53 protein-coding genes and 2 pseudogenes (1 of these 55 cut by a window edge) are annotated in these 55,746 nt (G+C 64.5%); 31 read left to right on the top strand and 24 right to left on the bottom strand.

The annotated features are described in order from the left end of the window. The 6 genes from tolQ to BLV20_RS23210 all read left to right on the top strand — a co-directional run. Positions 1-559, top strand: partial view of a protein TolQ gene (gene tolQ / locus BLV20_RS23235; RefSeq protein ID WP_092304790.1) — the 3' portion only. The gene continues 152 nt to the left of window position 1, outside the view; 559 of the gene's 711 nt are visible here — the last part of the coding sequence; the start codon falls outside the window, past its left edge; its stop codon occupies positions 557-559. A 13-nt stretch (positions 560-572) separates the two neighbouring features. Next, a complete protein-coding gene (gene tolR / locus BLV20_RS23230; RefSeq protein ID WP_092304789.1) occupies positions 573-1,019 on the top strand; it encodes a protein TolR in 447 nt (148 codons plus the stop codon). Continuing rightward, entirely contained in the window at positions 1,016-1,861 is an 846-nt protein-coding gene (locus BLV20_RS23225) for an energy transducer TonB (protein WP_092304788.1), read from the top strand. Before tolR ends, BLV20_RS23225 begins: the two co-directional genes overlap by 4 nt. 447 nt (positions 1,862-2,308) lie before the next feature. Further along, the gene (locus tag BLV20_RS23220; RefSeq protein WP_092304787.1) at positions 2,309-2,710 is read left to right on the top strand and encodes a c-type cytochrome; all 402 of its coding nucleotides are present in this window, start codon (positions 2,309-2,311) and stop codon (positions 2,708-2,710) included. Positions 2,711-2,796: 86 nt separating this feature from the next. Beyond that, positions 2,797-4,125 carry a D-arabinono-1,4-lactone oxidase gene (locus tag BLV20_RS23215; RefSeq protein ID WP_175540250.1) on the top strand — a complete coding sequence of 443 codons (1,329 nt, stop codon included), beginning with the start codon at positions 2,797-2,799 and terminating at the stop codon, positions 4,123-4,125. Positions 4,126-4,209: 84 nt separating this feature from the next. Further along, positions 4,210-5,430, top strand: a complete 1,221-nt coding sequence (locus tag BLV20_RS23210; RefSeq protein ID WP_175540249.1) for a DSD1 family PLP-dependent enzyme — start codon at positions 4,210-4,212, stop codon at positions 5,428-5,430. 250 nt (positions 5,431-5,680) lie between these two features. On the opposite strand, the gene BLV20_RS23205 is transcribed toward BLV20_RS23210, so the two are convergent. The 6 genes from BLV20_RS23205 to BLV20_RS23180 all read right to left on the bottom strand — a co-directional run bounded on the left by BLV20_RS23205 (position 5,681) and on the right by BLV20_RS23180 (position 9,488). Continuing rightward, on the bottom strand, positions 5,681-6,121 hold the full coding sequence (locus BLV20_RS23205; RefSeq protein WP_092304784.1) for a GNAT family N-acetyltransferase: 441 nt from the start codon (positions 6,119-6,121) through the stop codon (positions 5,681-5,683). 16 nt (positions 6,122-6,137) lie between these two features. Continuing rightward, positions 6,138-6,536, bottom strand: a complete 399-nt coding sequence (locus BLV20_RS23200) for a hypothetical protein (protein WP_092304783.1) — start codon at positions 6,534-6,536, stop codon at positions 6,138-6,140. Between the two features lie 115 nt (positions 6,537-6,651). Then, positions 6,652-7,017, bottom strand: coding sequence for a DUF2784 domain-containing protein (locus tag BLV20_RS23195; RefSeq protein ID WP_092304782.1), 366 nt, complete (start codon positions 7,015-7,017; stop codon positions 6,652-6,654). A 35-nt stretch (positions 7,018-7,052) separates the two neighbouring features. Next, positions 7,053-7,772, bottom strand: a complete 720-nt coding sequence (gene pcsA, locus BLV20_RS23190) for a phosphatidylcholine synthase (protein ID WP_092304781.1) — start codon at positions 7,770-7,772, stop codon at positions 7,053-7,055. Between the two features lie 268 nt (positions 7,773-8,040). Next, positions 8,041-8,637: an NADPH-dependent FMN reductase gene (locus BLV20_RS23185; RefSeq protein WP_092304780.1), complete on the bottom strand. Its 597-nt coding sequence runs from the start codon at positions 8,635-8,637 to the stop codon at positions 8,041-8,043. Next, positions 8,634-9,488 carry a sterol desaturase family protein gene (locus BLV20_RS23180; protein ID WP_092304779.1) on the bottom strand — a complete coding sequence of 285 codons (855 nt, stop codon included), beginning with the start codon at positions 9,486-9,488 and terminating at the stop codon, positions 8,634-8,636. Before BLV20_RS23180 ends, BLV20_RS23185 begins: the two co-directional genes overlap by 4 nt. Positions 9,489-9,557: 69 nt before the next feature. On the opposite strand from BLV20_RS23180, the gene BLV20_RS23175 reads away from it, so the two are divergent. Then, on the top strand, positions 9,558-10,517 hold the full coding sequence (locus BLV20_RS23175; protein WP_092304778.1) for an AraC family transcriptional regulator ligand-binding domain-containing protein: 960 nt from the start codon (positions 9,558-9,560) through the stop codon (positions 10,515-10,517). Between the two features lie 145 nt (positions 10,518-10,662). Beyond that, on the top strand, positions 10,663-11,898 hold the full coding sequence (locus BLV20_RS23170) for an MFS transporter (protein ID WP_092304777.1): 1,236 nt from the start codon (positions 10,663-10,665) through the stop codon (positions 11,896-11,898). On the opposite strand, the gene BLV20_RS23165 is transcribed toward BLV20_RS23170, so the two are convergent. Further along, entirely contained in the window at positions 11,895-12,521 is a 627-nt protein-coding gene (locus BLV20_RS23165) for a TetR/AcrR family transcriptional regulator (RefSeq protein WP_092304776.1), read from the bottom strand. The genes BLV20_RS23170 and BLV20_RS23165 overlap by 4 nt on opposite strands. A 101-nt stretch (positions 12,522-12,622) precedes the next feature. Here BLV20_RS23165 and BLV20_RS23160 point away from each other — a divergent pair, with 101 nt between their 5' ends. Next, positions 12,623-13,237: an NAD(P)H-dependent oxidoreductase gene (locus tag BLV20_RS23160; protein WP_092304775.1), complete on the top strand. Its 615-nt coding sequence runs from the start codon at positions 12,623-12,625 to the stop codon at positions 13,235-13,237. A gap of 63 nt (positions 13,238-13,300) precedes the next feature. On the opposite strand, the gene BLV20_RS23155 is transcribed toward BLV20_RS23160, so the two are convergent. Together BLV20_RS23155 and ppnN are read right to left on the bottom strand one after the other, a co-directional pair. Next, positions 13,301-13,621: a DUF2388 domain-containing protein gene (locus BLV20_RS23155; protein WP_092304774.1), complete on the bottom strand. Its 321-nt coding sequence runs from the start codon at positions 13,619-13,621 to the stop codon at positions 13,301-13,303. Positions 13,622-13,770: 149 nt separating this feature from the next. Next, positions 13,771-15,144 carry a nucleotide 5'-monophosphate nucleosidase PpnN gene (gene ppnN, locus BLV20_RS23150; RefSeq protein WP_092304773.1) on the bottom strand — a complete coding sequence of 458 codons (1,374 nt, stop codon included), beginning with the start codon at positions 15,142-15,144 and terminating at the stop codon, positions 13,771-13,773. Positions 15,145-15,568: 424 nt separating this feature from the next. Between ppnN and BLV20_RS23145 the strand changes: the two genes are divergently transcribed. Further along, positions 15,569-15,973: a response regulator gene (locus BLV20_RS23145; protein WP_092304772.1), complete on the top strand. Its 405-nt coding sequence runs from the start codon at positions 15,569-15,571 to the stop codon at positions 15,971-15,973. Positions 15,974-16,093: 120 nt separating this feature from the next. On the opposite strand, the gene BLV20_RS23140 is transcribed toward BLV20_RS23145, so the two are convergent. Next, complete coding sequence (locus BLV20_RS23140) at positions 16,094-16,963, bottom strand: isocitrate lyase/PEP mutase family protein (RefSeq protein ID WP_092304771.1); 870 nt, start codon at positions 16,961-16,963, stop codon at positions 16,094-16,096. Between the two features lie 503 nt (positions 16,964-17,466). Between BLV20_RS23140 and BLV20_RS23135 the strand changes: the two genes are divergently transcribed. Beyond that, positions 17,467-18,006, top strand: a complete 540-nt coding sequence (locus BLV20_RS23135; RefSeq protein WP_092304770.1) for a DUF4174 domain-containing protein — start codon at positions 17,467-17,469, stop codon at positions 18,004-18,006. A gap of 102 nt (positions 18,007-18,108) precedes the next feature. Here BLV20_RS23135 and BLV20_RS23130 read toward each other — a convergent pair whose 3' ends face one another. Continuing rightward, positions 18,109-19,326: an aspartate aminotransferase family protein gene (locus tag BLV20_RS23130; RefSeq protein WP_092304769.1), complete on the bottom strand. Its 1,218-nt coding sequence runs from the start codon at positions 19,324-19,326 to the stop codon at positions 18,109-18,111. Between the two features lie 101 nt (positions 19,327-19,427). On the opposite strand from BLV20_RS23130, the gene BLV20_RS23125 reads away from it, so the two are divergent. Beyond that, positions 19,428-20,330, top strand: coding sequence for a LysR family transcriptional regulator (locus tag BLV20_RS23125; protein WP_092304768.1), 903 nt, complete (start codon positions 19,428-19,430; stop codon positions 20,328-20,330). Here the strand turns inward: BLV20_RS23125 and BLV20_RS23120 are convergent. Genes BLV20_RS23120 through BLV20_RS23110 form a run of 3 tightly spaced genes read right to left on the bottom strand, consistent with a single transcriptional unit; the run spans position 20,327 to position 22,093 of the window. After that, the gene (locus BLV20_RS23120; RefSeq protein ID WP_092304767.1) at positions 20,327-20,833 is read right to left on the bottom strand and encodes an NUDIX hydrolase; all 507 of its coding nucleotides are present in this window, start codon (positions 20,831-20,833) and stop codon (positions 20,327-20,329) included. The two genes, BLV20_RS23125 and BLV20_RS23120, sit on opposite strands and share 4 nt — an antisense overlap. Positions 20,834-20,838: 5 nt before the next feature. Further along, positions 20,839-21,546 carry an NUDIX hydrolase gene (locus tag BLV20_RS23115; RefSeq protein WP_092304766.1) on the bottom strand — a complete coding sequence of 236 codons (708 nt, stop codon included), beginning with the start codon at positions 21,544-21,546 and terminating at the stop codon, positions 20,839-20,841. Between the two features lies 1 nt (position 21,547). Next, positions 21,548-22,093, bottom strand: coding sequence for an adenylyltransferase/cytidyltransferase family protein (locus BLV20_RS23110; protein ID WP_092304765.1), 546 nt, complete (start codon positions 22,091-22,093; stop codon positions 21,548-21,550). 183 nt (positions 22,094-22,276) lie between these two features. Here BLV20_RS23110 and BLV20_RS23105 point away from each other — a divergent pair, with 183 nt between their 5' ends. The 7 genes from BLV20_RS23105 to BLV20_RS23075 all read left to right on the top strand — a co-directional run bounded on the left by BLV20_RS23105 (position 22,277) and on the right by BLV20_RS23075 (position 29,914). Then, on the top strand, positions 22,277-22,924 hold the full coding sequence (locus tag BLV20_RS23105) for an isochorismatase family protein (RefSeq protein ID WP_092304764.1): 648 nt from the start codon (positions 22,277-22,279) through the stop codon (positions 22,922-22,924). 9 nt (positions 22,925-22,933) lie between these two features. After that, complete coding sequence (gene pncB / locus BLV20_RS23100) at positions 22,934-24,163, top strand: nicotinate phosphoribosyltransferase (RefSeq protein WP_092304763.1); 1,230 nt, start codon at positions 22,934-22,936, stop codon at positions 24,161-24,163. Between the two features lies 1 nt (position 24,164). After that, positions 24,165-24,992 (top strand): ammonia-dependent NAD(+) synthetase, encoded by an 828-nt coding sequence (nadE, locus tag BLV20_RS23095; RefSeq protein ID WP_092304762.1) that lies wholly within the window; start codon positions 24,165-24,167, stop codon positions 24,990-24,992. Between the two features lie 377 nt (positions 24,993-25,369). Then, the gene (gene fae, locus BLV20_RS23090) at positions 25,370-25,882 is read left to right on the top strand and encodes a formaldehyde-activating enzyme (protein WP_092304761.1); all 513 of its coding nucleotides are present in this window, start codon (positions 25,370-25,372) and stop codon (positions 25,880-25,882) included. Between the two features lie 10 nt (positions 25,883-25,892). Then, complete coding sequence (locus BLV20_RS23085; RefSeq protein ID WP_092304760.1) at positions 25,893-26,927, top strand: aldo/keto reductase; 1,035 nt, start codon at positions 25,893-25,895, stop codon at positions 26,925-26,927. After that, a complete protein-coding gene (locus BLV20_RS23080; protein WP_092304759.1) occupies positions 26,924-28,357 on the top strand; it encodes an NAD-dependent succinate-semialdehyde dehydrogenase in 1,434 nt (477 codons plus the stop codon). The genes BLV20_RS23085 and BLV20_RS23080 overlap by 4 nt, the downstream gene beginning before the upstream one ends. Before the next feature lie 183 nt (positions 28,358-28,540). Continuing rightward, positions 28,541-29,914, top strand: coding sequence for an MFS transporter (locus BLV20_RS23075; protein WP_092304758.1), 1,374 nt, complete (start codon positions 28,541-28,543; stop codon positions 29,912-29,914). A gap of 109 nt (positions 29,915-30,023) precedes the next feature. On the opposite strand, the gene BLV20_RS23070 is transcribed toward BLV20_RS23075, so the two are convergent. Both BLV20_RS23070 and BLV20_RS23060 read right to left on the bottom strand, forming a co-directional pair. Beyond that, positions 30,024-30,899, bottom strand: a complete 876-nt coding sequence (locus BLV20_RS23070; RefSeq protein WP_092304757.1) for a LysR substrate-binding domain-containing protein — start codon at positions 30,897-30,899, stop codon at positions 30,024-30,026. Positions 30,900-31,184: 285 nt separating this feature from the next. Then, a complete protein-coding gene (locus BLV20_RS23060) occupies positions 31,185-32,363 on the bottom strand; it encodes a hypothetical protein (protein ID WP_092304755.1) in 1,179 nt (392 codons plus the stop codon). Between the two features lie 194 nt (positions 32,364-32,557). Here BLV20_RS23060 and BLV20_RS23055 point away from each other — a divergent pair, with 194 nt between their 5' ends. The 5 genes and pseudogenes from BLV20_RS23055 to BLV20_RS32150 form a co-directional block, all read left to right on the top strand. Further along, the gene (locus BLV20_RS23055) at positions 32,558-33,502 is read left to right on the top strand and encodes a LysR substrate-binding domain-containing protein (RefSeq protein ID WP_092304754.1); all 945 of its coding nucleotides are present in this window, start codon (positions 32,558-32,560) and stop codon (positions 33,500-33,502) included. A 398-nt stretch (positions 33,503-33,900) separates the two neighbouring features. Continuing rightward, complete coding sequence (gene aldA / locus BLV20_RS23050) at positions 33,901-35,325, top strand: aldehyde dehydrogenase (RefSeq protein ID WP_092304753.1); 1,425 nt, start codon at positions 33,901-33,903, stop codon at positions 35,323-35,325. Between the two features lie 77 nt (positions 35,326-35,402). After that, positions 35,403-36,725, top strand: a complete 1,323-nt coding sequence (locus BLV20_RS23045) for an MFS transporter (RefSeq protein ID WP_092304752.1) — start codon at positions 35,403-35,405, stop codon at positions 36,723-36,725. A gap of 1 nt (position 36,726) precedes the next feature. Then, positions 36,727-37,944 carry a mandelate racemase/muconate lactonizing enzyme family protein gene (locus BLV20_RS23040; RefSeq protein WP_092304751.1) on the top strand — a complete coding sequence of 406 codons (1,218 nt, stop codon included), beginning with the start codon at positions 36,727-36,729 and terminating at the stop codon, positions 37,942-37,944. 78 nt (positions 37,945-38,022) lie between these two features. Beyond that, a pseudogene (locus BLV20_RS32150) lies at positions 38,023-38,901 on the top strand (GMC family oxidoreductase); the annotation flags it as partial. Here the strand turns inward: BLV20_RS32150 and BLV20_RS32145 are convergent. Then, positions 38,875-39,042: a (d)CMP kinase gene (locus BLV20_RS32145; RefSeq protein ID WP_371914336.1), complete on the bottom strand. Its 168-nt coding sequence runs from the start codon at positions 39,040-39,042 to the stop codon at positions 38,875-38,877. The pseudogene BLV20_RS32150 and the gene BLV20_RS32145 overlap by 27 nt on opposite strands. Here BLV20_RS32145 and BLV20_RS32140 point away from each other — a divergent pair. Further along, on the top strand, positions 39,028-39,636 hold the full coding sequence (locus BLV20_RS32140; RefSeq protein ID WP_371914335.1) for a GMC family oxidoreductase: 609 nt from the start codon (positions 39,028-39,030) through the stop codon (positions 39,634-39,636). The two genes, BLV20_RS32145 and BLV20_RS32140, sit on opposite strands and share 15 nt — an antisense overlap. Positions 39,637-39,771: 135 nt before the next feature. After that, positions 39,772-39,894, top strand: a pseudogene (nadE, locus tag BLV20_RS23030) (NAD(+) synthase); the annotation flags it as partial. A 21-nt stretch (positions 39,895-39,915) separates the two neighbouring features. Here nadE (BLV20_RS23030) and BLV20_RS23025 read toward each other — a convergent pair. The 5 genes from BLV20_RS23025 to BLV20_RS23005 all read right to left on the bottom strand — a co-directional run bounded on the left by BLV20_RS23025 (position 39,916) and on the right by BLV20_RS23005 (position 45,889). Beyond that, positions 39,916-40,383 carry a hypothetical protein gene (locus BLV20_RS23025; protein WP_092304749.1) on the bottom strand — a complete coding sequence of 156 codons (468 nt, stop codon included), beginning with the start codon at positions 40,381-40,383 and terminating at the stop codon, positions 39,916-39,918. A 110-nt stretch (positions 40,384-40,493) separates the two neighbouring features. Beyond that, positions 40,494-41,807 carry an NAD(P)/FAD-dependent oxidoreductase gene (locus BLV20_RS23020; protein WP_092304748.1) on the bottom strand — a complete coding sequence of 438 codons (1,314 nt, stop codon included), beginning with the start codon at positions 41,805-41,807 and terminating at the stop codon, positions 40,494-40,496. Positions 41,808-41,865: 58 nt separating this feature from the next. After that, positions 41,866-43,230 carry a glutamine synthetase family protein gene (locus tag BLV20_RS23015; RefSeq protein WP_092304747.1) on the bottom strand — a complete coding sequence of 455 codons (1,365 nt, stop codon included), beginning with the start codon at positions 43,228-43,230 and terminating at the stop codon, positions 41,866-41,868. A 479-nt stretch (positions 43,231-43,709) separates the two neighbouring features. Then, the gene (locus tag BLV20_RS23010) at positions 43,710-44,369 is read right to left on the bottom strand and encodes a methyltransferase family protein (RefSeq protein WP_092304746.1); all 660 of its coding nucleotides are present in this window, start codon (positions 44,367-44,369) and stop codon (positions 43,710-43,712) included. 617 nt (positions 44,370-44,986) lie between these two features. Next, complete coding sequence (locus BLV20_RS23005) at positions 44,987-45,889, bottom strand: LysR family transcriptional regulator (protein WP_092304745.1); 903 nt, start codon at positions 45,887-45,889, stop codon at positions 44,987-44,989. A gap of 170 nt (positions 45,890-46,059) precedes the next feature. On the opposite strand from BLV20_RS23005, the gene BLV20_RS23000 reads away from it, so the two are divergent. Beyond that, positions 46,060-46,704, top strand: coding sequence for a hydrolase (locus tag BLV20_RS23000; RefSeq protein WP_092304744.1), 645 nt, complete (start codon positions 46,060-46,062; stop codon positions 46,702-46,704). 256 nt (positions 46,705-46,960) lie between these two features. On the opposite strand, the gene BLV20_RS22995 is transcribed toward BLV20_RS23000, so the two are convergent. Further along, complete coding sequence (locus tag BLV20_RS22995; protein ID WP_038580005.1) at positions 46,961-47,290, bottom strand: hypothetical protein; 330 nt, start codon at positions 47,288-47,290, stop codon at positions 46,961-46,963. A gap of 570 nt (positions 47,291-47,860) precedes the next feature. On the opposite strand from BLV20_RS22995, the gene BLV20_RS22990 reads away from it, so the two are divergent. After that, positions 47,861-50,221: a DNA polymerase II gene (locus BLV20_RS22990; protein WP_175540248.1), complete on the top strand. Its 2,361-nt coding sequence runs from the start codon at positions 47,861-47,863 to the stop codon at positions 50,219-50,221. A 181-nt stretch (positions 50,222-50,402) separates the two neighbouring features. Here the strand turns inward: BLV20_RS22990 and BLV20_RS22985 are convergent, their stop codons facing one another. Next, on the bottom strand, positions 50,403-50,699 hold the full coding sequence (locus tag BLV20_RS22985; protein WP_092304742.1) for a hypothetical protein: 297 nt from the start codon (positions 50,697-50,699) through the stop codon (positions 50,403-50,405). Between the two features lie 279 nt (positions 50,700-50,978). Here BLV20_RS22985 and BLV20_RS22980 point away from each other — a divergent pair, with 279 nt between their 5' ends. From BLV20_RS22980 to BLV20_RS22970, 3 genes are all read left to right on the top strand, one after another. Continuing rightward, positions 50,979-52,412, top strand: coding sequence for a serralysin family metalloprotease (locus BLV20_RS22980; protein WP_092304741.1), 1,434 nt, complete (start codon positions 50,979-50,981; stop codon positions 52,410-52,412). Between the two features lie 193 nt (positions 52,413-52,605). Then, positions 52,606-54,309, top strand: coding sequence for a DUF2599 domain-containing protein (locus tag BLV20_RS22975; RefSeq protein ID WP_092304740.1), 1,704 nt, complete (start codon positions 52,606-52,608; stop codon positions 54,307-54,309). Between the two features lie 88 nt (positions 54,310-54,397). Then, positions 54,398-55,636, top strand: a complete 1,239-nt coding sequence (locus tag BLV20_RS22970; RefSeq protein WP_092304805.1) for a DUF2599 domain-containing protein — start codon at positions 54,398-54,400, stop codon at positions 55,634-55,636. Positions 55,637-55,746: the final 110 nt, after the last annotated feature.

The raw sequence follows: 55,746 nt of genomic DNA, 5'->3' as shown, positions 1-55,746 counted from the left end.
CCAGCTCGACGCCTTCGTCCAGCGTTTTCGCGGCAGCGCCGAACTCACCCCGCTGTACCGCGAAAGCTTGCAGCAGGCGGATCGCGAAGGCGGGGTCGCGCCGATCTTCCAGGCCGGTTTCCAGGCCTTCAGCCAGCTGCGCCAACACGGTGGCAACCCGGCCGAGGTGGTGCTCGAAGGGGTCGAGCGTTCGCTGTACGTGGCCATCAGCGAGCAGGAAGTGCGCCTGGAAAAAGGCTTGCAGTTCCTCGCCACGGTCGGTTCGGTGAGCCCCTATATCGGCCTGTTCGGCACCGTGTGGGGGATCATGAACTCCTTCCTCGGCCTGTCCCAGGTACAGCAGGCGACCCTGTCCACCGTGGCCCCGGGCATCGCCGAAGCGCTGATCGCCACCGCCATCGGCCTGTTCGCGGCGATCCCCGCGGTGATCGCCTACAACCGTTTCGCCGCCCGTGGCCAAACCCTGCTGACCCGCTACTACGCCTTCGGCAACGAACTGCAGGCGCGCCTGCATCGCCAGTTGCACGGCGCGTCGTCGAACCTGGCCGTCGCGGCCTGAGAGGAGAGTGCAGATGCTAGTCAGGCCGCAACGCAAACATGGGCCCAAGGCCGAAATGAACGTGGTGCCCTACATCGACGTGATGCTGGTGCTGCTGGTGATCTTCATGGTCACCGCGCCGATGCTCACCCAGGGGGTGAAGATCGAGCTGCCCAAGGTCGCCAGCGAAGTCCTGGCCACTGATACCCGCCAGCAGATCCTGACCCTGTCGGTGAAGGCCGAGGGCGGCTATTACTGGAACCTCGGTGGCGAGCTGGATGCCGGGCAGCAGACCGACAGCGCGGTGGACCTCGACGAGATGCGCGCCAAGGTGGCGCAAATAATCGCCGCGCGCAGCGATACCCAGGTCTATATCCGTGCCGACAAGGACGCCGGCTACGGCCTGGTGGTGGCGGCCATGGCGGCGTTGCAGCAGGGCGGGGTGAGCAACCTGGGGCTGGTGACCGAGGCCCCGCAATGACGGCGATGATCATGCACAGTCCACGGCAGGCCCTTGACGACTTTTCCCTGCACCCCTTGCGCAGGCATTGGCGGCCCCATGCGCTGGCGGCGACCCTGGCTGTGGCGCTGCACGCCGGGGTGCTGGCGCTGCTGGTGGCTGGCTGGTCGGTGCAGCCGCCGGCCGTCGAACAGCCGGCGGTGTTGTCTACGCAACTGGTGATGCTGGCGCCGACAGTGCAGGCACCGCAACCGCAACCGCAACCGCAACCGGCTGCGGTCGAGGCGGCACCTGCACCTACACCCATGCCGCCGGAGCCGCTGGTCGCGGCACCGGTCGAGCCGCAGCTCCAGGCGCGCAAGCTCGAGCAGGCGGCCCTGGCGCGCAAGCGTGTGGAGGACAAGAAGCGCGAACAACGGGCCGAGCAGCAACGCCAGCAGCACGAGCGCGAGGAACAGCACAAGCGCAACCGCGAAGCCGAGCAGCAGCGCCTGGCCCAGGAGCAGGCGCAACAGCAGCAGGCGCAGCGTGCCGAACAGGCCCGCCTGGCCGCCGAGCGCGCCCGGCAACAAGCCGCCCAGACTGCCGCCGACAGCCGCCAGTACCAGCCCCTGAGCAAGGAAGCCCCGGACTATCCGCAGCGCGCCCTGGACAAGAACATCGAAGGCGATTGCACCGTGGAATACAGCGTCAACCCGCAAGGCAAGGTGGAAAACCCCAAGGTGCTCGACGGCTGCCACCCACTGTTTATCCGCCCCTCGCTGGCGGCGGCCAACACCTTCCGCTACCAGCCGCGCATCGTCGACGGCCAGGCAGTGTCGGTGCCCGCGGTGCGCAACACCTTCCACTACCGCATCAAATAACCCCGCCCCACCAAGCCGTGCACGCTCTGCTTTCGTAGGAGCGCAGCTTGCGCGCGAAGAACGATGACGCGGTGGCGCAGGTATTGCGCGGCGCGGCCTTCGCGGGCAAGCCTCGCTCCTACGGGCATACATGTGCCTTTGTAGGAGCGCAGCTTGCGCGCGAAGAACGATAACGCGGTGGCGCAGGTATTGCGCGGCGCGGCCTTTCGCGGGCAAGCCTCGCTCCTACGGGCCGTGCGTGTGCTTTCGTAGGAGCGCAGCTTGCGCGCGAAGAACGATAACGCGGTGGCGCAGGTGTTACGCGGCGCGGCCTTTCGCGGGCAAGCCTCGCTCCTACGGGCTGGCCGCAGATGCCCCCCTTGCTGGCCCGCAATGCCCTCGGGCGGTGGCGGCGCCTGTCTTAGTGTTCGCTCTGTGTCGATTCGACCATCACCCGAGAGGAACACCATGCCGGCCACCACCGTCTCGTTGCAGTCGTCATCCGTTGCCACGTGGCATCGCGGTGGGCATGTCGTGCTGTGCCTGGCGCTGGGCGGGCTGTTGGTGGCCTGCGACGACAAAACCGCGCCGCCCCCGGCCGCTGCCGTGCAACAGATGCCCGCCGAACCGGCGCTGGCGCGGATCTACGACAGCAGTTGCAAGCTCTGCCACGCCAACCCGGCGGCCGGCGCGCCGCTGACCGGCGATGTGCAGGCCTGGCAGCCGCGCATTGCCCAGGGCGCCGACACCCTGCTGGACCACAGCATCAACGGCTATAACGGCATGCCGCCGATGGGCCTGTGCGTGCAGTGTTCCGAGGAGCAGTTCCTCGCCCTGATCCGCTTCATGTCCGCACAAGACCTCCAATAATCCGGCACAAGGGCACTGGCATGAGCATGCACCTCACACGACGTCAGCTGTTGCAACGCGCTGTGCTGGCCGGGACGTTCAGCGCCTTGGCCAGCAACCCGCTGCTGGCCGAGCTGGCGCGGGCGCCGCGGCTGATTCCCTGGCGCAACTGGTCCGGCGGACAAAGCTGCCTGCCCCTGGCGCGGCTGGCGCCCAAGGACCTGGACGAGCTGGTGCAGGTCATTCGCCAGGCCCCGGGCAAGGTCCGCCCGGTGGGCTCCGGGCATTCCTTCAGCGCCCTGGCGCCCACCGACGGCACGCTGTTGTCGCTGAGTTTTTTCAGCGGCCTGCTCAGCCACGATGCCGCCACCTTGCAGGCCGAATTTGCCGCCGGCACGCCCATGTCGCGCATGGGCGCGCCGCTCAAGGCAATCGGCCAGGCCCTGCCGAACATGGCCGACATCGACTACCAGACCCTGGCCGGAGCCATTTCCACCTCGACCCACGGCACCGGGATCGGCTTCCCGTCCTATTCGGCCCAGGTCTGCGGCCTGCAACTGGTGACCGCCAGCGGCGAAGTGCTGGATTGCGACAGCCACCGCCACGCCGAGGTCTTCAAGGTCGCGCGGGTGTCCCTTGGCGCGCTGGGGGTGGCCACCAAGGTGCGCTTGCAGAACCGCCCAGCCTATCGCCTGCGCGAAACGCAGTGGATCGCCAAGACCGAAGAGCTGCTCGAAGACCTGGCAAAACACACCCGCGAGAATCAGCACTGGGAAATGCTGGTGGTTACCCATTCCGACTACGCGCTGTCGATTGCCCTCAATGAAACCTCAGACCCGGCGACCCCGCCCGTGGACCCGGCGGAAGAGGGCGGCAACGAGTTCGTGAGCCTGATCGAAAACCTCGACAAGTACCTCAGCGACTTCCCCGAAACCCGCCGCATCCTGCTCAACAACCTGCGGCATTTCGCCAGTTTCGACGACCGGGTCGGCGATTCCTACGAGGTCTACGCCAACGTGCGCAACGTGCGCTTCAACGAAATGGAGTACTCGGTGCCGGCCGAGCATGGCCCGGCGTGCCTGCGCGAGATCCTCAAGCTGATCCGCGACAAGGATCTGCGCACTTGGTTTCCCATCGAGTACCGCTATGTCCAGGCCGACGACATCGCCCTGAGCATGTTCGAGGGGCGCGACAGCTGTTCGATCTCGGTGCACCAGCACTACGCCATGGACCACCACAACTTTTTCGCCGCCATCGAGCCGATTTTCTGGAAGTACGCCGGCCGCCCGCACTGGGGCAAGTTGCACAGCCTCAACGCCCGGCAGTTGCAGGCGCTGTACCCGCGCTGGCGGGAATTCACCCGGGTGCGCGAGGCGCTGGACCCGGGCGGCAAGTTCCTCAATGCACACCTGTCGTCCATCCTGGGCGTGGCCTGAAGGGAGATAAAAAGCATGAATCGACGCAGCTTCGTGCTCGCTACCACGGGCGTCGGCGCCTTGCTGGCGGGGGTGGGCGCCTGGTTGCGACCCACCGACCGGGGCGGGCCCTACAGCGACTATTTCCGCGCGCTGAACCGCGAACTCAAGGCCCATGGCCCGATGCGCCCGGTGATGTTGATCGACCTCGATCGCCTGGACCACAACATCGATGTGGTGGTGCAGTCGGTCAAGCGTGGCGGCAAGCAGCTGCGGCTGGTGGAGAAGTCCCTGCCGTCGCCGGGGCTGCTGGCGTACATCGGCCAGCGTGCCGGCACCCAGCGCCTGATGTCGTTCCATCAGCCGTTCCTCAACCACGATGCGCAGCGCTTTCCCGAGGCCAATATCCTGCTGGGCAAGCCGCTGCCGGTGCGCTCGGCGCAGCTGTTCTATCAACGCCACAAAGGCCGGTTCGACCCGGCCCGGCAGTTGCAATGGCTGATCGATACGCCCGAGCGCCTGCAGCAGTACCTGGCCCTGGCACGCGGCCTGGGCACGCGGCTGCGGGTCAATATCGAGCTGGACGTCGGCCTGCACCGGGGCGGGGTCAAGGACAGCACCGGGCTGGGGCCGCTGCTGACGCTGATTGCGGCCAATCCCCAGCACCTGGAGTTCGCCGGTTTCATGGGCTACGACCCCTTTGTCGGCATGGGCGTGCCGGGCATTCTCGGCTCGCCCGAAGCGCTGTTCGCCAAGGTCATGCAGCGCTACCAGAGCGCGGTGGATTTCACCCGGCAACGCTATCCGGCGCTGTGGCACCCGGGGCTGACCCTGAACACCGCCGGCAGCCCCAGCTACCGCATGCACGAGCAGGAACGACTGAGCAACGAAGTGTCGGTGGGCACGGCGATGCTCAAGCCCAGCCATTACGACCTGCCATCCCTGAGCGACCATTTGCCCGCGGCCTACATCGCCACGCCGGTGTTGAAAAGCACCGGCCCGGTGCGCATCCCCGCGCTGGACGACAAGTCGAAGCTGTTCGCCTGGTGGGACCCGAACCAGCGCGAGACGTTTTTCATCTATGGCGGTAACTGGCAGGCCGAGTTCGAGTCGCCAACGGGGCTGCGAAGCAACGGCTTGTTCGGGCGCAGTTCCAACCAGGAGATGGTCAACGGCTCGCCCGCCGTGGGCCTGGGGCTGGACGACCAGGTGTTCCTGCGGCCGATGCAGAGCGAAGCGGTGCTGCTGCAATTCGGCGACCTGCTGGCGGTACGCGGCGGACGCATCGTCGAGAATTGGCCGGTCTACGGCGAGGCTATTTCGTAGGAGCGCAGCTTGCGCGCGAAGAACGATGACGCGGTTGGGCAGGTATTGCGCGGCGCGGCCTTTTCGCGGGCAAGCCTCGCTCCTACGGGGATGTGCAGGCTCTGCTTCTGCGCGCGAAAAACGATAACGCGGTAGGGCAGGCATTGCGCGGTGCGGTGGGCTTTTGTAGGAGCGCAGCTTGCGCGCGAAGAACGATAACGCGGTGGGGCGGGTGTTGCGCGGCGCGGCTTTTCGCGGGCAAGCCTCGCTCCTACAGGGTTTTGCTCATGAATATCCGGCTGCTGCCTTCGGGGTTGCAGGGGAATTCGCCGAAGCGTTGCCAGCCGTGTTTCTCGTAGAAGGACGGCGCCTGGAAGCTCAGGGTGTAGAGCACCGCCGAGCGACAGCCGCGGCGCCGGCCTTCGTCTTCGCAGGCCTGCAGCAACCGCGCACCGAGGCCCGTACCGCGCAGGTGGTCGGGCAGGTAGAACAGGTCGATGAACAACATGCCCAGGGCGGTTCGGCCGCTGATGCCGCCCAGGACCTGGCCGGTTGCCGGGTCCTTGAGTTCCACGGCCAGGGGCTGGCGGTCGTTGTAGCCGGTCATTTGCTGGTTGAAGGCGGCGAGGCCCTGGCCGAGCAGGGTTTCGAAGGCGCTGTCGATCACGTCGTTGACGATGATCAGGGGGCTGGCCGTTACGGCGGATTTCATAGAGGACATTTCCAGTTCAGGCGTCGCGCAACAGGTCGTGGGCGTCGAGCAGGCGGTAGGCGATTTCCGGGTTCTTTTCCAGGCCGCGACGGATGGCGGCGGGGATCGATTGCCGGGTCTTGCGGCACAGCCCCGGCTGCTCGTCGAGCTGAATGGCAATGCCGCGCATGCTGCGCACTTCGTTGAAGCTGGGGGCGATGTGCACGCGAATGCCCAGCAGTTCATGCATCCGCCGCTGCATATGTTCCAGATCCCCCAGGCTTTGCAGGTTTTCCAGCCGGTCGAGCAGGCGCTTTTCCTCCTGGCGGGTCAGGCCGAGGATGCGCAGGTCGGTGCCGGGCGTGGCCAGCAGGCGCTCGCGGTCGCAGTCACAGGCGCCGGGAGGGCAAGGCTGGCGGATCTGGAAATCGGGCATCTATGGACTCCACTCGAAGCGATCGCGGATCGCCGTTGCCCACGGGGTTGCCTGGAAATATACACAGCCGGGGCCGGGCGTGGCGCGGGAATCGACCGCCACACCGCGGATTTTTTCAGGATCGCCGGCGTCGCCACAATAGCCGTCCGTAGACCAGCACATTGATCAGCAGCACCAGCGCGCCCAGGCCCAGCTGGATTTGCGGCGTCAGCCCGGCCGGGTAGATCAGCGGGATCAGGTAATGCTCGATGAAACCGCCGCCATACCCTTGCTGGCCGGCGCCGTGGCGCATGCGGTTTTCCCAGTCGGTCAGCGGGCAGGGCAGGTGGAACACCTCGACCGCCACGCCCCAGGTCGCGGCCGGCAGGTGCAACCAGGCCAGGCGTGGCCAGCGGAGCACCAGCAGGCCGCCGAAAAGTACGAACAGGATAAAGGCCAGGTGCAGGGAGACCAGGCCGTCAGCGGCAAAGCGGTAGAGCATGTCGAGTCTCGTTGCAGTCAGGGGTATGGCAGGGTTCAGATTCGCGCGCGGTCGAACCAGCCCAGGGCGGTGCGCCAGATGCAGATGCCGAGAAAGTACGCTGACATCGCCAGCCACAGACCCATCACCCAGCGGCCATTGTAGGGATGGTTGATCACCAGCGACAGGCTGCACAGCAACCAGATGGCGGTCACCGCGATGTTCACCGGCATGAAGCGGCGCACACGAAAGGGATGCAGGAATTTCATCCGGGTCAGGGTCAACAGCGCCAGGACCACGATGCTCGACAGGCTCAGCCAGGGAGGCGGGGCAATGATGTACAGCGCCAGCGCCACCACGTTCCAGGCGGCGGGAAAACCGACGAAGTAGTTGTCCTTGCTCTTCATGTTGACGTTGCAGAAGCAGAACAGCGACGACACCAGGATCACCGAGGTCGCCAGCAGCGCGCTGTAGTCGGGCAGCGGGATGTAGCGGTAGATGAACAGCGCCGGGATGAACACATACGTCAGGTAGTCGATCACCAGGTCCAACACCGAGCCGTCGAAATGCGGCAGCACCGACCGCACATTGACCTTGCGCGCCAGCGAGCCGTCGACCCCATCGACGATCAGCGCCACGCCCAGCCACAGCAGGCAGGCCTTGGGCTGGTTGTCGAACAGCGCCAGGGTCGCGAGAAAGGCCGTGACCACCCCCGTGGCGGTGAAACCATGGGCGCCCCAGGCTTTGAGACTGGCGATCTGTCGGGTCGTTATCACGGGCGTTCTCCAGGAAGTGAAGCCAGCCGTGCGACGCCCCATAGGAGGATGCGGGGGCATTGCCAAACCTGGCCAGCGTGATCTATCGACCGGGCCGGCGGCGATAAGGTTCACCGCGGCCCGTCCTGGTCATGGGCTTGCGGCGTGCTTCGTGGCGCCGAAGCCGATGACGGCTGCCTGAGACTGTAGCCACTGTTTGGCGGGACCGGGGCGCAAGGCGTGTGCCTTGAACCCCGGTGCGTTGAACGACTAACGGCTGGGGCGGGCGCTACATCCCGTTGGCGAAGGGCACGGCCTGGATATCGATACGCGCGCGAAGCGGCCGCATCGCCCCGGCGTATTCGGCCAGCACCTGCAGGGTCCAGTCGGCGCGAGCGCGCAGGCGACGCTCTTCGGCGGTGGGTTCGCCATGGGCGTTGAAGGCGCCCTCCACCTGGCGAACGATCAACTGTTCCGGCAGGTAGCAGATGCGGCAGTTCTTGTAGCTGGAGGCGCGCAGTTCGGCGAGCGGGTAGGCACCGCCCAGGCCGGCCGAGACCCCGACCAGCAGCGCCGGCTTGTGCGCCAGTTCCTTGTGGCTGGCGTAGACGAACAGATTCTTGATGGCGGGGCAGGCCATGCCGTTCCACTCCGGGGTCACCACCACCAGCGCGTCGGCATCGCGCAGGGTGGCCGAGTACGGGCCCCAGGCGTCGCGCGAGTCGGGGCCCGGCCACAGCGGCAAGGGCGAGCGCCCGAGATCGAGCAGCGTCACCTGTTCACAGAGCTCCAACTGCCGCAGGCGTTGGCCCAGGTAATCGGCGACTTTGGCCGACTGGCTGTCGACTTGGCTGGAGCCGGCGATCAGCGCGATGTGCAGGCTCATTGCGCGACCTCCTGCTTGGCTTCAGGGCGGGGTGCGGGCTTAGGTGAACGCACCAGCGGCCAGAACAATTCCTGCTGCCAGCTGATGGGGCGCAGATCCTCGATGCCATAGCTGTCTGGGCGGCGGCGGGTGATTTTCGCGGTGCCGAACAGCACGTCCCAGAAAAACAGCAGGTTGCCGAAATTGCCCTTGTAGTGGGTCACCCCGTCCTTGGCGTTCAGGCCATGGTGCGCAGAGTGCGTGGCGGGGGTCGAGATGGTCCGTTCCAGCAGCCACATCAAGGGCCGCAGGGGCGCGATGCGGTAGAGCTTGTCGTCCCAGGCGACGCTGCTGTGGGCGCCGAAGATCACCAGCATCTTGACGATCAGGTAGCCGTAGTAGACCGGCGCCAGGCCCATGTAGATGAGCACGCCGGAAAGCCAGATGCCCGGCATCAGCAGGTAATAGAAGCTGTTGTTGCGGTAGACGATGCGGATGCTCATGTACGGCGCCGAATGGTGCGCGCGGTGCAGGGCGTAGAGGAACGGCAGGCGATGGGTGAGGCGATGCCACCAGTATTGGGTCAGGTCGTCGAGCAGCAGGAACAACGCCGCGCCCGCCACCCAGTGCAGGCCGCTGAGGCTGTTTTTCAGCGACGGCGCCAGGGTGTCGAGCAGCAGGCTGCTGAGGAGCATCACCACGGGGAAGGTCAGGCCCAGCAACAGCGATGAACCTATCACTTCGATCAGCACGTCGCGGCGCTGGCCCTTGGGTTGGCGAAAGCAGGCACAGGCGATTTCAAGGAGGATGAAACCGAGGAAAATTCCGGCCACGACCGGTATTGGATTGTTGGCGAGCATTGTTGTATTCATGGCAATCTCGAGTCAGGCCCGACATGGGCATTGCCCGAACAATAAGAAACCATGAGCCGCAAGGACCCTATGCGCGAACTGGACAAAAACACTGGCGAAGAGGCCAATCAACCGCTGCGCCGTTTTCACCGCGGTCAGCTCGGCCGGGTGCTGGAACGGCTGCTGCACAAGCAGACCCGTGGCGATCGCCAGGATTACAACCTGCTGGAACTCGAACAACTGTGGCGGCTGGCGGCAGAGCGCGACCCGGCCATCGGCCTGCACCTGTTCGCTGAATTCACCCCGCAGGACCTGCATGTGCTGGCCTATATCTGCATGTATTGCCCGGATGTGCGCGGCGCCATGCAGTGCTGGGCCGACTACGCCGCCCTGGCCTCGGACATGGACAGCCTCAGGCTGGTCGACGATGGCGAGCTGCTCGGCGTCGAATTGCGTCTCGACGCTCCCGCCGGGCTGACCCGCTATGTGGTCGAGCATTACTGCGTCATGGCCCTGACCCAGCTGCGCCACAGCACCGGTCAGCCATTGCAGCCGGTGCGCGCCTGCTTCAGCCATCCGCGGCCGGCGTATCACGCGCAATACCGCCAATGGTTCGGCGACCACCTGGAGTTCGATTGCTCGCGCAACTGCCTGTACTACGACCAGGCCACCTTGCGTTTGCCCTTGCTGACCCGTCACGCCGGCATGGCGCAGTTGTTGCGCAGCGAGCTGGACCGCCGGGTCGCGCAGCGCCTGCAGCTCAGCGGCTGGACCGGCAAGGTCGCGGCCAGCATGCGCGATAGCCTGGCGCGCGGCGTGGTGCCCAGCCTGGAGAATCAGGCCGAGGCGTTGTACCAGAGCCCGCGCACCCTGCGCCGACGCCTGGAAGAGCAGGGCATGACCTTTCGCCAGTTGCTCGATCAGGTGCGCGCCGAGCTGGAGCAGCAGCTGGAGTTTCTCGGCGAGAGCCGGGCCCAGATGGCGAGTCAGCTGGGTTACGGCGACCTCGCGGCGTACCTGCATGCGCGCAAACGTTGGAAACGCGACTGAACCCATCGCCTTCGCGACTGCGGCAGGCCGGGCGGCAAAGGCAGCATGGATTCCTGAAGGGAATCCACTGCATAAAAAACATGAATTTTATTTATCGAAGTCGAGCCTGTAGCGTGGCCCCGTCCCAGCCCGATGGAGCGCCCTCATGGCCACCCCACCGTCACCCGCCGAACGCTACTGGCAGCGCAACCTCGCGGTATGCGCCCTGGGGGCATTCACCACGATTGTCGCGATGACCCTGCTGTTGCCGTTCCTGCCGTTGTACGTCGAGCAACTGGGCGTCAGCGACCCGGCGGCGATCGTCCAGTGGTCCGGCGTGGCGTTTGGCGCGACCTTCTTGTCGGCAGCAATCACCGCACCCTTGTGGGGCCGCCTGGGCGACCGCTACGGGCGCAAGCTGATGCTGATTCGCGCCAGCCTTGGCATGGCCGTGGCCATGTCGCTGATCGGCCTGGCGGAGAACATCTGGCAACTGGTGCTGTTGCGCCTGCTGGCCGGCCTGCTTGGCGGCTACGCCTCGGGGGCGACCATCCTGGTTGCCACGCAGACCCCCAAGGCGCGCTCCGGCTGGGCCCTGGGCGTGCTGTCTTCGGGGATCATGGCCGGCAGCCTGGCCGGGCCTTTGATCGGTGGCCTGCTGCCGCCGCTGATCGGCATCCGCAACACCTTCTTCATCGCCGGGGCAGTGATATTCGTAACCTTCCTGGCCACCACCTTCCTGCTGAAAGAGGCCCCGCGTGCACCGCGCCAGGCGCGAGGAAAAGACCAGCCGCAGGAATATTCCTGGGCCAGCGTGACGGACAGCAAACCGCTGCTGAGCATGTTCGCGGTGGCCTGCCTGCTGATGTTCTCGAGCATGTCGATCGAGCCGATCATCACGGTGTACCTCCAGGAGCTGCGGGCGCAGAACGTCACGCTGATGGCGGGCGTGGTGATGTCCGCCGCGGCCCTGGGCAGCATCATTTCCGCCTCGCAACTGGGTAAGCTGGCCGATCGCGTCGGCCACTGGCGGGTGCTGACCGTCTGCCTGGCCGCGGCGGCGTTGCTGCTGATTCCCCAGGCGCTGGTCAGCGCGCCCTGGCAGCTGGTGGTGCTGCGCTTTCTCATGGGCCTGGCGCTGGGCGGGCTGTTGCCGTGCATTTCCAGCATCATCCGGCATTCGGTGCCGGAGAACATGGCCGGGCGGATGCTCGGCTATTCGACGTCCAGCCAGTACGTCGGGCAGGTGCTCGGCCCTCTGGCCGGGGGCTTTGTCGGCGGCCATTTCGGCATGCGCACGGTGTTTATCGCGACCTGTGGCGTCATGGCCCTGTGCGCCCTGGTCACCTGGTGGGTGGGGTCGTTGAGCCGCGCCGTGCCCGGGCAAATCGACGCGGCTTAGGCCGTGCCGGCGCCCCGTCGCGCACTGCGCTCGACCATGGCGACTATGGTCTCGAACAGCTCGTCGCGGGCCTGCTCGCGGCTGACTTCACCGGTGGCCGCCGCATGGGACAAGGCCTCGGCCGCCCCCAGCATCGCCCGCAGGCCGGCCGCGGCGATCTCTCCCGGGGCGGCGAAAGGGGCGAGGGCGCTGCGGCATTTTTCCAGGAAGATCCCTTCGTATTCCTCCTTGATCCGCGCCAGTTCCGGCGAGCTGGCCAGCGCGGCGATCACCCCGGGAATCTCCCGGCCCTGAGTCAGCACGCAGTCGACATAAGAGCCGGCGATAACCGCCGCGCGGCTGGCCAGGGTCGCTTCGCTGCTGTCCAGGGCGGCGTCCATCAGCCGCGTCTGCCGTGCATCGAAGTCCTGGTACAACGCCGCCAGCAGCCCCGCGCGGGTGACGAAATGGTCATAGACCACCGGCTTGGTCACCCCGGCCTGTTCGGCGAGCCGGCCGAGGGTCAGGGCTTCGGTGCCTTCCGCGCCGATCAAGTGCCAGGCGACTTCCAGCAACTGGTGCAGGCGCTCTTCGCGGGACAGGCGGCGACGGGGTGGTGAAGCCTCGGAGGGGGTGCTTGACATGCTTATATACCAAAAGTAACTTACGATTCGTAACTTACCAAAAGTATATCGGCCCCGGTTGCCGCCCTCAATCCATTTGCCTTCTTGCAGGAGCCTTCGCCATGCATGCGCTTATCGTCGTCGCCCACCATGATGCCCACTCGCTCAGCCACAGCTTGGCGGCCCAGGTCGCCGAGGGTCTGGGGCCGTCGCACTCGTTCGAGATCGCCGATCTGTTCGCCGAGGCGTTCGACCCACGCTTCAACGCCGCCGACCACGCGGTCCATCGTCGCCAGGCGCAGCCGCCGGCCGATGTGCTGGCCGAGCAGGCGCGCATCGACCGCGCCGACGCGCTGGTGCTGGTCTATCCGGTGTATTGGTGGTCGATGCCGGCGTTGCTCAAGGGGTGGATCGACCGGGTATTCGCCAACGGCTGGGCATTCGATTTCAACCTCGAAGCCCAAAGCCTGGAGAAGAAGCTTGGGCATCTGCCGGTGCACCTGCTTGGCGTTGGCGGGGCCGACGCCGGCACCTACGGGCGCCACGGCTACGAGGCGGCGATGAAGACCCAGATCGATCACGGGATCTTCGACTACTGCGGCGCGCGGGTGGTGACGTCAAAGCTGTTGCTGGAGTCGGAAAGCCAGGACCCGGCGCTGCATCTGCGCACGGCCCGGGCCATCGGCCGCGAGCTGTTCAGCCGCGCCGGCGCCGCGGTGGCGGTCGGGGTGGAATAAGGGGCGAAATGCGGGTGCGGCTCCGCGACATTGCAGTCGCGGAGCGCGAGATGGCGCAGGCCGTCAATGCGCGGCTGGCTGCGCCTGTTGACTGAGGATCGCTCTGGCCAGTTCCTCATCGCTGGCGTTGAGGCCTGGGTTTTCCTGGCGGATTTTCTGCAGCACCGATTCCAGGTAAACGCCGCGGATGGCGCCTCCGCTGGCAACGAAGCTGGAGGCGTCGTCATAAGCGGGAATCACCCTCTTGTCGTCCTTGAAGGTCGAGTACAGCGAGGCGGAAACCCCCGCCGAGGTGGCGACATCACCCGCATCGACACCGCCGGCCATGGCTGAACCTGCGGGCAGACAGAGCAACAACGAAGAAACGAGTAATAGGCGGCGCATAAGGGCGTCCTCCAACAGCAAAAAGGAAGTACCACATAATCTAGGATGCGCGACACGGCTCAGGAGTTCCCCGCAGCTCGACGCGCCGGATTCTTGCGCGCAGCCGCCAGCCGCCCCGGCATTGCACCGGGGCGGCTGTTAGCGGGTTGTCAGCTCACCACTCGGTAGCACGGCACATAGGCCGCGCCGCCCGGCAGTTTCATCCGGTGCTGCTGGACGAAGGATTTGAGCAGGCGGTCCAGCGGCTGCATGATCGCGGTGTCGCCGTGGATTTCGTACGGGCCGTTCTTCTCGATCAGGCGGATGCCCTTGTCCTTGACGTTGCCGGCGACGATGCCGGAGAAGGCGCGGCGCAGGTTGGCCGCCAGTTCGTGGGACGGCAGCCCCTGCTTCAGTTGCAAGCTGGACATGTTGCTGTGGGTCGGGTCGAACGGACGCTGGAAGCCCTCGTCGATTTTCAGCAGCCAGTTGAAGTGGAAGGCGTCGTTGCGTTCGCGGCGGAACTGCTTGACCTCCTTTAGCCCCTCGGTCATCTGCCGGGCGACCTCGGCCGGGTCGTCGATGATGATCTGGTACAGGCTGTGGGCCGCATCGCCCAGGGTCGCGCCGACGAAGGCGTGCAGTTGCTCCAGGTACGGCGCGGCGCTTTTCGGCCCGGTGAGGATCACCGGGAACGGCAGGTCGCGGTTGTCCGGGTGCATGAGAATCCCCAGCAGGTAGAGGAATTCCTCGGCGGTACCGGCGCCGCCCGGGAAGATGATGATGCCGTGGCCGACGCGGACGAAGGCCTCCAGGCGCTTCTCGATGTCCGGCAGGATCACCAGTTCGTTGACGATCGGGTTCGGCGCCTCGGCGGCAATGATGCCCGGCTCTGTGAGGCCCAGGTAACGGCTGCCGCTCATGCGCTGCTTGGCGTGGGCAATGGTCGCGCCCTTCATCGGGCCTTTCATCACGCCCGGGCCGCAGCCGGTGCAGACGTCCAGCTTGCGCAGGCCCAGCTCGTGGCCGACCTTCTTGGTGTATTGATATTCCTCGGTGCTGATCGAGTGGCCGCCCCAGCACACCACCATCTTCGGCTCCACGCCCGGGCGCAGGGTGCGGGCGTTGCGCAACAGGTGGAAAACGTAGTCGGTGATGCCCTGGGAACTTTCCAGGTCGATGCGCTGGCTGGCCAGCTCGCTTTCGGTGTAGACGATGTCGCGCAGGGCGCTGAAGAGCATTTCCCGGGTGCTGGCGATCATCTCGCCATCGACGAAGGCGTCGGCCGGGGCGTTCAGCAGTTCCAGGCGCACGCCACGGTCTTGCTGGTGGATACGGACTTCGAAATCCTGGTAGGCGTCGAGGATGGTCTTGGCGTTATCGACATGGGCGCCAGTGTTGAGGATGGCCAGGGCGCACTGGCGGAACAGGGCATAGATGCTGCCGGAACCGGCTTCGCTGAGTTGTTGTACTTCACGTTGGGACAAAGTCTCCAGGCTGCCTTTGGGGCTGACCGAAGCGTTGATGACGTGTCTTGGTTGCATTCTGGATTCCTTGAAAGCGGGACCACCGGCCCATGCGGGCCCATGGTTTAAGAATAGTGAGCGGCAAGCGCGATGCCGGGAAAACATTTTCCCGGGCTACACGGCGCGAAGGCAAACAGGCCTGCGGGACTGTGCGGTGCGTCCGCCACGCTACTTTCTCACAGCTGATGATTCGATGCGAAAGCGGCGTGCATCGCCCTTGGTTATGCTCAGCGCGGTCCACTCCACTCACATGGCCGGGCAACGCAACCAGGCGCCTGCCCGGCGACAGCGATCAAGTTGGATCGGACCTGCCGCCCTGGATGCGGGCTGTCTTGTCCGGCACCTCGACGGGCTGAATGAATTTATCGGCCGGGTACTGCTCATAACTCTAAGTGGCGTAATTGCGCCGGGGTCGGGTACACAGTCAGGGAGCGGCATCCTCATGAGTCCAGTTTCATCCGTCAATCCAGGCCGGCCCGATCGTTTGCTGCTGGTGGTCGAGGACGAGCCGACGATCCTGGAGTTTCTCTGCGAAATCCTGCAGGACGAGGGTTTCGCCACCCAGGCCATGCTCAGCGCGGACGAGGCGCTGCGGTTCCTGGAAAGCCACCCCGGGCAGGTGCGCCTGTTGCTGACCGACATCAACATGCCGGGCTCCTTGAATGGCGCGGGCCTGGCCAACCGGGTGCGCGAGCGCTGGCCGCGCATGCCGGTGCTGGTGATGTCCGGCTACGAGACGCCGCAGAGTTCCGGTATCCGCTACCCCGTGTCGTTCATTCGCAAACCCTGGACCATCGGGCAGATCCTCGACAGTGTCGACGATGCGTTGAACAAGGCGGAGGCGTAGGCAGCCGAGCGGGAAGGGCGAAGCAGGAAGGGCGAAGCGAGAAACGCAAGGTCAAGCGCAGCGGCTTTCGACCACCCAGGACCTCGAGGTCCTCGGTGATCGCAAGGGTGAGCTAGCGGCTCACTCTTTGACGCTCATGAACTCTTTGGCCCAGACAATGTAGTCCTCGGGCTGGGTGTAGGTATGGGCCAGCTCGGTGGCGCTGAGGTCCGAGGCCTGGGTGAAGATCTGGCGTTGCTCGCGCAGGCAATCGTAGGTGGCCTTGATCGCCGCGAAGTATGCCGCGTGGCCGTCGACGATGATCTTCGCGCCCAGCTGGGCCAGGCGCGCATCGTCGCGCAGCGCCGGGTTGCCGTAGGTCACCAGCATCAAGGGCACCGACAGGTGCTCGGAAATCTGCTCCAGCTGCTCGAAATCCTTGACCCCGACCATGCAGATGCCATCGGCGCCGGCGCGCTCGTATTGCTGGGTGCGGCTGATGATTTCCTGGATCGGCAGGACCGCCGCGTTGGTCCGGGCAATGATCGCCAGTTCCGGGTCGACCCGCGCTTCCAGTGCCGCGCGGATCTTGCCCACGCCTTCGGCGACCGAGATCAGGTCGGTGGATTTGCGCCCGAACTGGGCTGGCAGCAGGGTGTCTTCGATGGTCAGGGCGGCGACGCCGGCGCGTTCCAGCTCGACCACGGTGCGCATCACATTGAGCGCGTTGCCATAGCCGTGGTCGGCGTCGGCGATCACCGGCAGCTGGGCAACGCGGCCGATGCGCGTGGCCTGCTCGGCGAATTCGCTCAGGGTGATCAGGGCAAAATCGGGTGCGGCCAGTACCTGCAGCGAGGCGACGGAACCGCCGAGAATGCCGACTTCGAACCCCAGGTCGGCGGCGATCCGCGCCGACATCGGGTCGAACACGGAGGCGGTGTGAAAGCAGGAGTCTGAAGCGATCAACTCGCGGAAACTACGGCGTAAATCTTGATGAGACAGCCTGGACATACGAACTCCCGGAAGGAGGTAAAAGAGATGCCGACGATAGCGTCGAGTCAAAAATGCAATCGGTCCTCCAGCGAGCCTGTGTGCAAGGTGCGCTGCGAAAACCTGGGCAGATGAAGACGAAACAAGCGGGTATGAAACGGCGGATGACGCCGCACCGGTCGAGCAAACCAAGCGGGCAGTCTTGTTATGGCCGGGACGAAGGCTATCACGCCGCCGCGGCGAAAATGATGACGAATTGGTATGGCGCCATGCCAGAACGGCATAGGCCATGCCGGTTGTCATGGGCGCCAAGGCGGGTCGATCATGCCGAATCAGGCGGTTCGGCCAGCGGCGACGATTATTCGAGCCCCCGACGGGAGCGGTGAAGACGAGCCTGGATCGCGGTTGACCCAGCCGCGGGCGGCGGGGGACGGCTCGGGGAAAATGTCAGAATTTGAGTCCGGGTCTGGACCTTTTGCCCTGATGCGCAATCATTAGAGCGTGGATATCCAAAGGAGAGACGCATGTTCATTCGGTCATTGACCCTCGCAACGCTGCTCGCTGTCGTCGGCCCCGCAATGGCGGCCGACAACGAAGGCCCCTTGGCCCAGGATCAGGGCAAGGCGCGGCCGCTGATCGTCATTGCCCCCAGCACCGTGGACCCGGCACTGGTGGCGCTGAAGAAGTCCCTCGACGAGCCGGCCAACCGCCAGGCCTTCAACGAACGCAACATGGTGCTCTACACGGTGATCAACACCATTGGCCAACGCGACGGCAAGGACCTGGACCCGCAATCGACCATGGCGCTGATCCGCAGCCTGAAGCTTGGCGCGGGGGCGCAGACCAAGGTGATCCTGGTGGGCAAGGACGGGGAGAAGAAGCTCGAGCATTCCGGGGCCATTGAGCTCAAGGAACTGTTCAGCGCCATCGACCAACTGCCGGCGGCGGAAAAGGAAGCCACGGTGCCGACGCCTCCCTCGGTCTCGGAGGTCAAGGCGGCCAATGCCGGCAAGGCCACCAAGTCGGGCAAGCCTGCCGCGCCGCCCAAGCCGTTGGACGACTGAGCCTGGCGATTGGCGAGCAAGCCCGCCCCCTGGAAGGGCATTTGCCCCGCAGGAGCGAGCTTGCGATAGCGTTCTACCCGCCCCTTGCCAGCGGGCTCCTACTTACGACACCGCCCGTTCTCTGGGCGCTTGCACAGCATCGGCCGCCGTGCTGTGCAGTGTCCGGCTGACCCCGCGCACGATCATCTCGACTTCCCGTTCATCGATGATCAGCGGTGGCAGCAGGCGGATGGTGGTGCCCCGGGTCACATTGATCAGCAGGCCGTGATCCAGCGCCGCCTTTAGCGCCAGGTCGCGCTGCGGGGTCTTGAGCTCGATGCCGATCATCAACCCCAGCCCGCGCACCTGCAGGACCTGCGGGTGATCGGCCAACTCCACCCGCAAGCGTTGCAGCAGGTGTTCGCCCTGGCGCCTGGCGTTGGCCAACAAGCCCTGTTCCTCGATGATCTCCAGCACGGTGCAGGCCACCCGGCAGGCCAGCGGGTTGCCGCCGAAGGTGCTGCCGTGGCTGCCGGGGGTGAACAGTTGCGCGGCCTTGCCCCGGGCCAGGCAGGCGCCGATGGGGATGCCGTTGCCCAGGCCCTTGGCCAGGGTCATCACGTCCGGGACCACGCCTTCGTGCTGGCAGGCGAACCACTGGCCGGTGCGGCCGATGCCGGTCTGGATCTCGTCGAGCATCAGCAACCAGTTGCGCCGGCTGCACAGCTCGCGCACGGCTGGCAGATAGCCGGGCGGTGCCAGGCGGATACCACTTTCACCCTGGATCGGCTCCATCAGCACCGCGGCGATGCGCGGGCCGTGGGCCAGTGCCGCGCGCTCCAGGGCGGCCAGGTCGCCGAAGGGCACCTTGAGGAAATCCCCTGGCAGTGCCTGGAGGCCCAGGCGCACTGCCGGCCCGTCGCTGGCCGCCAGGGTGCCCAGGGTGCGGCCGTGGAAGGCGTGCTCCATGACAATCACCAGCGGCTGGTCGATGCCCTTGTGCCAGCCGTGCAGCCGGGCCAGTTTCAGCGCCGTCTCGTTGGCTTCGGCCCCGGAATTGTTGAAGAACGCCCGCTCCATGCCGGCCAGTCGGGTCAGCCGTTGTGCCAGTTGCTGCTGCCAGTCGATGCCGTACAGGTTGGATGTGTGCAGCAGCAGGCCGGCCTGTTCGCTGATCACGCTGACCAGCCTGGGGTGGGAATGACCGACGCCCGTCACCGCGACACCGGCCACCGCATCCAGGTATTCGCGGCCCGCCTGGTCCCAGAGTCGCGTGCCCAGGCCGCGGGTAAAGCTCAAAGGCAGGGGTTGATAGGTGCTCATCAGGCAATTGGCGGTCATGACGGGTCGCTCCATCCAGGGGGTGTGCCTGGCAGTATCGTTAGCCACCTGTGCTAGATAAACTCGTCAATTCTTTAATCATCTTCAAGTCAGGGTTGATAATGGATTTGTTCCAGGCGATGTCGGTGTACGTGAAGGTGGTGGAGGCAGGGAACATGACTGCCGCCGCCCGCGAGTGCGGTTTGTCTACCACCATGGTCGGCAATCATTTGCGGGCGCTGGAGCAGCGCCTCGGGGTCAGTCTGCTCAGCCGCACCACAAGGCGCCAGCGCCTGACCGAGTTCGGCGCCGAGTATTACCAGCGTTGCCTGGCGGTGCTGGGGCTGGTGGCGGACTCCGAACGCATGGCGGAACAGGTCCAGGGCGAGCCGTCTGGCACCCTGCGCATCACCGCGCCGCTGACCTTCGGCACCGAACGCCTGGCCCCGGCCCTGAGCGAGTTCCAGCAGCGCTGCCCGCTGGTCAAGGTGGAACTGACCCTGGCCAACCAGCGCTTCGACCTGATCGACGGCGCCTTCGACTTGGCTTTTCGCCTGGGCAGCCTGGACAACTCGTCGCTGATCGCCCGGCCCCTGGAGGATTACACCCTGACCATCTGCGCCGCGCCGGACTACCTGGCGCGCTGTGGCACGCCGCAAGTCCCGGAAGACCTGCGGCACCACAATTGCCTGGCGTTCGCCTATCCGGCCGGTGACGAATGGAGCTCCACCGCGACCCAATGGCCCCTGAGCGGCCCTGAGGGGGACGTGCTGATTCCGGTGTCCGGTTCGCTGCTGACCAACACCTCGTCAGGCCTGCACCGTGCGGCGCGGGGCGGCCTGGGCGTGGTGATGATGCCCGATGCCTTGGTGGAGGAAGACTTGCAGCAGGGCCGGCTGGTGCCTTTGCTGCAGGACTATCAATTGCCCTGGCGGGCGATGCACCTGCTGTATGCCCAGGACCGTTATCGCCTGCCCAAGCTGCGCAGTTTCGTCGAGTTTGCGCTGGAGAAGTGGGGACGTTAGACCGACTCGCTGGCCAGCAGCATCATCGCCGCCGACAAGGTATGGCCGTCGGTGATCCGGCCTGCTGCGATCATCCTCATCAATTCCTGGCGACTGACCCACAGCAGATCGTCCACTTCGCCATCGGTGGTGGCCGCCTGTTGCTCGGCAATCTCTACCTGGTACACCGCCACCGCGCTGGCGATCAGCGACGTATTGCTGTGCAGCAGGCCCAGTTCGCGAACGTGCGACGCCTGCCAGCCGGTTTCCTCCAGCAATTCGCGGGCTGCGGCATCCACGGCACGTTCCCCGGCATCGATGCTGCCCCGGGGAAACTCGATGGACTGGCCGCCGATAGCCCGGCGCCTGAGATTGACCAGCATCAGCCGGCCATCGGCCAGGGTCGGTACGGCCACCACGCCGTTCACCGCCTGGGGTTCCTTGATGATGAAGTAGCCTTGCTCGCGGACCACCTTGAAATACGGGGTTTGCAGCAGGCACTGGTTATCGGCGGGGGAACTCATGGGTATCACTCCAGAAAACAACGATCGAACAGGTACAGCTCGGCGAGCTTGAGATTTTCCATGGTGGCTTGCGGCCGGCCGCCGTCGCCGCTTTTCTTGCGTCCGGTTTCGCGCAGGTAACCGGCTTCGCTCATCTTCAGCAGGCGCTGGCGGATGCTGGTCTTGAGCACCGGCCGTTGCAGCACCCGGGAGAAAATGTCCACCGCTTCGGGGGCGCTGAACTCGTTGCCGAGAAACATCAGCGGCAGGCTGCTGTACAGGGACTTGGAAAACAGCCGCTCGTGCACCTGGGCCACCAGGCTGTTGTGGTCGAAGGGCAGCTTGAAGCTGCCGCCGGCCACGTCGCCGAGGGCAAAGAAACCCTGCTGCGGGCCGGGCTCCACCGGTTCGCTGACGATCCCAAGATAAAAGGTCGAGGACGACCAGCAGCGCGGATCGCGAAAGGCGTCGCCGACCGTGCCCACTTGTTCCAGCCAGGCCAGGGGCATGCCCACCTTGCTCGAGCGCCGCAGACGTTCCACTGCATCATTCAGGCTGCGGTCCTCGACATCGCCGTTGACCACGATGCCTGGCAGCGCCCAGTGCCCGGCGAAAGGCTCGCTGTCGCGTTGATACAGGAGGATTTCCAGCTCGGAGCGTTCGCGGTTATAGCGCAGCAGGCACAGGTCGATGGTGTGCAGGTAGGCGCTGGGGGGGAGAGGGCGGTCGGGCATATCAACTTCCGTGGACGGCATAGAGGCCGTAGTTTAGCGGATTCATCCCCGGTGCCAGCCACCGATCTGGCGGTGTTTCGCCGCGGGCCAGGCATTGGCGCAACACGCTGCTGCGCACCCCCGGCTGTTCGTCGATCCGCAGGATGGAGAAGCGCCGCAGCAGCTCCTCGCCGCGATGGAACCCGGACAACTGGCGCGCCACGTCGTCGCCCACCACCAGGGCGATGCGCTTGCCGTCCAGGGCCAGGTCGTCCGCCAGGCGCCGCAGCAAGGTGTAGCTGTAGACCGGAGCGGGGTCTGCCAGGGCCACTTGCTGCTCCAGGCGGCTCACCGCCAGTTCGGCGGGGCACTCCGGTTGCAGGCATTGGGTGATCGCCTGCAACCAGTTCACCCGCAGCTCGAAGTCGACCATCTGCTTGCCGTCCGGATGGCGAAAGCTGGGAACCACCAGCACGCGCCGGGCGTGGCGGGCGGCTTCGAGCATCACCCGGGCATGGCCGGCGTGGGGTGGGTTGAACGCTCCGCCGTAGAGGGCCAGTTCAAACATCTGTTTCTCCTCTTTGAGTACATGACATGTACCTTATCATCGCTTTTGCGTTCGGGGAAACAGCCTTTTCATAAGCTGCATCTGGATGTGTTTGTTTGGCTGGCGAAATAAAAACAAGGCTAATGGATTGCTTTGTAAGTACATGACGTGTACTTTGTGCTTCATGCAAAGGAGAGACCCCGCATGAACAGCCAAACGATGATCACCGCTTCCTTCGATGTCGATGCGCAAAAGAGCTTCACCCCGCTGTGCCCCGATGAGCTGCCCGTGGCCGAGGGCGACCGCATCGGTGGTGAGCTGAATTTCATGGCGAGCCTGGCCAGCCTGCGCATCGGCAGCAAGGACGCCCACAGCCCCCAGGCGCCCTGGGTGGTCGCCGAGCCTGGGCAAATGCTCCAGCCCACCGGCCTGGAACATGCCGACCTGACCTGGGTCAGCCACTGCGTACCGGGCACCGAGGGCTTCAAGCTGCTGGATGAATTGCCCGCGCCCCATGACTACGACTACTTCGTGTGGAAGGGCGTGGAGCTGGAACTGCACCCCTACGGCGCTTGCTACCACGACCTGCGCGGCAAGCTGTCCACCGGGGTCATCGAGTACCTCGCCAGTCGGGGTGTGCAAAGGGTCATCGTGGGTGGCCTGGCCCTGGATTTCTGCGTCAAGACCACCGCCCTGCAACTGGCTGCCGCGGGCTTGCAGGTAATCGTCCACCTGCCGGCATGTCGCGCCATCAGCGCGGCGGGCGCCGCCCAGGCGATCGAGGACATGCAGCAAGCGGGTATCGCGGTGGCCGCGACCCGGGAAGCCACCGCCCAATTGGCCAGGATTTGAGGAGTCACCATGGAAAGTGCATTTGACCGCGACAACGGTGTGATCCAGAGCCTGCTGGACACCGATTACTACACCTTCACCATGATGCAGGCGGTGCTGCACCAGCACCCCAATGTCGATGTGGAATACCAGTTCATCGTCCGGTCCAGGGAGTCGCTGGTGCATCTGATCCCGGAGATCCGCCAGGAGCTGGAAAAGCTCGCCGGCCTGCAAATGCGCGAAGGCGAGCAGCGCTTCTTGTTCAACAAGCGTTTTCGCGAATACCTGACTCCGGATTTCGAGCAGTTCCTCGGCCTGTTCCGCTTCAACCTGCGCTACATCCATGTGGCGGCGGTCGATGGCCAGCTGAGTATCCGCGTCCGTGGCCCGATGTTGCACTGCATCATGTTCGAGCAGCCGGTGCTGGCGATGGTCAGTGAGTTGCGCAACCGCGACAGGTACCCGGAGGTGGAGGTGGCGGACGTCACTCGCCGGCTCTATCAGAAGTTCGAATGGCTGGAGAAAAACGCCAGCCGCGAAGAACTCGCCGATCTGCGCGTCTCGGACTTTTCCACGCGTCGGCGCCTGTCGTTCAAGGCCCAGCGCGAAGTGGTGAAGATCATGCGCAGCGACTTTCCCGGCGTGTTTGTCGGCACCAGCAATGCTCACCTGGCCTACGAGTTCGATCTGCCGCTGATTGGCACCATGGCCCACCAATGGCTGATGGTGCACCAGCAATTGGGACGACTGCGCGAGAGCCAGAACAGCGCCCTGGAAAACTGGGTGCGCGAATACCGTGGCCGCCTGGGCATCGCCCTGACCGACTGCATCAGCACCGAGTTCTTCCTCAAGGATTTCGACCTGTATTTCGCCAAGCTCTACGACGGCCTGCGCCAGGACTCCGGCGACCCGATCGTCTGGGCCGACCAGGTCCTGGCCCGCTACCGGCAACTGGGCATCGACCCGCGGACCAAGGACCTGATGTTCTCCGACGGCCTGAACTTCGAGAAATGCCTGCCGATCCTGCGCCACGTGCGTGGCCAGGCCAAATTCGGCTTCGGCATGGGCACCAGCCTGGCCTGCGACGTCGAAGGCGTCGAGCCGCTGAGCATTGTGATGAAGCTGGTGCGGGTCCACGGCGAGCCGGTGGTGAAGTTCTCCGATGACCCGATCAAGAACGTCTGCGAAGACCCGTCGTTCCTCAGGTACGCGGCGCAAGTGTTCAACGTCAACCTGGCCCATTCGCCCCTGGAGGCTTGAAATGATCGACCGGACCCAAGAATGCATTGCCCGGGAACTGGGCATCGACCGGCAACTGGCACGCGGTGGCGAGGCGGCGGAAATCGCCCGGCGCGTGCAATTCATCCAGCGAGTGCTGCACGAGTCCGGCTGCCGGGCCCTGGTGCTGGGCATCAGTGGCGGTGTCGACTCCCTGCTCGCAGGCCGCTTGTGCCAGCTGGCAGTGGAGCAGATGCGCGGGGCAGGGCGCGATGCCCGATTCATCGCCATGCGCCTGCCCTATAAAAGCCAGGCTGACGAAAGCGATGCCCAGGCTTCCCTGGACTTTATCCGCCCCGATGAAATCAGCACCTGCAACATTGCCGACAGCGTCGACGGCCTGATGGGCCAGCTGCGGCTCGATGGCCCGCAGCCTTCGGCGGCGCTCACGGATTTCGTCAAGGGCAACGTCAAGGCCCGGGCGCGGATGTTGGCGCAGTACGCGATCGCCAACTTCAGCAACGGCCTGGTGGTCGGCACCGATCACGCTGCGGAGGCGCTGATGGGGTTCTTCACCAAATACGGCGACGGCGCCTGCGACCTTGCCCCGCTGTCGGGCTTGAGCAAGACCCAGGTGCGCCTGTTGGCCGATGCGCTCGATGCGCCACAGTACCTGGTGCACAAGGCGCCCACGGCGGATCTGGAAGAACTGGCGCCGGGCAAGCTGGATGAAACGGCTTATGGCTGCAGCTACGCCGAAATCGACGCCTACCTGATGGGCGAGCCGGTGCCTGCCGCCGTGCGCCAGCTGATCGAAACCGCCTACCAGCGCAGCGCCCACAAACGCGCCTTGCCGCGCAGTCCGCTCTGATCCCTTCGGGGCTTTAACGCCGACTCGCCAGCGACGAGGTGTGCAAGGCCGTCTTCGCCCACCCAGGCAAGTGGCGGTCGCATCCAGCATGGGCGGCTGCGTGGGGCAGTCGCTCAGGGGTATGACTAAAGCTCATGGCCCCATGATTTTTAATGGTTACAGGCCGCCTCCAGGGCGGTGCTAAAAAAGCGCAAACACCCGCTCATCCATAACAACAAAGAGCGTTTGCGCCATGACCCCACCTCGTTTCTGTCTCGCCCGCGCCAGCCGTGCGCCGTGCTCCTTCGTTCTCTCATCCCGGCCACGCCGCTGCCTTGCGCTGCATGCGTTGCCGATCGCCTCGACTCATCCCTCTGCGCCCCAGGAGTAGCTACCCCATGAAAGAACTCGACCTCTATATCGGTGAAGGTTTCGAAGGCCCGGGCGTGAACGCCGCGCACATCAACATCCTCATCGGCCCGCGCAACGGTCCGGCCGGACAGGCGTTCGCCAACAGCCTGGCGTCGCCCAGCCAGGGGCATTGCCCGTTCATGGTGATCGCCCAGCCGAATATCCCGGTCAAGCCGATGACCCTGTATGTCAACAAGGCGGCCATTGGCAGCGAGCTGCACGGCAACGCCACCTGGGGCGCCTCCCAGGCCGGCATCGCCAAGGCGGTGCTCGAAGCGCTGCTCGACGGCACCCTGCCCAAGGAAGCCGAGGATGAGTGGGCCATCGTCACCGCCAACTGGGTCAACCCGGCCTGCGATGACCTGGATGCGGTGTACCTGAACAACTACAACGCCTGCCGCACGGCGATCCGCGCGGCCCTGGCCGGCAAGCCCGAGCGCGCGCAATTGGCCGACGTGGTCGGCCAGATCAGCAACCCGTTCTACACCCCCAAAGCCTGAGGATCGCAGCATGCAATACATTCGTTTGGGCAACTCCGGCCTGCAGGTTTCCCGCCTGTGCCTGGGCACCATGAACATGGGCACCCCGGACTGGAAACCATGGATCTTCAACGAGCAGCAAAGCGAGCCGATCGTGCGCCATGCCCTGGACAACGGGGTGAATTTCATCGATTTGGCGGACTTCTATTCCGCCGGGGTCGGCGAGGAAGTGGTGGGGCGCATCGTCAAGCGCCTGGCCCGCCGTGAAGACCTGGTGATCACCACCAAGGTCGGCTATGGCACCCGCGGTGGCATCAACGCCAGCGGCCATTCGCGCAAGCACATCATGGACAGCATCGACGCCTCCCTGAAGCGCCTGGACATGGATTACGTCGACGTCTTCATGCTGCATTACTTCGACCTGAACACGCCGGTGGAAGAGACCATGAACGCCCTGCACGACATCGTGCGTTCCGGCAAGGCGCGCTACATCGGCGTCTCGACCATGCTCACCGGGCAGCTGGCGAAGATCCTCATGGCCTGCGAACGCAATGGTTGGGTCAAGCCGATCAACATGCAGCTGCAACTGAACTGCGCCTACCGCGAAGAAGAGCGCGAGATGCTGCCGTTCTGCCGCGACCAGGGCCTGGGCGTCTCGGTGTTCAGCCCGCTGGCCCGGGGCCTGCTTACCGGCGACGCGCAGTCGACCCGCAACCAGACCGACTTTTTCACCCAGCAGATGTACAGCGACGAAGCCTCGTTCGAGATCGCCCATTCGGTGCAGCGCGTGGCCCGGGCCCGCGGTGTGAGCAATGCGCAGATCGCCCAGGCCTGGGTGCTCAACCACCCCGGCGTGGACTGCATGCTGGTGGGCGCCGACACCACCGAACAATTCGACAGCGCCCTGGCGGCCCTGGAAACCCGCCTGGATGCCGAAGAGCTGCACGAGCTGGAACGCAACTACACGCCGTGCGATGTGATCAACGATTACACCGCCGGCAAACGTATCCTGCGCACCGCCCGCCCGGGCCTGGAGCGCTTTACCCTGACCGAGGCCGTGGCATGAGCACGCTGATCCGCAATGGCAACTACATCGACGGCCAATGGTCCAGCGGTGGTCCCGTCTACCCGGTGCTGAACCCGGCCAATGGCGAACTGATCGCCGAGGTACAGAAGGCCGGGGCTGAAGCAACCGAGCTGGCCATCGACGCCGCCAATCGGGCCTTGCCGGCCTGGCGCAAGCTCACCGCCAAGGAGCGCAGCCAGCGCCTCAAACGCTGGAGCGAGCTGATGCTGGGCAATCAGCGCGAGCTGGCCACCTTGCTCAGTCGCGAACAGGGCAAGCCGCTGGCCGAAGCCATGGGCGAGGTGGTGTACGCGGCGAGTTTTCTCGAGTGGTTCGGCGAAGAGGCCAAGCGCGCCTATGGCGATGTGATCCCCAGCCACAAGGCCGACGCGCGAATCATCGTGACCAAGCAAGCCATCGGCGTGGTCGCGGCGATCACCCCGTGGAACTTCCCCCTGGCCATGGTCACCCGCAAGGTCGGCCCGGCCCTGGCGGCCGGCTGCACCCTGGTCCTCAAGCCTTCGGAAGAGACGCCGCTGTCGGCTTTCGCCCTGGCGGTGCTGGCCGAGCAGGCGGGGATTCCACCCGGGGTGCTGAACATCGTGTCCGGCGATGCCGTGGCCATCGGCGGGGCGCTGCAAGCCTCGAGCATCGTGCGCAAGCTGTCGTTCACCGGTTCGACCCGCACCGGCAAACTGCTGATGCGCCAAGCCGCCGACACCTTGAAAAAAGTCTCCCTGGAACTGGGCGGCAATGCGCCCTTTATCGTCTTCGACGACGCCGACCTGGACGCGGCGGTACAGGGCGCCATGGCTTCGAAATTCCGCAACACCGGGCAGACCTGCGTCTGTGTCAACCGCTTCTTTATCCAGGACGGCGTCTACCAGGCCTTCACCGAAAAACTGGCCGAAGCCGTGGCGGCGATGCGTGTCGGCAGCGCACTGGACGGAGAGACAGAGCAGGGGCCGCTGATCAATGCCGCCGCCCTGGCCAAGGTCGAGCTGCACGTCGGCGATGCCTTGGAGAAGGGCGCCAGGCTGCTGTGCGGCGGTCGTCGGCATGCCCTGGGCGGAACCTTCTTTGAGCCGACCCTGCTCACCGAGGCCAGCAGCGACATGCTGATCGCCCAGGAGGAAACCTTCGGCCCGGTGGCCGCCTGTTTTCGCTTCAAGGACGAGGCTGAGGTGCTGCAACGGGCCAATGACACGCCATTCGGCCTGTCCGCCTACTTCTACAGCCGCGACATCGGCCGGGTCTGGCGCATGGCCGAAGGCCTGGAGGCGGGCATGGTCGGGATCAACGAAGGGATCATTTCCACCGAGGTCGCGCCCTTTGGCGGCATCAAGGAATCCGGCCTGGGCCGTGAAGGTTCGAAGTACGGCCTGGACGATTACCTGGAGATCAAATACCTGCTGATGGGTGGGCTCTGACACACCGCGTTCCCTGCAGGAGCGAAGCTTGCTCGCGATAAATCTTCAGCGCAAACGCAGAGCACCTGAAGCTCCGCGGTGCCTTGGCGTTAATCGCGAGCAAACGAGCGCCGACCGGCTGCTCCTACCGGGGAGCCTGCCCGCTGCATTTCTTCGTCAATAACAATAATTCTGGAGACGAACATGACCACTCAATCCGTCAAGATCGACGATTTGCCCATCGGCCGCTTTCACCTGAAGATCGCCGGCCTGACCTTCGGTGCGCATTTCACCGACGGCTATATCCTGGGCCTGATCGGCATTGCCTTTACCTTGCTCAGCCCGCAGATGCAGCTCGATGCCTTCTGGCAGGGGCTGATCGGCGCTTCGGCGTTGATCGGACTGTTTCTCGGCAGCCTGTTCTTCGGCTGGATTTCCGACCGCCTGGGGCGACAGAAAATCTTCCTGATCAGTTTCGTGCTGATTACCCTGGCCTCGGTCATGCAGTTCTATGTGCAGAGCGCCATGGCCCTGCTGCTGTGCCGGATCCTGATCGGCATCGGCCTGGGCGGCGACTTCAGCGTCGGCCATGCGATGCTCGCCGAGTTCGCGCCCAAAAAGCACCGGGGCGTGCTGCTCGGTTCGTTCAGCGTGGTCTGGACCTTCGGTTATGTGGCGGCGACCTTTGCCGGTACCGCCATGCTCGGCCTCGGCGACGATGCCTGGCGCTGGATGCTGGCGTCATCGGCGATCCCGGCCGGGTTGATCCTGATTGCCCGTATCGGCACCCCCGAGTCGCCGCGCTGGCTGGTCAACCAGGGGCGGGTCGCCGAAGCCCGGGCCGTGGTCAGGAAACACCTGGGCGCCAATGTGGTGCTCGATGAAGAGCCTTCCGGCGAAACCCGCTCCGGCTACGCGGTGCTGTTCAGCCGCGAATACCGCAAGCGCACGGCATTCAACTGCCTGTTCTTCGTCTGCATCGTCATGCCGTACTTCGCCATCTACACCTTCCTGCCGTCGATTTTGCAGATGATGGGCCTGGCCGAAGGTTTTGGCACTGAGCTGATGCTGAATGTGCTGCTGATCCTCGGCGCACTGATCGGCATCTGGTGCACGGTGAAGTTTTCCCGCCGTGGCTTCCTGATCAATTCGTTCATCATTCTCGCGCTGGCGTTGTCGCTGCTGGCGGTGCTGCCGGGCAGCGCGGCCTGGTTGATGGTGCTGGTGTTCGGTGTGTTCACCCTGGTGCTGTCGGCGGTGAGCAACCTGGTGGGGGTGTTCCCGGCCGAGAACTTTCCCACTGAAGTGCGCGCCAGCGGCATCGGCCTGGCCACGGCGGTCAGCCGGCTGGGGTCGGCGATCAGCACCTTCCTGCTGCCGGTCAGCGTGGCCGGGATCGGCCTCAGCCCGACCATGGGCATCCTCGCCGCGATCCTTGCCCTGGGTGCGCTGATCTCCTGGGCCTGGGCCCCGGAAACCAAGGCACTGACCCTGAGCCAGGCGTGCAAGGTGCAAAGCTTGAAGGAGGGCGCGCTGGAGAGTGGCGCGGCACTGCCCAAGGTGAGCGCGCCGGTCTGAATGCCGGTAGCCGCTGCCGCGGGCGGGACGCTCGCAACGTTCTCGCCGACGCAAAAGGTCGTGCGGAGCTGTCACAGCCTGCGGCAGCGCTTCAAGGTAACGGCCCGGTTCACGGGCCGCTTATCTGCCGCAACCATTCGGTAAACACCCGCACCTTCGACAGGCCCTGCTTGTCGTTGGCCACGTCCAGCCAGTAGCCATAAGGGCCGGACACTTCCACCGGGGTGATCGGCAGCAGGCTGCCATTGCCCAGTTCACGCTCGATCATCTGCCGGTCGATCACGGCCAGGCCGCCACCCGCCAGGGCGGTATGGATCACCTGGTCCAGGGTGCTGAATTCCAGGCCTTGCCCGGCATCGACGTCATCACGGCCCATGGCGGCCAGCCAGTTTTCCCAAACCTTGAGGCGCTTGCCGTCATGCAGGATGTGCAGCAATGGAAATTGCCGCAGGTCCGGTGCCTGGCCGTCGACGAACAGCTCCGGGCTGGCGACGGCGATGTGCCGTTCCATCACCAGCAACTGGCTCGAGCAATGGCCGGCCGGCTCCAGGCCGAAGCGGATCTGGCAGTCGATCTCGGCCAGGCTGGCGTGGCTGTTCTGGTTGGTCACGCTGAGGCTGATTTCCGGATAGCGCTGGCAAAAGTGGCGCAGCTGCGTCGACAGCCAGCGGGTGGCCCAGGTCGGCGGGGCGAGGATGCGCAGGCGCTGGCGCAGATTGGGTACGCGCACCGCCTCCAGGGCGCGCTCGATATGGTCGAAGGCAGCCCCCAGCTGTGGCGACAGCGCCGCGCCGCAATCGGTGAGCGTCAGCCCTCGCGGCGTGCGCACGAACAGGGCGACGCCAAGGTAGTCTTCCAGCTGTTTGATCTGGCGGCTGACGGCGCCCTGGGTCACGTTCAGGCCCAGGGCGGCCTGGCTGAAACTGCGATGCCGGGCGACTTCCTCGAAGACTCGCAGCATGTTCAGAGCGGGCAGTTGACGCATGGAAAATGAACTCCGCACCGGGTGCCGGCACCCCACGGCCAGGCTGCGGGCAGCGGCGACAGTCGAGGCGGCGGGCAGGATTATTATTGTTTTGACGCACAGATGGCCGAGGGCCTATCTGACCTGCTGCGAGCGGGCGGTGCAAGTGTTGTCTGGCGGTCTTGCGAAGGCTTTGGCAAGGGCGGCGAAAGCCGCTGGAGCCGCCAGTCAGCGGGCTGGCGCTGACTGGTTTACCGCGGGCGCGGACAGGCTCGGGGCGGCGATTTCAAGCGCGCCCGAAACGGCTCAGAAGTAATACCCGAGGTTCACGTACAGCTGGTTTTCCCACTGGTCGCTGCCGCCGGCCCCCAGGCTCTGGGTGTAGCTGCTGCCGCCGATATAGGGGTCGTTCTTGCCGATCAGCCATTCGGTGGCGATCCACAGTTTGCTCAGGGAGAAGGAACTGCCGAGGATCAGCCGCTGCGAGGTCTTGAACTCATCGGCGGATTTGTCGAAGGCGCTGTAGTTGGCGTACAGCTTGATTCCGCTGAGTTGGTCGAACAGGTATTTGCCGGCGACGTCGTAGCTCAGGTCGGCCACATACAGGTTGCCGCGGCTGGCAACGTTGTAGGTGCCGTCGTAACCGCCGAAGGTCACCACCTCATCGGTGCCGGCGTTGCGGGGCGACATCTGCTGCCGCGCCGCTTGCAGTTGCACGCCCCAGGGGCCGTTCTTGCCGAGGTAATGCACGGCCAGGGCATTGCGGCGGCCATCATTGTTGGTGTCTTTGTTCTTCAGGGTCGAGGTCAGCCCGGAGACCCCCACTTCGGACTTCCACGGCCCCAGGTCCAGGGCCCTGGCCACCCGCAGCACCACCGTGTTGCGTTCCTGGTTGTCGCTGCCGTCGGCCACATAGCTGTCGGCTCCGGACACCACGCTGGAATAGGTCACGCCCTTGCTGGTGCCCTTGCCCTGCCATGCCGGGCGCAGGTAGTAGCCGGCCTGGATGTTCCAGTCGGCATGTTGCTGGATGTACTTGGCGCCGATCTGTTGCACATCTTCCAGGCCGATGACGTTGCCCAGGGTTTCGTAGAAGGTGCTGCCGAAGTACGGCTGCAAGCCGAACGGCACCGTGTTCAGGCCCACTTGCACTTGCTGGTCGGGGTTGAACTTGTAGCCGACCCAGGCGAGTTTGGCGAACTGGATATCGCCGTAATCCTTGGTGTACTGGTAGGGGTAGGAACGCCCGTAGAAGCGGTATTGCGCCTCGCCGATCCAGGTGTCGGAGTTGTACTTGGCGCTGAGGAACACCGTGTCCAGGCCGAACTTCTGGATGTCGCGATCCGGGTCGTAGTCCCAGCGTGCGCGGACCGCGCCGCCGAGGTCGAGGTTGTCGGTGACCTGCACTGCCATGGCCGGCGCGGCGAAGGCGCAGAGGGCAGCCAGGCAGGCTGCATTCAAGCAAAGGGTTGTGGAGCGGGGCATGGGACGGCTCTCGTTTATTGTTATGTGAGACGCCGGCAGTCTTGTCGCCCACTGCGGGGAGGACAAACGATTATTTGGTCGGGGGAACCTTCCTAAAATGCAGGTTACTCGTTGGAAAAAGGGCCGCGCCTGTAGGAGAAACGACAGCGACCATGGGATGCTTGGCGCCTCGTCAGCCGTTCTCGAGTATCGCCATGAAACGCAGAATGCCCGGCCTCAACGCACTCAAGGCCTTCGAAGTTGCCGGAAGCACCGGCAGCTTCACCCGCGCCGCCGAGTTGCTCAACGTCACCCAGAGCGCCGTCAGTCGCCAGGTGCGCCAGCTCGAGGAGCAGTTGGGCGAGAGCCTGCTGGAGCGTCGCCATCATCATCTGGAACTGACCAGTGCCGGCCGGGTGCTGCTGCGGGCGCTGCACCAGTCCTTCGACAAGATCGAGCTGACGGTGCGCAGCATCCAGCAGAAGTCCCATTCCAATCGCCTGCACATCAACGCCCCGCCAACCTTTACCAGCCGCTGGCTGATGCCGCGCCTGGGGCGCCTGCGCGAGCAGCACCCGGAGCTGGAACTGAGCATCACCACTCGCCTGCAGGACAGCCTGGCGCAAATCAGCACCCTGGACTGCGCCATTCGCTTCGGCGACGGCGAGTGGGACGGGCTGGACAGTTCGCTGTTGTTCCAGGAGCGGCATATTGCGGTCTGCGCGCCGTCGCTGTACACCCGCGAGTCGGGCGAGCAGGGCGTCGATCTGAACCGCATGACCCTGCTGCATGTGCTGGCCCGCGAAGACCAGCGCTACCTGACCTGGAAACACTGGCTGGATGCGGCGCGCATCAGCGGGGTCGACACCCAGGGCGGCTATGAATTCGACTTGCTGGACCTGGCGATCCGCGCGGCCATCGACGGCCTGGGCATCACCATCGCCGACTGGCACATGGTGGCCCCGGACTTGGCCAGCGGCCAGCTGACCCAGGTGCACAACGTACATGTAGAGGGGCATCAGTCCTATTGGCTGGTGACTCGTCCGGAGCAGGCCCGGATGCCGCAATTGCAGGTGTTCAGCCAATGGCTGCAGGAAGAAATCTGGTTGGCGCAACGTCAATTGGAGCCGTCTACCGCTGCGGCTCCGGCGGCTGAGTAGGCTGGCGCTGCGCATCGCGGGCCAGCCTCGCTCCTGCGGGCGTAACGAGGGAGGGGTTCGAGCGCCTGCGATGCCGGCGCCATGCGGTGCCTCCAGGTAACATGCGTTTTTCGAATGTTTGTCTGCGTAATTAATCGTTTGTCCTCTCCGCGGCGGATGACAAGACTGCTGGCTACTCACATAACAACAACCCTGAGTGCCAAGCCATGCCGCATCCGGCCACTGTCGATCGTCTTTCCTCGCTTCCCGCGTTTTCGTCGAGCCTGAGCGCTGCCCGTCACGGGCGCCCGTCCGGGTGTTCGGCCGTTTCCGGCAACCGGCACCACACTCTTTAAAAGGGGCGGCCCGGATCGCCTCCGGCCGCTCAGCCATTCATGTAGCAACGATGGGCAATTTCCATGCGACTCGAGCGAAATTTTGTTAACGGCCACTTCATCGAACCTGCCAGCCCAGCGCTGATCGCGGTCTACAACCCGGCCTGCGAAACCTTGATCGGACAGGTGTCGGCCGCCACCGCCGAAGAGGCGATTGCCGCCGTCGATGCTGCCGCCCAGGCGCAGAAAACCTGGGGCAAACTCACCAGCATCGAGCGCGCCGAATACCTGCGGGCCGTTGCCGATGCCTTGGAAGATCGCGCCGAACAGATCGGCGCGGCGCTGGCCGCCGAGTCCGGCAAGAGCCTGGCCGACGCCAGCAACGAAGCCCGTTATGCCGCGCAGATCACCCGGTACCACGCTGAGTGGGCACGGCGGATCGAAGGCGAGATCATTCCCAGCGATTCCCCGGACGAGAACCTGTTTCTGCACCGCGAGCCGATCGGCGTGGTCGCCTGCCTGATTCCGTTCAACTACCCGGTCTATACGTTGCTGCGCAAAATCGCCCCGGCGTTGATTGCCGGCAACACGGTGGTCGTGCGTCCGAGCAACAACACCCCGATCTCGGCGTTCGAGATCGCCAAGGCCGTGCAGCAATCCGGGTTGCCCGCCGGCGTGGTGAACATCCTGACCATGGATCACGCCACCGCCGCAGCGGTTTGCACCCACAAGGCCGTCGGCTTGATCACCCTGACCGGCAGTGTCAACGCCGGGCGCATCGTGCTCGATTACTGCAAGGCCAACATCGCCAAGCCATCCCTGGAGTTGGGCGGCAAAACCCCGGCAATCATCGAAGCCGACGCCGACCTGGAAAAAGCCGCCAGCGACATCATCGCCTCCAAGACCACTCACTGTGGCCAGTTGTGCACGGCGGTGGAGCGGGTTTATGTGCAGGAAAGCGTCTACGAACAGTTCCTTGCGCTGCTCAAGGCCAAAATCAGCGCCGTGAGGTTCGGCGACCGTGCCACTGACGCCAGCCTGATGGGGCCGTTGGTCAACGCCAGTTCGCAACAGAACATCCACGCCATGGTGCAGCGCGCCATCGCCGACGGCGCGACGCTCGAAAGCGGTGGCGTGCTGCCCGAAGGCCCAGGGCATTTCTATCCGCCGACCCTGCTCAGCGGCTGCCGCCAGGACATGGAAATCATCCAGGAAGAAATCTTCGGCCCGGTGCTGCCGGTGCTCAAGTACCGCGACATCGACGAAGCGCTGGCCATGGCCAACGACCATCAGTTCGGCCTGTCCTCGGTGCTGTACAGCGAGAACTACCGCACCGCCATGAAGGTCGCCAACGCCATCGAGGCCGGCGAGTTGTACGTCAATCGCACTCCGGCCGACCCGTACCAGGGTTTCCACGCCGGCTGGAAACGCTCCGGCCTGGGCGGCGATGACGGCAAGCACGGCATGCTCGAATTCACCCAGACCCGCCTGGTGGTGATGAAGTACTGAGTCACCCGCAACAGGCCACACCTATAAAAACAATTATTTGAGGCGCCCGGACCACCGGGCTGCCCGAGGTCACACAGATGTCCAAACCTGCAACCACCGTTGCCGCTGTTCAGGGTTCGAACGCGGGTTCAAAAAGCCACAGTGACAAGGGAAGTCGCTATTTCCAACTGATGCTGCTGGTGCTGGCGGCAGGGGCGATCTACCCGGTCCTGTACCTGCGCCAGGTCTACCAGACCACCATGCTCGAGGTGTTCCAGATCAGCCACAGCGAACTGGGCTACCTGTATTCCATGCTCGGCACGATCTTCCTGCTCAGCTACCTGCCCAGCGGCTGGCTGGCGGACCGCATAGCGCCGCGCTTCCTGATTTTCTTCTCGCTGGTGGCCACCGGTGCGCTGGGCCTCTGGTACTCCACCGCGCCGTCGATGAGCGGCTTGATGATCATCTTCGGTTGCTGGGGCCTGACCACTGGCCTGACCTTCTGGGCCTCGGTGCTCAAGCGCGTGAAGATGATCGCCGGGCATAGCGAGCAGGGGCGTTTCTTCGGCGTCCTCGACGGTGGCCGTGGCCTGGTGGAGGCCTTGCTGGCGACCATCGCCCTGGGCCTGTTCGCCCTCGCCACCGAAACCCGTGGCGAGTCGGCGACCGAAGGTTTCAGGCATGTGGTGTACCTGTATTCCTTCACCTGTATCGCCATCGGCTGCGTGCTGGTGCTGCTCAAGGACCCCAAGTCCATGGCGGACACTGAGGCGGTGGAGAAGGGCAGGTTCAACCTGTTCTCCGACTTGGCGACCCTGGTGAGAATCCCCGAGCTGTGGCTGGTGACCGCCATCGTGTTCTGCGGCTATCACATCTTCTGGGCCACCTACAGCTTCTCCGACTATTTGCAGGGCAACGGCATGACCGCGGTGATGGCCGGCACCATCACCACCATCAAGCTGTGGATGCGGCCGATCGGCGGCATCGGCGGCGGTTGGCTGGGCGACCGCTTCTCCAATATCTCGGTGCTGGTGGTGGCGTTGTTCCTGGCGTCCCTGGCGATGATCGGCCTGATCCTGTTCCCGGCGCTGCACAGCCTGGGCCTGCTGATCGGCACGGTGATCTTCATCGGCCTGATGACCTATGCGATTCGCGGGCTGTACTGGGCCATCCTCGATACCTGTGACATTCCGCTGCGTATCACCGGCCTGGCCATCGGCATCATCTCGGTGGTGGGTTACCTGCCGGATGCCTTTATCCCGTTGATCAACGGTTACCTCACCGAACACTTCCCCGGTGCCCTGGGCTACCAGCTGTACTTCGGCTACATCGCCGCCGTCGGCCTGCTCGGCACCCTGGCCGCGATCATCCTGCGTGCCCGCGTCCAGCGCAAAACAGTCCATCAGAAGGCAGGTGCCTGATATGAAAATCGTCTCCCTGGAAACCCACATCGTCGCCGTGCCGCCGCCGCATATCGGTGGCATGTACTGGCTGTTCGTCAAGCTCAAGACCGCCTGCGGCATCGAAGGCGTCGGTGAAATCTATGCCGCGACCTTTGGTCCCAAGGCGATGCTGCCAATCATCGAGGATGTGTTCGAGCGCTACCTGCTGAACCAGGACCCGCACCATATCGAGCGCTTCTTCCGCCAGGCCTATTCCAGCGGTTTCACCCAGCGTCCGGACCTGACCATGATGGGCGTGGTCAGCGGCCTGGAGATGGCCTGCTGGGACATCATCGGCAAGGCGGCGAACAAGCCGGTCTACGAATTGCTCGGCGGCAAGGTCCACGAACGGCTGCGTTCCTACACCTACCTGTACCCGCGGGGCAGCGACGGCGAATACAACTACGACGACCCGGACCTGGCCGCCGAGTGCGCAGTGGAGAACATGAACAAGGGCTTCACCGCGCTGAAGTTCGACCCGGCCGGCCCTTACACCGCGTATTCGGGGCACCAGATTTCCCTGGAGGTGCTGGAGCGCTGCGAAACCTTCTGCCGCAAGATCCGCGAAGCCGTCGGCAACCGCTGCGACCTGTTGTTCGGCACCCACGGGCAGATGGTGCCGTCCTCGGCGATCCGCCTGGCCAAGCGCCTGGAGCAATACGACCCGCTGTGGTTCGAGGAACCGGTACCGCCGGGCCAGGAAGAGGCCATGGCGCAGGTGGCGGCCAAGACCAGCATCCCGATCGCCACCGGCGAGCGCCTGACCACCAAGTACGAATTCTTCAAGCTGCTGCAGGCCGGCGGCGCGTCGATCCTGCAGATGAACGTGGCGCGCTGCGGCGGCCTGCTGGAGGCGAAGAAGATCGCCAGCATGGCCGAGGCCTACTACGCGCAGATCGCCCCGCACCTGTACAACGGGCCGATCGGCGCGGCGGCAAGCTTCCAGCTGGCCACCTGCACGCCCAACTTCCTGATCCAGGAAAGCATCATGACCTGGGGCGGCTTCCACGCCGAAGTCCTGACCAAGCCGCTGCAATGGGAGGACGGCTACATCATCCCGTCCACCGAGCCGGGCCTGGGGGTGGAGCTGAACATGGACGTGGTGCGCAAGCATTCGCCCTACACCGGCGAGCGCCTGCACCTGCAAATGGCCGCCACTCCGGCCGACGTCAAGGACACTTCGCCGGCCAAGGGCTGATGGATTTCCCGCCCGGTATGGGCGGGACATGGGCCGCCGGCATGGCGGCCTTCAACACGACTTACGCGGTAACCCTGCATGACATACGACTACATCATCGCCGGCGCTGGCGCCGCGGGCTGCATCCTCGCCAACCGGCTGTCCGCCTCGGGCCAATACTCGGTGCTGCTGCTGGAGGCAGGCGGCAAGGACTCATCGTTCTGGTTCAAGATCCCGGTGGGGTTCGCCAAGATGTACTACAACCCGACCTTCAACTGGATGTACTACAGCCAGCCGCAGAAGCAACTGGACGACCGTGCGATCTATGCGCCGCGGGGCAAGGTACAGGGCGGTTCCGGCTCGATCAACGCCATGATCTACGTGCGTGGCCAGGCCCACGACTTCGATGACTGGGCGGCCAACGGCAACGACGGCTGGAGCTTCAAGGAGGTGCTGCCGTATTTCCGCAAGCTGGAGAATCATCCGCTGGGCGACAGCGAATACCACGGCGGCAGCGGGCCGATCAGCATCACGCCGATGAAGGGCCAGACCCATCCGATCTGCGATGTCTTCCTCAAGGGTTGCGAAGAGTTGGGCTACCCGCGCAGCGACGATTTCAACGGGCCGAAATTCGAAGGCGCGGGGATCTACGACGTCAATACCCGCAACGGCCAGCGCTGTTCCAGCAGCTTCGCGCACCTGCATCCGGCGTTGAGTCGGCCGAACCTCAAGGTGGAACACCACGCGCTGGTGGACCGGGTGCTGTTCGACGATCTGCGGCAGCGGGCCACCGGCATCAGCGTGACCCAGCATGGTGTGGCCCGCACTTTCAACGCGCGCAAGGAAGTGATCCTCTGCGCCGGCGCGGTGGACACGCCAAAGATCCTGCAACTGTCCGGGGTGGCCGATCGTGAGTTGCTGGCCAAGCATCAGATTCCATTGGTCAGGCACCTACCGGCGGTGGGGCGCAACCTGCAGGATCACCTGTGCGTGAGCTATTACTACAAGGCCAATATCCCGACCCTCAATGACCAGCTCAGCTCGCTGTTCGGCCAGCTCAAGCTGGGCTTGCAGTACCTGCTGACGCGCAAGGGCGCATTGGCCATGAGCGTCAACCAGGCGGGCGGTTTCTTCCGTGGCAACCCGCAGCAGGACAACCCCAACCTGCAGCTGTACTTCAACCCGCTGTCGTACCAGATCCCGAAAAACAACAAGGCCAGCCTCAAGCCCGAGCCGTATTCAGGCTTCTTGCTGTGCTTCAACCCGTGCCGGCCGACCAGCCGCGGACACATCGAAATCGCGTCGAAGAACCCGCGCGATGCGGCGCTGATCGACCCCAACTACCTGAGCACCGAGAAGGACATCGACGAGGTGATCCAGGGGAGCCGGCTGATGCGCCGGATCATGCAGGCGCCAGCGCTCAAGGGCATCACCGTGGACGAAGTGCTGCCGGGGCCGGCGGTGGAGAGCGACGAGCAGATGCTGCAGTACTTTCGCCAGAACAGCGGCTCGATCTACCACCTGTGCGGTTCCTGCGCCATGGGCAGCGATGTGCAGGCCTCGGTGGTGGACAAGCGCCTCAAGGTCCATGGCCTGGACGGGCTGCGCATCGTCGATGCCTCGATCTTCCCCAACGTCACCTCCGGCAACACCCACGCGGCGGTGCTGATGGTGGCGGAAAAAGGCGCCGACCTGATCCTCGAAGACGCCTGAGGCTGCTGACGCCAGGCCTGCTGGCGATGGCGGTCGGGAGGGTGCTATCGCGAGCAAGCTTCGCTCCTACGGGGCGGGGTGTGCGGGCGGCTTTCGTAGGAGCCAGGCTTGCCGGCGAAGGCGGTCGTGAGGGCGCTGGTGGTCGGCACCGATCACGCTGCGGAGGCGCTGATGGGGTTCTTCACCAAATACGGCGACGGCGTCTGCGACCTGGCCCCGCTGTCGGGCTTGACCAAAACCCAGGTGCGCCTGTTGGCTTTGCTGGTAAGGGCAAGGCCGTCAATCCGGCCACTTCTTCAGTGCCGCCCGGCACTCTTCGGTCAGCTCGTGCATGTGTTCCTGCACTTCTGGCCAACCCAACAGCTCCAGAGCCTCTTGGGCGTGCAGGCGCAGCGGCGCCCATTGTGGGTGTTCAAAGCCATTGTCTTCGAGGGTCATTCCATAGGCTTGCGGGCTCAGGGTTTCACAGGCGCTTAACAGGGTTTGCAGCTGCTGGTGCAAATGCGGCGCCAGGCGCGCAGGGAAACGCTGCACAAAGTGCACGAGATAATCGAGATAGTCAGACCACAGATTGCACTCGGCACAGCAGCCGATCTCCGTTCGCTGCCGGCCTGAATCCAGGGCCAGGAATTCCAGAGCTGGGCCCAGTTCGCCGACCAGGATGATTTTTCGGTACTCGTCTTGGCCATACCAGGTCCAGATTCTCGAGCCGATGGTTTGTGTCTCGTCGATGCCCGCTTGCACCATTTGCCTTCTCCTTGCTGTCACCCGTGTGGCCATGCGCTCATTGATTCGCACTGCTGTTGGCATAGGCTACAGCAGCGTGTCGGCCCCGTCCGGCGATGCTCGCATTCATCTCAACGCAACCGTTCAAGCATCTGGTAGTACCACATGCCCGCCGCCAGCATCGGGTTGCCCAGTTGGTCGCCGAAGGGCACGCGGATGTGCCGGCAGGCGGCGAAGGTGTCGTAGTCGCCGAGGTGCCCGGTGATGGCCTGGGCCATGATCTCGCCCATGATGTGGCTGGTGGCGATGCCGTGGCCGGAGTAGCCCTGGCAGTACCAGACGTTGTCCGAGAGCTTGCCCAACTGCGGGATGCGATTGATCACGATGCCCATGGCGCAGCTCCACTGGAAGTCGATGGCCACGCCCTTGAGCGCTGGGAAGGTGCGTTCGATGCAGGGGCGCAGTTCGCCGGCGATGTCCCGCGAGTCCTTGCCGCTGTAGTTGGCGCCGCCGCCGAACAGCAGGCGGCCGTCGGCGGTCATGCGGTAGTAATCGAGCACGAAGCGGCAGTCGTAGACCGCCAGGTCCTGGGGGTTGAGGCGCTTGGCCAGGTCGCCCAGGGGCGCGGTGGTGACGATGCCGCCCATGGCCGGGAAGATCTTGCCCTTGAGCTGCTTCGGCTCCAGCTTGTGGTACACGTCGCCGGCCAGCAAAACCTGCTTGGCGTCGATGCGGCCCTGGGCGGTGATCACCGCCGGGCGCTCGCCGTGGACGATCTGCAGCACTTCGCTGTGCTCGAAAATCAGCGCGCCGAGGCTCTCGGCGGCGCGGGCTTCGCCAATGCACAGGTTCAGCGGGTGCAGGTGCAGGTTGCGAGTGTTCTTGATCGCACCGTGGTACAGCTGGCTCTCCAGCACCTCGCGCACTTGTTGCCGGTCCAGCAGGCTGACCTCGTCGCCCATGCCGCGGCGCATCGCTTCTTCGTAGTCGGCGCGCAGGCCGGCGAGGTGGCTGGGCTTGTAGGCGGCGTGCAGGTGGCCGTGCTTGAGGTCGCAGGCGATGGCGTATTTGTCCACGCGCTGGCGAATGATTTGATGCCCGCGCCAGCGCAACTGCCAGATGAAATCGTCGACTTCGTCGCCCAGGGTGCGGCGCATCTGCTTGCGCATGGCCTGGTCGCCGGACAGGCTGCCGGTGACCTGGCCGCCGTTGCGCCCAGTGGCGCCCCAGCCGATCTTGTGGCTCTCGACGATGGCCACTTTCAGGCCTTTTTCCGCCAGTTCCACGGCGCTGGCGACACCGGTGAAACCGCCGCCGATGATCACCACGTCGACTTGATGGCTGCCTTGCAGGGTCGGGTAATGGGTTTCCTGGTTCAGGGTGGCGCTGTAATACGAAGGGCAGCGTTCGGCTGCCGGTGTGACCGGATTGAGTGCGGCTGTCATGGGCTGTTCTCGAATTTTTTATTGAGGCCGGGCCGGCGCCGTGGCGCCAGCCAGTGCGTCACGCCTGGGTCAGGTACCAGCGCCAGTCCTGTTCGCCGACTTCGGCCATGAACTGGCGGTATTCGGCGCGCTTGACCGCCAGGTAGACCCCAAGGAATTCGCTGCCCAGGGCGTCGCGGGCCCAGGTGGAATTTTCCAGGGCGGTCAGCGAGGTCAGCCAGTCGGTGGGCAGCAGTTCGCTGGCCTGGGCATAGCCGTTGCCTTGCACCGGATCGCCCGGATCGAGCTGCTCGCGCAGGCCGCGGTGGACCCCTGCGAGGATCGCCGCGGCGGCCAGGTAGGGGTTGGCGTCGGCGCCGCAGATGCGGTGTTCGATATGCCGGCTGTTGGCCGGACCGCCCGGCACCCGCAGGCTCACGGTGCGGTTGTCGACGCCCCAGGTCGGCGCCAGTGGCGCATAGCTGTTGGCCTGGAAGCGGCGATAGGAATTGGCGTTGGGGCAGAACAGCAGCAGCGAGTCGAGCAGCGACGCGAGCATGCCGCCCACTGCCTGGCGCAGCAGCGGGGTGCCGGCCGGGTCCTCGGCGGCGAACAGGTTGTGGCCCGCGGCATCGGCGATGCTCACGTGCATGTGCATGCCGGTGCCCGCCAGGTCATCGAAGGGCTTGGCCATGAAGGTCGCCTGCATTCCGTGCCGGTGGGCCACCGCCTTGACCAGGCGCTTGTAGCGCACCGCCTGGTCCATGGCCTCCAGGGCGTCGCCATGTTCCAGGGTGATTTCCACCTGGCCCGGGGCGTACTCGGAAATCGCCGTGCGCGCCGGAATGCCTTGCAGCTTGCAGGCGGCGTAGAGGTCGGCGAGGAAGGGTTCGATCTGCTCCAGCTCGCGCAGGCCGTAGACCTGGGTGTGCCGCGGTCGGCCGCCGTCGGCGTCCAGCGCCGGTTGCGGGCGGCCGTTGCCGTCGCGCTTGGTGTCCAGCAGGTAGAACTCCAGCTCGCAGGCCATCACCGGGTAATAACCGTCGGCCTTGAGTTGGTCGATGACCTTGATCAGCAGGTGGCGCGGGTCGGCGACGCTGGCGGGCAAGCCTTCCTGCGGGTGCATGCTGACCTGCACCGCGGCGGTGGGGATCTGCCGCCAGGGCAGGCGCACCAGGCTGCCGGCCAGTGGGTAGGCGCGGCAGTCGATATCGCCGACATCCCAGACCAGCCCGGAGTTTTCCACGTCGTCGCCCCGCAGGGTCAGGCCAAGGATAGTGCTGGGCAGCGGCCGGCCGCTTTCGTAGACCGCCAGCAGTTCCTCGCGGTGCAACAGCTTGCCGCGCGGCACGCCGTTGGCGTCGAGGATGAACAGCTCGATCATGTCGATATCGGGGTTGGCGGCCAGGAAGCCACGGGCCTCGTCAAGGGCTGCAAATTTCATGGTTCTCTCGCTTGCGCCATGAAGGCGCGCAGGTTCGGTTCATGCAGCGGCGCCGGCAGGGCGCGGTTGCAATGGCAGACGGCAAGGCTGAACGCCGACGCGCGTGGCGGCGCGTTCAGAACGAAAGCGAGAGGTCCGGAGGGCGCGAGGAATGACGCAGGCGGGAGCGGCACAGGGCCATGGGCAGGTTGACCAGCAGCTTCATCGCAGGTCCCCGCAAGTGCCGTGAAGAGCGTTGCGGGCCCGCGGCGGTGTTCCCATTGCAAAGCCGATGCCGAGGCGGCTGCGCGAGGTAAAAGCGCAGGTCTGGCGGGGCGGGTGGGAACACGAGGCGTTCATCGGCCGGCGGATCTCGTCAAGAATTCACGGACATTTCGTGCAAGTGCGGTTCACCGTTTTACCGGGACTGGCCGTCGCTGCCAAGGGGCGCGTCACAAAATATTTAACACGGCCCCCCGGCGGCGCGGCGCCAAAAGTCCTCAGTAAACCCAGGGCACCAGGCGCCAGGTATAGGCGCAGTACGTCTCGTATTGCTTGCCGAACTCTTTGCGCAGCAACGCTTCTTCGGCGTGGATGCGGGCGATCAGCGGGATCAGCAGCAATGCCGTCAGCAACAGCCCGACCCCGGAGCGAAACGCCAGCGCCCAACCCATGGAATTGATCAGCAAGCCCAGGTAACTCGGGTTGCGCAGGGTGCCGTAGATGCCGGTCGTGACCAATTGGTGGCCGGGCTGGATCGCCACCAGGCCGCTGAAGCGCTTGCCCAGCACAAACACCGGCCACAGCCGCAACACGCCGCCGGCGATGAAAAACACCACGCCGAACCAGCGCATGTCGGTGCCACCCAAAGTCCAGAAATCCAGGCGGTCGGTGTAGGCGGGGAGAAAGGCCAGCAACAGCCCGAGAATGCCGAAGGCGACGAGGACCCAGCGGTTTTCGCGGTCTTCCTGTTTGCCGGGGCTCAGGTTGCCTTCGCTGAACTGGGCAACAAAGGCCATGGCCAGCAGGGCCAAGGTGATGACCCACAACGCCGGATGGGAGAAAAACGCCACCGGCCCGCCCATGCCGAGGATCGCCAGGCCGAGGTAGATGAAGGTGGCGAGCAGGCTGAGTGCCGCGAGTTTGGGAGAATTGCGCATGACGGCCCCTCACAAATCCGAGGTGTATGCCTTCAGTGTAGGTCCATCCCGGCCCCACCCCGTAGGAGCGAGGCTTGCCCGCGAAGCGTTTTACCTGCCGCACCGCACCGCCCGGTTCGCCGGCAAGCCTGGCTCCTACAGATGCGCATATGTCGCCGTAGGAGCGAGGCTTGCCCGCGAAGCGTTTTACCTGCTGCACTGCGCCGCCCGGTTCGCCGGCAAGCCTGGCTCCTACAGATGCGCAATGTGTCGCCGTAGGAGCGAGGCTTGCCCGCGAAGCGTTTTACCTGCTGCACCGCGTTGCCTGGTTCGCCGGCAAGCCTGGCTCCTACAGATGCGCATGTGTCGCCGTAGGAGCGAGGCTTGCCCGCGAAGCGTTTTATCTGCCGCACCGCGTCGCCTGGTTCGCCGGCAAGCCTGGCTCCTACAGATGCGCATGTGTTGCCGTAGGAGCGAGGCTTGCCCGCGAAGGGTTTTACCTGCTGCACCGCGTCGTTCGGTTCGCCGGCAAGCCTGGCTCCTACAGATGCGCGATGTGTTGCCGTAGGAGCGAGGCTTGCCCGCGAAGCGTTTTACCTGCTGCACCGCGTTGCCTGGTTCGCCGGCAAGCCTGGCTCCTACGGGAGCACCGGGGCCTTGTCGGCCAATTGGGCGACGAGGAATTCGATAAAGGCCCGGGTCTTTTGCGGTACGCGGCGTGCCGACGGGTACACCGCGTGGATGCTGATCGGCGGGGCCTGCCATTCGCACAGCACCGGCACCAGGCGGCCGGCGGCCAGGGCGTCGGCGACGATGAAATCGGGCAACAGGGCGATGCCCATGCCGGCCTCGGCGGCCTGGGCCAGCAGGTCGCCGTTGTTGGCATGCAGCGGGCCGGTGACGTGCACGCGCTGGGTGTCCTTGCCATTGCTCAATTGCAGGCTGACCCCGCTTTGCAGGTAGCCGTAGTTCAGGCACTGGTGGGCGGTCAGGTCGCGGGGCGTCTGCGGGATGCCGGCGCGCTTCAGGTAATCCGGCGAGGCCACCATGATCCGCGGGGCCGGGGCCAGCAGCTTGGCGACCATCGACGAGTCGGCCAGGCTGGCGATGCGGATGGTCACATCAAAACCGCCGCGCACCGGGTCCACCTGCTGGTCGCTGAGCACCAGTTGCAACTCGATGTTCGGGTGCTGCTCATGAAACAGCGGCACCAACGGCCCGAGGCGGCGCAGGCCGAAGGACATCGGCGCGTTGACCCGCAGCACCCCGCGCAATTCGCCGATGCCGTCCCGCGCCCGTTGTTCCGCCTCGTCGACGGCGGCCAGGACCTCCCGTGCCGACTCGTAATACTCGGCGCCGGCTTCGGTCAGGTGCAGGCTGCGGGTGGTGCGGTGCAGCAACTGCACGCCGATGGCTTCCTCCAGCGCCTGGATCTGTTTGCTGACTTTCGAGCGCGGCACGTCCATGGCCCGGGCCGCGGCGGCGAAGCCGTTGGCGTCGACCGTGACCACAAACGCGCGCATGCATTCGATGCGATCCATGACTGTCCCTTTTTTGGAATCAATGATTCTCGATTTTAGGGAATTGTTCCTTTTTATATCAACCCCTAAATTAGCCACCAAGCCGGCCGCAAAGCCTCCGGAACCCGCGCCGAGCTCCCGAATTGTGCAACTCAACGCTTGAACCCACTCGACAGCAAAAGGAACGCGCCATGTCTATCCGTGAACTGCTCAACCCAAACAACTCCGCCCTGATCCTGATCGACCACCAGCCGCAGATGTCCTTCGGCGTGCAGTCGATCGACCGCCAGACCCTGAAGAACAACACCGTGGGCCTGGCCAAGGCGGCGAAGATCTTCAACGTGCCGACCATCTTCACCTCGGTGGAAACCGAGAGCTTCAGCGGCTACATCTGGCCGGAACTGCTCAGCGTGTTCCCCGATCACCAGCCGATCGAACGCACCTCTATGAACTCCTGGGAAGACCAGAAGCTGGTGGAAGCAGTCAAGGCCACCGGGCGCAAGAAGCTGATCATGGCGGCGCTGTGGACCGAGGTCTGCCTGAACTTCCCGGCCCTGGAAGCCCTGGCCGAAGGCTACGAGGTGTACATCGTCACCGACGCTTCCGGCGGCACCACCCAGGAAGCCCACGACATGTCGGTGCAGCGCATGATCCAGGCCGGTGCGGTGCCGGTGACCTGGCAGCAGGTACTGCTCGAGTTCCAGCGCGACTGGGCGCACAAGGACACCTACGACGCGGTGATGGACCTGGTGCGCGAGCACAGCGGCGCCTACGGCATGGGCGTGGACTACGCCTACACCATGGTGCACAAGGCACCGCAGCGTCAGGTCAAGTAAGCCTGCCGCGAACCCCGCCGGCCGCTGAGCCTCCTGGTTGCCACGGTTCGAATGTGCCGGCCAGTGACATCTTTGTTTCGGTAGGAGCGAGGCTTGCCCGCGATGAACGAAAACGCGGTTTAGCAGGAAACACCGCATGATCCAAATAACTGGCAAGTTGCAATAAAAAGGGACGCTCTTATTGGGAGCGTCCCTTTTTGTTTAATGAATCAACGGTTTTAATGAATCAACGGTTAGCGACAACGACAAGTTGCACTTAGCAGAACCGGTCAATCACCCGAACTTCCGACTTGTTCTGCAGCGACTGCCATTCATTCTTCAGGGTATCGAGGACCCGTCCGATGAAGTCCCTGTCGGCGGCGGCCTTCTTGCCGACGTAGCCCTGGCCACGACGGTACATTTTCAGGCGGGCCAGCAAGTCCTGGTTGTTCTTGTCGAACTCTTCTTCATGGGCGTGGGGCGACAGGCAGTCGATATGGACCTGGCCAGACTTGGCAATCCACAGGATATGGCTGTCATGGCTGTCTTTCTGTGCCGCGAACATACGAGCCAGTTCATCAATAGTGGGTTGATTGTTCAGATTCATTTGTAAGCCCCTTGACCATTTCGATCTATCTAGTTGAGTCGCTAATTGATATCGCTACATCGGTAAGTTGAACCCTGATACCGGAAACAGGGCGACAGAGGGTGTCTGTCGGATACAGATAAGGCCCAGAGCCTGATGCGTGTAGTCGTCTTGATTAACTGCTACGCAAATAGCGTCACAACGAAGAGAAGCAGCGTAAACCTGGATCAAGCTGCCGAAGTTTTCAGTTTCGGCCACAAGCATCTTGAGGAGTTTTCGCCAGCTTCCCGCCCTTTGTACTGGACGTTCATGCCAGGTCAGTTTCATCAATCTGCCTTGTGGGCAGTACACATCCGGGTTGACAGCTCGGCGGTCAGACGAGCTTGCTCATAACACCTTTGCCACGTCTCCCGATCGGGGAGACGTCTGCATCATGCAAGGGCAAATTCGCCTCGTCAACGGTTTTGTAGTGAAAATTTTCAAGCACTACATATTGTCCGACAAAACCTTTCGGCACATCGGCGGAACGGGCTATCGCGGCCGAGGACAGGTAGAATCAAGCCCTTGAAACAGGTGCTTGAGGTTGCAGTGGTGGATTTACAGCAGGGCTTCGTCCTGACCCGGCATTGGCGGGATACGCCGGCAGGCACGGAAGTCGAGTTCTGGCTGGCGACCGATGCCGGGCCGCGCCAGATCCGCTTGCCGGTGCAGACCTCCGTGGCCTTCATTCCCGCCGAACAGCAAGAGCTGGCCCGGCGGCTGCTGGCCGACGACCGCGATGTCGAGTTGCGGCCCCTGGGCCTGTGTGATTTCCAGCACCGCCCGGTGCTTGGCCTGTACTGCCCGCAACACAATCAATTGATCCGCCTCGACAAGACCCTGCGCCGCGCCGGCGTCGAGGTGTTCGAGGCCGATGTGCGGCCGCCCGAGCGCTACCTGATGGAGCGTTTCATCACCGCGCCGGTGTGGTTTGGCGGCACCCCGGGCGAGGGCGGGGTGCTGCTGGAGGCGCAGATGAAGCCGGCGCCGGACTACCGGCCGACGCTGAAACTGGTGTCGCTGGATATCGAGACCAGCGAGACCGGCGAGCTGTACTCCATCGCCCTGGAAGGCTGCGGCCAGCGCCAGGTGTACATGCTCGGTCGCGCCCGCGAAGACGACAGCGCGGTGGATTTCGACCTGGAGTTCTGCGCCAGCCGCGAGCAGTTGCTCGAACGGCTCAACCAGTGGCTGGCGCGGCATGATCCGGATGCGATCATCGGCTGGAACCTGGTGCAGTTCGACCTGCGCATCCTGCACGAGCACGCCCGGCGCCTGGCGGTGCCTTTGCGCCTGGGGCGCGGCGGCGAAGAGATGCAGTGGCGCGAACACGGCAGCCGTACCCATTATTTCGCCGCGGCCGCCGGGCGCCTGATCATCGACGGCATCGAAGCCCTGCGTTCGGCAACCTGGAGCTTTCCCTCGTTCAGCCTGGAAAACGTCGCCCAGACCCTGCTCGGCGAAGGCAAGTCGATCGACAACCCATACCAGCGCATGGATGAGATCAACCGCATGTTCGCCGAGGACAAGCCCGCCCTGGCGCGCTACAACCTCAAGGACTGCGAGCTGGTGACGCGGATTTTCGCCAAGACCGAGCTGCTCACCTTTCTTCTCGAACGGGCCACGGTCACCGGCCTGCCGGCCGACCGCAGCGGTGGTTCGGTGGCGGCCTTCACCCATCTCTACATGCCGTTGATGCACCGCCAGGGCTTCGTCGCGCCGAACCTCGGCGAGAAGCCGCCGCAGGCCAGCCCCGGCGGCTTTGTCATGGACTCGCGGCCCGGCCTCTATGAATCGGTGCTGGTGCTGGACTACAAGAGCCTGTACCCGTCGATCATCCGCAGCTTCCTGATCGACCCGGTGGGGCTGGTGGAAGGCTTGCGCCACCCGGCGGACGACGAGTCGGTGCCGGGCTTTCGCGGCGCGCGGTTTTCCCGCACCCGGCATTGCCTGCCATCGATCGTCGCGCGGGTCGCTGAAAGCCGTGAAGTGGCAAAACGCGAACACAACGCGCCGCTGTCCCAGGCGCTGAAAATCATCATGAACGCCTTCTACGGCGTGCTTGGCTCCAGTGGCTGCCGCTTCTTCGATCCGCGCCTGGCGTCGTCGATCACCCTGCGCGGTCACGAAATCATGCGCCGCACCCGCCAGCTCATCGAAGCGCAAGGCCACAAGGTGATCTACGGCGACACCGACTCGACCTTCGTCTGGCTCGGCAGCGCCCACGCCGAGGCGGACGCCACGCGCATCGGCCGCGCGCTGGTGGCGCACGTCAACCAGTGGTGGCGCGATCACCTGCGGGCCGAATATGGCCTGGAAAGCGCCCTGGAATTGCAGTTCGAAACGCATTTCTGCCGTTTCCTGATGCCGACCATCCGGGGTGCCGAGGAGGGCAGCAAGAAGCGCTACGCCGGCCTGGTGACCCGCGCCGACGGCACCCAGGAGATGGTCTACAAGGGGCTGGAGGCGGTGCGCACCGATTGGTCGCCGCTGGCCCAGCAGTTCCAGCTGGAGCTGTACCGGCGGATCTTCCATCACCAGCCGTACCAGGACTATGTGCGCGACTACGTACGCCGCACCCTGGCCGGCGAACTGGACGAGCAACTGGTGTACCGCAAGCGCCTGCGCCGCCAACTGGACGACTACGAGCGCAACGTGCCGCCCCATGTGCGGGCCGCGCGCCTGGCCGACGAATACAACCAGCAGCAAGGCCGGCCGCAGCGTTATCAGAATGGCGGCTGGATCAGCTACGTGATCACCCTGGCCGGCCCCGAGCCCCTGGAAAACCGCACGGCGGCCATCGATTACGACCACTACGTGAGCCGCCAATTGCAGCCGGTGGCGGACGCCATCCTGCCGTTCGTGCAGGACGATTTCAGCACCCTGGTGGGCGGGCAGATGGGCTTGTTCTAGCAAGCATCTCGTCGTAGCCGCTGCCGAGCTCGCGAGGCTGCGATCGACTTGGGCGGCATTCCGACGCAGCAGGCGCAAACCCTGAGAATGCATTGAGTCAGGATAACCGCGATGCCCCTACTACGGCCGCTTCGCTGCCGATCGCAGCCTCGCGGGCTCGGCAGCGGCTACAGGGTGTAGCTCAGTCGTCGACCGAGGTGCAGATGCCGTTGGCGCCTTGCTTGCCGCTGTAGGTCACGAGCACCGAGTCGTCATCTTCCACGCTGATGGCCACCGTGATGCCCGAACCCTTGGCTTCGAAATAGCGCTCGTTGACGGTCTTGGTCTGGGCCTCTTTGCCGTTGATCAACACCGGGCCTCCTTCGTCCGCGCTGACCGGAATACCGCCCGGGCAGTCGACGTTGAACAGCGGGATGCCCTCGGCGTGGACGGCACTGGCGATCAGGGACAAGGTGCAGCAGAGGAGGATATTTTTCATCGCGGACTCCTTCGAAAAGCAGGCAAGAACTCGGGCGCGGCAACGAGCTCGGTTAGGGCCAAGCTTAGCGTATGGAGCGCTCTGGCAAGGGCGCGGGCCATGATTTTAATCCGCAGAAAAGCCATTCCGCGGTTTTGTAGGACAATAAAAATCGTGGACGAGGCACCAACGTCTGTGTCAGTTTTTCCCCGCCTTGAATAGGGCGAGTGATAGGACGATCTCGCTAACAGGTCGCCGTGGTCTATCGGAAATTTTCAGCGTTGAACAAGGACGTAAATGATGGCAAAAGCCAAAGAAAATGCCGGTTTTTCGGCAGCTCCGGGCAGCGATGCCTTTCAACTGATCACCGCCTTCAGCCATGCCTATGACCGTGGCGGCGCAGAGCTGGTGAACGGCAAACCGTCGTACACCTCGGACCAGGCGGCCGAGCAGATCCTGCGCAAGGGCCTGTCGTGGCACGACCAGAACGACGACGGCAAGGTCGAACTCAGCTACAGCTTCCTCACCAGCCAACCGGCCAACTACAACTCGAACCTGGGCACCTTCAGCGAGTTCAGCGCCTTGCAGAAAGCCCAGGCGTTCCTGGCCCTGCAATCCTGGTCGGACGTGGCCAATGTGCGCTTCAACGAAGCCGCGAGCGGCGGTGACGGACACCTGAGTTTCGGCAACTACAGCGTCAGCACCGGCGGTGCGGCCTTCGCCTACCTGCCTTCGGGCAGCAGCTATGACGGCCAGTCCTGGTACCTGATCAACGATCAGTACCGGGTCAACGAAACCCCGGGCAACGGCAACTACGGCCGCCAGACCCTGACCCACGAAATCGGCCACAGCCTGGGCCTGTCCCATCCGGGCAGCTACAACGCCGGCAACGGCAACCCGACCTACAACGACGCCACCTACGCCGAGGACACGCGCGGCTACAGCCTGATGAGCTACTGGAGCGAGAGCAACACCGGGCAGGACTTCAGCAAGGACGGCGGCGGTGCCTACGCCTCGGCGCCGCTGATGGACGACATCGTCGCGGTGCAGAAACTCTACGGTGCCAACCACGAGACCCGCGCCGACAACACCGTGTACGGGTTCAACTCCAACACCGGGCGCGATTTCTACAGCGCCAGTTCATCGGCTTCCAAGCTGGTGTTCTCGGTGTGGGACGGCGGTGGCAACGACACCCTGGACTTCTCCGGCTTCAACCATAACCAGAAGATCAACCTCAACGAAGGTTCGTTCTCCGACGTCGGCGGCCTGGTGGGCAACGTCTCCGTCGCCCACGGCGTGACCCTGGAAAACGCCGTCGGCGGTTCGGGCAACGACCTGCTGATCGGCAACGCAGTGGCCAACAGCCTGGAGGGCGGTGCCGGCAACGACATCCTCTACGGCGGTGGCGGCGGCGACAGCCTGTGGGGCGGGGCAGGGGCGGACACCTTCGTGTTCGGCGCGGCATCCGATTCGACCTTCGACGCGCCCGACTGGATCATGGATTTCACCAGTGGCCAGGACAAGATCGACCTCAGCGGCCTGGCGCCATTCGCCTCGGGGCAGGCGACCCTGAACTTCGTCAGCGGCTTCACCGGCCATGCCGGCGACGCGATCCTGACCTACTACGCCGAGACCGACCAGACCAGCCTGCTGGTCGACCTGACCGGCCTGGGGGCGGTGGACTTCGCCGTGGGTACCGTCGGCCAGGCAGCGGCCAGCGATATCGTGGCCTGATCGACAGCAATGGAAGCGGCGCGCAATGCGCCGCTTTTTTCCACAAGCGCGGCGTCTCTCTTCCGCCTGTTACCCAACCCCAGCCGCTGATTTTTCTCTTCGGCCTGCGCGCGATATTCCTGGCAACACTTTTTCATCCTTAGTCTAGGCTGACTCCCAAAGCTCCCACCAGCACTGCGACAAGGAGGTCGCCATGCACCGAGCCGTTCGCTCGTCTTTTGCCCTGGCCTGGACCCTGCCCCTGGCATTCTGCGCGGTAGCCGCCCAGCCGCCGCTCGATCCACTGGAAACCCTGAACCGCATCAACCGCAACTACAACACCCTCAAGGACGCCTGCCGCGAGCCCGACACTGGCGCCGCGCGCGGTCATTACTACTGCAGCGGCGTGACCTTGCGCATGGTCAACGACGGGCCCTTCAACCCCTGGGACTACAGCCCTTACGCGATCAAGATCGGCGCGACGTCCTATTCCTGGATCCGCAAGGACTTGAGCACCCGCATCCTGATTCACCCGGCCGGTTTCATCCTGCGCACGCCTACCGACGCGGCAGCCCTGAAGCTGCCGGTCAAGGATCAGGGCTGGACCTGTATCTATGCCTTCGACGGCGGCACCGGGCCGGAGCGCAAGTGGTACGGCTGCGGTTTCTTCGACAGCCGCGAACCGCCGCGCTCCGCCCAGACCGTGATGACCAACCGCAACGCCGCCCTGGCCTACGGCACCTGCGCCGAGGCCGGGGTGACCACCGCCGAGCAATGGACCCACAAATACACCGGCTTGATGAAGGGACCGATCCAGTACAGCCAATGCTCCTGGAACGCGGAAAAACCCAGCGACTGGAACGCCATGATCCGCGTCCATGAATCGCGGGTGAACACCACCAACAAAGACCCTTTCGCCTACAGCGCCCAGGTTAACGAATTCATGTTGAAGAACGCCTCGGCGACCAACGACGGCAGCGAAAACATGAAGTACATCGATGCCTTCATCTACAACGTCAACAGCACGCAGAACTTCGCCACCCGCGGCGACCAGGCACCGCCGAAACCGGAGAACGGCCTGAACAGCGCGCGCAACTTCCAGAAAAAACTCCAGGCCCGGGGCTACAGCGTGCCGATCCTGCGACTGGATTTCACCAAGCCGCCGGAGCAGCGTTTCAGCTATGTGGCCGCCGACCAGGCGATCGACCTGACGGCGGCCGGCGGCGCACAACCGACGCCGGAAACCCCAGCCGCGCCGGCCCCGCAATACATTGCCTCGGCCACCTGGGTGGAGCGCTACGACCCCGGCAGCCAGAAAAACGAATGGACCCTCAACGTCACGCCGACTGCCCAGGGCAAGGCGATCCAGGCCAGCGACCAGGAGGCGTTGTACAAGGAGCTGTTCGCCCTGCGCGGTGCCGACAGCCAATGGCGCGACCACGAAAAATCGCCGGGCAGCATGCGTCAGCAACTGAGTTGCCTGGTGCAGAACTACCCGGCCAAGACCGAGTGGAACCTGGAGCCGTTCCGGCCCACGGTCACCCCCCAGGAAGCCGTCAAGGCCGGTTGCAACCCGTTGCCGGTGCAGGCGCCGCGGTACATCGCTTCCGCCGATTGGGTCAAACGCTACGACCCCGGCACCCGCCAGGAAGAATGGACCTTGAGCGTGGTGCCCACGGCGGCGGGCCGCGCCTTGCCCAACGAGCAGGCGGGGGCGTTGTACGAGCAGTTGTTCGCCCTCAAGGGCGCCGATGGCAACTGGCGTGACAACGAGAAATCCGCCGGCAGCATGCGCCAGCAATTGAGCTGCGTACTGGTCAATTACCGCAGCAAGACGCCGTGGAATCTCGAGCCTTTCCGGCCGGCGCTGTCGGACAGCGAGACCCGCGCGGCAGGTTGCAACCCGGTGCCGCGTTGAGTGGCCGGTCGATCTTTCACTGGCAGGGAGGTGCAGTCACGTTCCGATGGATTGCAAAGTGTTTTGGCTAATCAGGGAGATGTACGCCATGAAAAAACCGTTGAACAGGATCGCCCCGTTATTCGTATTTCCATTGCTCTTGCAAACGGCCCTGGCCCATGCCGAGTCCTGCGACGAGACGCTGAAGCGGGTGGAAGGGCTGTACAACAAGACTGTCGACAACTGCGGGCCGGACCCGGCCTCGGACTGTTCGGGGCTGCTGGTCAGGGGCACCCACCGGGCCGACCCGGCGAAGGGGCAACAGTGGGATGTCTGGAACCCCAGCCCGAAAGCCAGGGAACTGGGTACGTTTGCCGCTTCCTGGATGCGCGCCGATGGCGTCAGCTATGAAGACCCGGGCATGAGCACGCAAAACGGCTACCTCATCACGCCGATCGACCTGGTTCGCCAGCCCGAGACGCCGGTGCACGTTTATTGCGCGTTTCCCAACGACGCCTGGACCGACTTTCGCGATGACCGCGGCTGCGGCAACAACAAGAACACCACCCAGACCGAGGCGGTATGCCAGGCCATGGCCCCGCCGATCAGCAACGCCAAGGCCTGGGTCGCGCACTTCACCCGGTTCAACAACGACCGCAAGCAAGACCAGCTGCAGTGCGGCTTCAATATGCGCAACCCCATGAGCAGCGAGGATCGGGTCGACGCCTTTCGCAATTTCATGGGCGCCCGCAAGGTCATCAACAGCCGTGAATTCCAGACCCAGACCGAGTTGCGCCTGGGCAACCCGAAAGACGACGAATTGCCGATCCTGGCGTTTTTCTACAGCGATCAGCGGGGCTTGAACGATGCCCTGGCCAACCAGCGCGACTACAAGAACAAGACCGGCAAGGATCGCAACATCATCAAGATCGACTTTCCACGAACGCCGACCGGCAAGGCCACGTTCTCCTGCACCCGCGCCGCGCCGCTACCCACGCAGCAGTTCTGCGACTCGTACATCCAGTCCAGCAACTGGGTGCAGCGCGACGATCCGAAGCTCGGGCCCAACACCTGGTCGCTGGAGGTCGTGCCCAGCGCATGCGGCCGCGCGATCAAGGATGACCAGACCGACAGGATGTTTGCCGAGCTGTACAACAAGCACAAGAACGACGATCAATGGCGGCAATACAGCGTCAACGGTGGGTCGATCCGCCGGCAGTTGGTGTGTCACTTGGCGGCCAGTTATGACGGCAAACCGGTGCGCAACAAGCCCGAGTGGAACCTTGAACCGGCACGGCCCTACGTCGACCAGGCCACGGCCGTGGCGCAACGCTGCAACCCTTACTGAGGCGGCATGAACCACACGGCCCGGATCATCGACCCGGGCCGTTTTTTTTGGAGGCGGTAGGAGCCAAGCTTGCTGGCGAAGACGGCCTTGAGGCTGCGGCGATCTTGCGG

Origin of the sequence: Pseudomonas sp. NFIX28 (genome assembly GCF_900107395.1) — a bacterium.
In the GTDB taxonomy this organism is placed as follows: domain Bacteria; phylum Pseudomonadota; class Gammaproteobacteria; order Pseudomonadales; family Pseudomonadaceae; genus Aquipseudomonas.
The sequence above is the reverse complement of the archived record's forward strand: the minus strand, read 5'-3'. Positions and strand labels throughout refer to the sequence as shown.

Bases quoted from the DNA above. Each gene is read 5' to 3' on its own strand.
- BLV20_RS23010 (WP_092304746.1), bottom strand. From the start codon at position 44,369: ATGCGCAATTCTCCCAAACTCGCGGCACTCAGCCTGCTCGCCACCTTC.
- BLV20_RS22980 (WP_092304741.1), top strand. From the start codon at position 50,979: ATGGCAAAAGCCAAAGAAAATGCCGGTTTTTCGGCAGCTCCGGGCAGC.
- BLV20_RS23130 (WP_092304769.1), bottom strand. From the start codon at position 19,326: ATGACCGCCAATTGCCTGATGAGCACCTATCAACCCCTGCCTTTGAGC.
- BLV20_RS23145 (WP_092304772.1), top strand. From the start codon at position 15,569: ATGAGTCCAGTTTCATCCGTCAATCCAGGCCGGCCCGATCGTTTGCTG.
- BLV20_RS23170 (WP_092304777.1), top strand. From the start codon at position 10,663: ATGGCCACCCCACCGTCACCCGCCGAACGCTACTGGCAGCGCAACCTC.
- BLV20_RS23205 (WP_092304784.1), bottom strand. From the start codon at position 6,121: ATGAAATCCGCCGTAACGGCCAGCCCCCTGATCATCGTCAACGACGTG.
- pncB (WP_092304763.1), top strand. From the start codon at position 22,934: ATGGAAAGTGCATTTGACCGCGACAACGGTGTGATCCAGAGCCTGCTG.
- BLV20_RS23040 (WP_092304751.1), top strand. From the start codon at position 36,727: ATGAAAATCGTCTCCCTGGAAACCCACATCGTCGCCGTGCCGCCGCCG.
- BLV20_RS23025 (WP_092304749.1), bottom strand. From the start codon at position 40,383: ATGGTGCAAGCGGGCATCGACGAGACACAAACCATCGGCTCGAGAATC.
- BLV20_RS23115 (WP_092304766.1), bottom strand. From the start codon at position 21,546: ATGCCCGACCGCCCTCTCCCCCCCAGCGCCTACCTGCACACCATCGAC.
- BLV20_RS23185 (WP_092304780.1), bottom strand. From the start codon at position 8,637: ATGAGCCTGCACATCGCGCTGATCGCCGGCTCCAGCCAAGTCGACAGC.
- BLV20_RS23125 (WP_092304768.1), top strand. From the start codon at position 19,428: ATGGATTTGTTCCAGGCGATGTCGGTGTACGTGAAGGTGGTGGAGGCA.
- BLV20_RS23075 (WP_092304758.1), top strand. From the start codon at position 28,541: ATGACCACTCAATCCGTCAAGATCGACGATTTGCCCATCGGCCGCTTT.
- BLV20_RS23070 (WP_092304757.1), bottom strand. From the start codon at position 30,899: ATGCGTCAACTGCCCGCTCTGAACATGCTGCGAGTCTTCGAGGAAGTC.
- BLV20_RS23110 (WP_092304765.1), bottom strand. From the start codon at position 22,093: ATGTTTGAACTGGCCCTCTACGGCGGAGCGTTCAACCCACCCCACGCC.
- BLV20_RS23060 (WP_092304755.1), bottom strand. From the start codon at position 32,363: ATGCCCCGCTCCACAACCCTTTGCTTGAATGCAGCCTGCCTGGCTGCC.
- aldA (WP_092304753.1), top strand. From the start codon at position 33,901: ATGCGACTCGAGCGAAATTTTGTTAACGGCCACTTCATCGAACCTGCC.
- BLV20_RS23220 (WP_092304787.1), top strand. From the start codon at position 2,309: ATGCCGGCCACCACCGTCTCGTTGCAGTCGTCATCCGTTGCCACGTGG.
- nadE (WP_092304762.1), top strand. From the start codon at position 24,165: ATGATCGACCGGACCCAAGAATGCATTGCCCGGGAACTGGGCATCGAC.
- BLV20_RS23045 (WP_092304752.1), top strand. From the start codon at position 35,403: ATGTCCAAACCTGCAACCACCGTTGCCGCTGTTCAGGGTTCGAACGCG.
- BLV20_RS23015 (WP_092304747.1), bottom strand. From the start codon at position 43,230: ATGAAATTTGCAGCCCTTGACGAGGCCCGTGGCTTCCTGGCCGCCAAC.
- fae (WP_092304761.1), top strand. From the start codon at position 25,370: ATGAAAGAACTCGACCTCTATATCGGTGAAGGTTTCGAAGGCCCGGGC.
- BLV20_RS23020 (WP_092304748.1), bottom strand. From the start codon at position 41,807: ATGACAGCCGCACTCAATCCGGTCACACCGGCAGCCGAACGCTGCCCT.
- BLV20_RS23080 (WP_092304759.1), top strand. From the start codon at position 26,924: ATGAGCACGCTGATCCGCAATGGCAACTACATCGACGGCCAATGGTCC.
- BLV20_RS32140 (WP_371914335.1), top strand. From the start codon at position 39,028: ATGAGCGTCAACCAGGCGGGCGGTTTCTTCCGTGGCAACCCGCAGCAG.
- BLV20_RS23165 (WP_092304776.1), bottom strand. From the start codon at position 12,521: ATGTCAAGCACCCCCTCCGAGGCTTCACCACCCCGTCGCCGCCTGTCC.
- BLV20_RS22970 (WP_092304805.1), top strand. From the start codon at position 54,398: ATGAAAAAACCGTTGAACAGGATCGCCCCGTTATTCGTATTTCCATTG.
- BLV20_RS23225 (WP_092304788.1), top strand. From the start codon at position 1,016: ATGACGGCGATGATCATGCACAGTCCACGGCAGGCCCTTGACGACTTT.
- BLV20_RS23175 (WP_092304778.1), top strand. From the start codon at position 9,558: ATGCGCGAACTGGACAAAAACACTGGCGAAGAGGCCAATCAACCGCTG.
- BLV20_RS23200 (WP_092304783.1), bottom strand. From the start codon at position 6,536: ATGCCCGATTTCCAGATCCGCCAGCCTTGCCCTCCCGGCGCCTGTGAC.
- BLV20_RS23195 (WP_092304782.1), bottom strand. From the start codon at position 7,017: ATGCTCTACCGCTTTGCCGCTGACGGCCTGGTCTCCCTGCACCTGGCC.
- BLV20_RS23055 (WP_092304754.1), top strand. From the start codon at position 32,558: ATGAAACGCAGAATGCCCGGCCTCAACGCACTCAAGGCCTTCGAAGTT.
- BLV20_RS22975 (WP_092304740.1), top strand. From the start codon at position 52,606: ATGCACCGAGCCGTTCGCTCGTCTTTTGCCCTGGCCTGGACCCTGCCC.
- BLV20_RS23135 (WP_092304770.1), top strand. From the start codon at position 17,467: ATGTTCATTCGGTCATTGACCCTCGCAACGCTGCTCGCTGTCGTCGGC.
- BLV20_RS23005 (WP_092304745.1), bottom strand. From the start codon at position 45,889: ATGGATCGCATCGAATGCATGCGCGCGTTTGTGGTCACGGTCGACGCC.
- BLV20_RS23105 (WP_092304764.1), top strand. From the start codon at position 22,277: ATGAACAGCCAAACGATGATCACCGCTTCCTTCGATGTCGATGCGCAA.
- BLV20_RS23000 (WP_092304744.1), top strand. From the start codon at position 46,060: ATGTCTATCCGTGAACTGCTCAACCCAAACAACTCCGCCCTGATCCTG.
- BLV20_RS23140 (WP_092304771.1), bottom strand. From the start codon at position 16,963: ATGTCCAGGCTGTCTCATCAAGATTTACGCCGTAGTTTCCGCGAGTTG.
- BLV20_RS23085 (WP_092304760.1), top strand. From the start codon at position 25,893: ATGCAATACATTCGTTTGGGCAACTCCGGCCTGCAGGTTTCCCGCCTG.
- BLV20_RS23120 (WP_092304767.1), bottom strand. From the start codon at position 20,833: ATGAGTTCCCCCGCCGATAACCAGTGCCTGCTGCAAACCCCGTATTTC.
- tolR (WP_092304789.1), top strand. From the start codon at position 573: ATGCTAGTCAGGCCGCAACGCAAACATGGGCCCAAGGCCGAAATGAAC.
- BLV20_RS22985 (WP_092304742.1), bottom strand. From the start codon at position 50,699: ATGAAAAATATCCTCCTCTGCTGCACCTTGTCCCTGATCGCCAGTGCC.
- BLV20_RS22995 (WP_038580005.1), bottom strand. From the start codon at position 47,290: ATGAATCTGAACAATCAACCCACTATTGATGAACTGGCTCGTATGTTC.
- BLV20_RS23180 (WP_092304779.1), bottom strand. From the start codon at position 9,488: ATGAATACAACAATGCTCGCCAACAATCCAATACCGGTCGTGGCCGGA.
- ppnN (WP_092304773.1), bottom strand. From the start codon at position 15,144: ATGCAACCAAGACACGTCATCAACGCTTCGGTCAGCCCCAAAGGCAGC.
- BLV20_RS23160 (WP_092304775.1), top strand. From the start codon at position 12,623: ATGCATGCGCTTATCGTCGTCGCCCACCATGATGCCCACTCGCTCAGC.
- BLV20_RS23155 (WP_092304774.1), bottom strand. From the start codon at position 13,621: ATGCGCCGCCTATTACTCGTTTCTTCGTTGTTGCTCTGTCTGCCCGCA.